Source organism: Mesorhizobium sp. M1348 (assembly GCF_040317925.1).
Classification (GTDB): Bacteria; Pseudomonadota; Alphaproteobacteria; order Rhizobiales; family Rhizobiaceae; genus Mesorhizobium.
The window spans coordinates 57,487-112,803 of the sequence record NZ_JAMYLH010000008.1 but is presented as its reverse complement, the minus strand read 5'-3'; the positions used below and the strand labels follow the sequence as shown (position 1 = coordinate 112,803).

Sequence of the window (55,317 nt, the reverse complement as noted above, 5' to 3'; positions counted from 1 at the left end):
AGGAGACGAAGCAAAGGCTTCGACAGTGACATGGCAAGACAAGATCAGGCCAACGACCAGTTTTCGCTTACCTCTTTCCTCTATGGCGGCAATGCCGATTATATCGACGCGCTCTATGCCGCCTATGAGGACGATCCCGCGTCGGTCGATCCCGAATGGCAGGACTTCTTCGCGGCACTGAAGGACGACGCCGGCGACGTGCGCAAGAATGCCAAGGGCGCGTCATGGGCCAAGCCCTCCTGGCCGATGCAGGCCAATGGCGAGCTTGTCTCGGCGCTGGACGGCAATTGGGGCCTGGTCGAAAAGCACATCGAAAAGAAGGTCAAGGACAGGGCGGTCGGCAACGGCGCAGCGCTTTCCGACGCCGACGTACATCAGGCGACGCGCGATTCCGTCCGCGCCATCATGATGATCCGCGCCTTCCGCATGCGCGGCCACCTGCACGCCAATCTCGATCCGCTCGGCATTGCCAAGCCGCTCGAGGATTATAACGAGCTGTCGCCGGAGAATTACGGATTCACCGAAGCCGATTACGACCGGCCGATCTTCCTCGACAATGTGCTCGGGCTGGAATTCGGCACCATCCGGCAGATGCTCGACATCCTGACCCGGACCTATTGCTCGACGCTCGGCGTCGAATTCATGCATATTTCCGATCCCGAGGAGAAGGCCTGGATCCAGGCGCGCATCGAGGGCACCGACAAGGAGATCTCCTTCACTGCAGCCGGCAAGAAGGCGATCCTGCAGAAGCTGGTCGAGGCGGAAGGCTTCGAGCAGTTCATCGACGTCAAGTACAAGGGCACCAAGCGCTTCGGCCTCGATGGCGGCGAGTCGCTGATCCCGGCGCTGGAGCAGATCATCAAGCGCGGCGGCCAGCTCGGCATGAAGGAGATCGTGCTCGGGATGGCGCATCGCGGCCGGCTGAACGTGCTGTCGCAGGTGATGGCCAAGCCGCACCGCGCCATTTTCCACGAGTTCAAGGGCGGCTCGGCCGCGCCCGACGAGGTCGAAGGCTCGGGCGACGTGAAGTACCATCTCGGTGCCTCGTCGGATCGCGAGTTCGACGGCAACAAGGTGCATCTGTCGCTGACCGCCAATCCCTCGCATTTGGAAATCGTCGACCCGGTGGTGATGGGCAAGGCGCGCGCCAAGCAGGACTATTTGTTCGGCCGCAGCCGCGAGGAGATCGTGCCGCTGGAAGAGCGCGCCAAGGTGCTGCCGCTGCTGTTGCATGGCGACGCCGCCTTTGCCGGCCAGGGCGTGATTGCCGAAATCCTCGGCCTGTCGGGCCTGCGCGGTCACCGCGTCGCCGGCACGCTGCATTTCATCATCAACAACCAGATCGGCTTCACCACCAACCCGCGCTTTTCGCGCTCGTCGCCCTATCCGTCCGATGTGGCCAAGATGATCGAGGCGCCGATCTTCCACGTCAATGGCGACGATCCGGAAGCTGTGGTCCATGCGACCAAGGTGGCGATCGAATTCCGCATGAAGTTCCACAAGCCTGTCGTGGTGGACATGTTCTGCTATCGGCGATTCGGCCACAATGAGGGCGACGAGCCCGCCTTCACCCAGCCGATCATGTATCGCAAGATCCGCAACCAGAAGACGACGGTGCAGATCTATGCCGACCGGCTGATTTCCGAAGGCCACATCACCCAGACCGAGTTCGAAAAGATGAAGGCCGATTGGCGGGCGCATCTCGAGCAGGAATTCGAGGTCGGCCAGCATTACAAGCCAAACAAGGCCGACTGGCTGGACGGCGCCTGGTCCGGCCTGCGCTCGGCCGACAACCAGGACGAGCAGCGGCGCGGCAAGACCGCCGTTTCGGTCAAGACGCTGAAAGAGATCGGCAAGAAACTGACCGAGGTGCCGAAGGATTTCGAGGCGCACAGGACGATCATCCGCTTCCTCGACAACCGCCGCCAGGCGATCGAGTCCGGCGAAGGCATCGACTGGTCGACGGCCGAGGCGCTGGCCTTTGGCGCTATTCTGCTCGACGGCAATCCGATCCGGCTGTCCGGACAGGATTCGGAGCGCGGCACCTTCTCGCAGCGCCATTCCGTGCTCTACGACCAGCGCGACGAGACACGCTATATCCCGCTCAACAATCTGTCGGCGGCGCAGGCCGGTTTCGAGGTCATCAACTCGATGCTGTCGGAAGAGGCCGTGCTCGGCTTCGAATATGGCTACTCGCTGGCCGAGCCGAAGGCGCTGACGCTGTGGGAAGCGCAGTTCGGCGACTTCGCCAACGGCGCCCAGGTGGTGTTCGACCAGTTCATCTCGTCGGGCGAGCGCAAATGGCTCAGAATGTCGGGCCTCGTCTGCCTGCTGCCGCACGGCTATGAAGGCCAGGGGCCTGAGCATTCGTCGGCCCGGCTCGAGCGCTTCCTGCAGCTTTGCGCCGAAGACAACATGCAGGTCGCCAACGTTACGACGCCGGCCAACTACTTCCATATCTTGCGCCGGCAATTGAAGCGGGACTTCCGCAAGCCGCTGATCCTGATGACGCCAAAGTCGCTGCTGCGCCACAAGCGGGCCGTGTCGACGCTGCCGGAGATGTCGGGCGAAAGCGCCTTTCACCGGCTGTTGTGGGACGACGCCCAGCTGCTGTCGGGCCAGGCCATCAAGCTCACCAAGGATTCGAAGATCCGCCGTGTCGTGCTCTGTTCGGGCAAGGTCTATTACGACCTCTACGAGGAGCGCGAGAAGCGCGGCATCAACGACATCTATTTGCTGCGCGTCGAGCAGCTCTATCCGTTCCCGGCCAAGGCGCTGATCACCGAACTGTCGCGCTTCCGCAATGCCGAGATGGTCTGGTGCCAGGAGGAGCCCAAGAACATGGGCGCCTGGTCGTTCATCGATCCGTATCTCGAATGGGTGCTGGCGCATATCGACGCCAAGCATCAGCGGGTGCGCTATACCGGCCGGCCGGCTGCCGCTTCGCCGGCGACCGGATTGATGTCGAAGCATCTCGCCCAGCTTGCAGCCTTGCTCGACGACGCGCTTGGTGAATAGAACAGAACCGAAAAGAAACGGACAGGCACAATGGCAACCGAAATCCGCGTCCCGACACTTGGTGAATCCGTCACCGAGGCGACCATCGGCAAATGGTTCAAGAAGGTCGGCGACGCGATCGCCGCCGATGAGCCGCTGGTCGAACTCGAAACCGACAAGGTGACGGTGGAAGTGCCGGCCGCCGCCGCGGGCACGCTCGCCGAGATCGCCGTCAAGGAAGGCGAGACGGTCGGCGTCGGCGCGCTGCTCGGCACGATTTCGGCAGGCGCCGGCGCGGCAGCCAATGCCGCCGCCGCTCCGGCAACGAAGCAGGAGGCGGTGTCGCAGGCCTCGGCTCCGACTGCGGCCTCGAGCGTCAAGCAGGCCGCGGCTGAGACGGCCAAGATCGCCGGCGACGCCGGCGCAATCGAGACGCGCACAATGCCGCCGGCACCGTCGGCAGCAAAGCTGCTGGCCGAGCACAATCTCGCAGTCGACCAGGTGTCGGGCTCGGGCAAGCGCGGCCAGGTGCTGAAAGGCGACGTGCTCGACCTGATCGCCAGGGGCGCGCCGTCGCAGCCGGCAGAAATGCCGAAGGCAGCGCCTGTTCCGGCACCTGCCGCAGCGCGTGCGCCGTCCTCGGCCGACGATGCGTCGCGCGAGGAGCGCGTGCGCATGACCAAGCTGCGCCAGACCATCGCGCGCCGCCTCAAGGAAGCGCAATCGACCGCCGCCATGCTGACCACCTTCAACGAGGTCGACATGAGCGCGGTGATGGCGCTGAGGAGCAAATACAAGGACGTGTTCGAGAAGAAGCACGGCGTGAAGCTAGGCTTCATGGGCTTCTTCACCAAGGCGGTCACCCATGCGCTGAAGGAGATACCGTCGGTCAATGCCGAGATCGACGGCACCGACATCATCTTCAAGAACTACGCTCATATCGGCGTTGCCGTCGGTACAGAGAAAGGCCTCGTCGTGCCGGTCGTGCGCAATGCCGACCAGATGTCCATCGCCGAAATCGAGAAGGACATCGGCAGGCTGGGGCTTGCGGCGCGCGACGGCAAGCTGTCGGTTGCGGATATGCAAGGCGGCACGTTCACGATTTCCAACGGTGGCGTTTACGGGTCGCTGATGTCGACGCCGATCCTCAATGCGCCGCAGTCGGGCATTTTGGGCATGCACAAGATCCAGGAGCGGCCGATGGTGGTCGGCGGCCAGATCGTCATCCGGCCGATGATGTATCTGGCGCTGTCCTACGACCACCGCATCGTCGACGGCAAGGAAGCGGTGACGTTCCTGGTGCGGGTCAAGGAAAGCCTGGAGGATCCTGAGCGGCTGGTGCTGGATTTGTGACGGCCGAGCGCGCCGTGAGCGGCTGGCTGGAGCATTTAGGATTCAAGCTGGGTCGGGCAGCGGGTCGCATGCTACGAATTTCTCGGCCTACTGCCTCGACCGCTATCTCTTCGCCGGCGACATCGACTGAATGGGATCCGACGCAGGCGAGCAGCAATCTCGGCCTTTTCGCCCTGAGCGAGGCGCAAATGGCCGAGCGGAAGATCACCGTCACCTCGATCGGTGACCTCGAACTGCCGACGGGCGAGATCATCGCCTGCGATCCGCTGACCACCGGAACCGACTGGCCGGCTTTGAGCCGCAACGTCAGACCCGGGCACTACCCCGTTTCGCTGTTCGAGGCGCGAGGCCGTGTGGCCGTCGCTGTGCTGCGTTTCAGGCCCGGCATGCCGGTTCGTTGGGAACTCGCCACTTTGCCCGACCAGGATGTCGCGACATTGAAGGATGACGAGATATTCGGTTATCCCGTCGACGCCGGCCTTGGCTCTTTCATGGACAAGACAGCCATGGCGCTGTTGGACGAGCGGCAGGACAAGCTGGAATACGGCGACTACTACGGTGAGGTGCTGGTCGCCGAGTTCGCTTCCAATCAGGACAGGTTCGCGTTGCATCGCCCGGTTGCCGGCAACCCGCTCAATATTGCGATTTTCTGGAGCGGCTGGGGCGACGGGCTTTATCCATCGTTCTGGGGACTAGACGCGGCGGGCGAACCGCTGCTCTTGATGACCGATTTCGGCGTTCTGGAAAACGCCGATGGCCGCGAGAGCGAGTAAGCCGCCCCGATGCAAAGCATCTCGCCCATCATAGGATCTTTAGCTGGGCTATTGGCCGTTTTGTTTGCGAGTTCTACCTCTCACGCCGCCTGTCCCATCGAGCTCGCCGTCTATGGCGATCCTGAGAACGCCGCCGAGATCGATTTCAGGCCGACCGGCGAGTCTGCTGCCGTCACCAACACCTTCAAGATGGTGCTCGACAACGGCGTCGTGCTCGACGGCATCGTCATGTGGACGGAGGGCGTGGCGCGGCCGCATGGCTCGCTGATGTATAAATGCCCGGCCGGCGACGTCACCGGCGACGAGCTCGCCGCTTGCACCGTGTGGGAGGGCGTCATCTACACTGCCGACGACCAGGGCAATATCGCGCTGCTGCCGGGCGAAGGAAAGGATGCGCCGAAGAAGCTGATCCTTCCCGACTTGGGAGCGTCGTTGCAGATGTCGGCGGCCTATGGCGCCAACGGCTTTTCCAAGGTGCCCTGGGACGTCTTTGCCCTGAAGGGATGTCAGGAATGAGCGCGAGCGGAAAAATCCTGCTGGTGACCGGCGGCAGCCGCGGCATTGGCGCCGCTACATGCAGGCTTGCCGCCAAGGGCGGCTACCGCATTGCGGTCAATTACGCGTCGAATGCAAAAGCAGCCGAAACGGTGGTCGCCGACATCGAGGCCGCTGGCGGAGAAGCCTTCGCAGTCAAGGCCGATGTCGGCAGCGAGACCGACGTGTTGGCCATGTTCGAGGCTGTCGATGCCCGTTTCGGTCGGCTCGACGCGCTCGTCAACAATGCCGGCGTGGTCGACCAGAGCGCGCGCGTCGACGAGCTGAGCGCTGCAAGGCTGGAGCGCATGATGCGCATCAATGTGATCGCGCCGATGCTTTGCGCCCGCGAGGCGGTGAAGCGCATGTCGACCAGGCATGGCGGCAAGGGTGGCGCGATCGTCAATGTTTCTTCGATCGCGGCAAGGCTTGGTGGGCCGGGTCAATATGTCGATTACGCCGCCTCGAAGGGCGCGGTCGATTCCTTCACCATCGGGCTTGCCCGCGAAGTGGCCGGCGAAGGCATTCGTGTCAACGCCGTCAGCCCGGGCATCATCGACACCGAAATTCATGCCTCCGGCGGGCAGCCGGATCGCGTCGAGAGAATGCGCAAGGTGGTGCCCATGCAGCGCGTCGGCACCGCCGAGGAAGTCGCGGCCGCAATTCTCTGGCTGCTGTCGGACGAGGCGTCCTACACAACAGGCGCCAATCTGGAAATCGGCGGCGGCCGCTAAAGCAAAAGGGACAGTATTATGGCCTATGATGTCGTTATCATCGGATCGGGACCAGGCGGCTATGTCTGCGCCATCAAGGCGGCGCAGCTCGGCCTGAAGACGGCGGTGGTCGAAAAGAACCCGACTTTCGGCGGTACCTGCCTCAACATCGGCTGCATCCCGTCAAAGGCGCTGCTGCATGCGTCCGAGGTGTTCGCCGAGGCCGGCCATTCCTTCGATGCGCTTGGCGTCGAGATCGGCGCGCCCAAGCTCAACCTTGGGAAGATGATGGCGCACAAGGATGCGACAGTGACGGCCAACGTCAATGGCGTGGCCTTCCTGTTCAAGAAGAACAAGATCGACAGTTTTCGTGGCACCGGCAAGGTGGTTGCGGCCGGCAAGGTGTCGGTGACCTCCGATGACGGCAAGGTCGAGGAGATCGAGACCAAGAACATCGTCATCGCCACCGGCTCCGACGTCGCCGGCATTCCCGGCGTCAAGGTCGATTTCGACGAGAAGGTGATCATCTCGTCGACCGGCGCGCTGTCGCTGGACAAGGTGCCGGGCCATCTGGTGGTGGTCGGCGGCGGTGTCATCGGTCTGGAGCTCGGCTCGGTATGGGCGCGGCTCGGCGCCAAGGTCACCGTGGTCGAGTTCCTCGACACCATCCTGGGCGGCATGGACGGCGAGATCGCCAAGCAATTCCAGCGCCTGCTGTCGAAGCAGGGCTTTGAGTTCAGGCTGGGCGCCAAGGTGACCGGCGTCGCCAAGGCCAAGAAGGGGGCGACGGTCACCTTCGAACCGGTCAAAGGCGGTGCGGCCGAGACGATCGAGGCGGACGCGGTGCTGATTGCGACGGGACGACGGGCCTATTCGGACGCTCTCGGGCTGAAGGATGCCGGCGTCGACGTCGATGAGCGCGGCCGGGTCAAGACCGACGGTCATCTCAGAACCAATGTGCCCGGCATCTACGCCATCGGCGATGTCATCGCCGGGCCGATGCTTGCCCACAAGGCCGAAGACGAGGGCGTGGCGGTGGCCGAAACCATCGCCGGCCAGGTCGGTCATGTGAACTATGAGGTGATTCCGAGCGTCGTCTACACCACGCCGGAAATCGCCTCGGTCGGCAAGACCGAAGAAGAATTGAAGAAGGCCGGCATCGACTACAAGGCCGGAAAATTTCCGTTCAGCGCCAATGGCCGCGCGCGCGCCATGCTGCACACCGACGGCTTTGTGAAAATCCTGGCCGACAAGGCCAGCGACCGTGTGCTCGGCGTCCACATCGTCGGCTTCGGCGCCGGCGAGATGATCCACGAGGCGGCCGTGCTGATGGAATTTGGCGGCTCGTCGGAAGACCTAGCCCGCACCTGTCACGCCCATCCGACAATGTCGGAGGCGGTAAAGGAGGCGGCATTGGCGACGTTCTTCAAGCCGATCCATATCTGAGCAAACGCGGTGAATCGCAAACCTTAGAGATTGGCTGAAACATCCGCGCTTCGTCATCCCAGGGCGGAGCAGGAGCGAAGCGACGTCGCGGAGACCCTGGGATGACGAAGCCATCGACGGCTGCTCCCAAAAACAAAACGGCCCGCCTTTCAGCGGGCCGTTCATATATTAAGTCGGCAGTCTGATCACTGAGGGGCCGGTGCTGGTGCCGGGGCCGGGGCCGGGGCTGGCGCAGGGGCCGGAGCGGGTGCAGGTTCTGCCGGTGCGGGAGCCGGAGCGGGTGTCGCCGGAGCTGGCGCAGGAGCCGGTTCGGCTGGCTTCATCGGCTCGGCAGGTGCTGGAGCCGGAGCCGGTGTGCTGGCTGCGGGCGGTTCGGCAGGCGCAGGTGCCTCGCTACGTCTTCCAAAAACATAATAGGCGACAATTGCCAGGATAACGACGACCAGGGCAATCAGCCAGCCACTGCCGCCGCCGCGTGGCCGTGCGGTACCCGGTGAGGTGAATGGGTCGTTCGGATTGGGTGTGTTCGCCATAAAAGTGTCCTCCGTGGATGAAAAACATCAAGTAATAGCCATCAACGTACAATCGTTGAATCGGTTTCACATTAGGCGTTGAAAACGCCGAAAACAGGGCAATTCTGATCCGGAATCGCTTGCAGGCATGCATTTCCACCGCAAAATGGGTTCGATCGAGCCAAACCGAACCTTTTTCAGTTTCTTGGCACGAAGCGCAGCTGGTCCGCCGTCGCGCCACGAGTAAGGACTGACCCCGCCTTGGCAATGATTCGGTGTGCAACTCCGCAGTGTTGTTCAGTTGACGGCGGTCACAGTATAGCCGGCCTTGCGGAAACCCTCGACCAAGCCTTGCGCTCCGGGAAGGTGCATGGCGCCGACCGCCATGAAGACGTTGCCGTGGGCGAGGATCGGCGCGGCACGATCGACCATCACCTTGTTGCGGCTGGTGATCATGGTCTGCTCGAATTCGGCGTAACCCGATTGGTCGTCGACCTGTTCGGGAATGACGGTCCGAAACAGCGGTACGTACATGCCAGTGTCGCCACGCCGGTAAAGCACGATCATGGTTTCGTTGACGTCGTTCACCTTGTCGCCAAGCTTCAGCGTATCGACCAGCCCCTTCAGGTGAAAGGCGATCGGCAGCGAAGCCATGGCGCGCAGCTGGTCGGCGATTGTCTCCAGCCCCTCGACTGATTTGCCCGCAGCCTCGGCGTCCTTGGCAAGCTTGACGTCGAGCACCGGCGCACCGCCAGCCTGGCGGGCGACTTCGCATGCAGGCAGCGCCACCATCGCCGACAGCAACCAGGGCTTCATCTTGGCGACGGTCGCTGGCGGGATGCCACGCGCATCGAGCGCCTTGTTGACCACCGCCGCATCGTCCGGCGACAGCAGCGACGAAAGCGTCGTCTTGTCGGTGAACATCATCAGATCCGGCTCTTTCAGCAGTACTGCCATCATCTTCTGCTTGTCGAGCACTTCGGTGGTCTCGATGATGACAGTGCCAGCCGCATCGAATGCCTTCTGCGCGGCGGGTGGCAGCGTGGTGACGCGCGGGTCGGTAACGTGCATGGTGCCGAACAGGAAGGACGGTTTTTCGCCCGATTTTTCGAGCTTCCACAGCAGGCCCTTGCCGTTCGGCGTCGCTGCCGCGTCTGCCTCGATCTTGCGGTAGGCAGCCGGGTCGTCCTTTTGCAGCGCGCTCAGCATATCGCTACCGGCGCAGGCCGAAGTCTCGGCGCGTGCCTTGCCCGCGGCGAGCAGCGCGATGATGAGGAAGGAGAGGAAAAACAGGGCGTTGAGCGCGACAAGCAGCTTCAGCGACATATGGGTCGCGCGGTCGGCGATGGCGATGAGGCGTTTCATGCTGCGGTTCTAGGCGCAAAAAGCGGCAAAACGGTTAATCGGCGCATCAAAATTGTTGCGAGATGGCCACCGATTCAAGCGTCCATCACGCACGAGGATGAGCTGCTTCGTAAATCTCGAGCAGCCTCGCGGTGTCGACGCCGGTGTATATCTGGGTTGTCGACAGGCTGGCGTGGCCGAGCAACTCCTGGATGGTGCGTAGGTCGCCGCCGCGCCCAAGCAGATGCGTGGCAAAGGAATGGCGCAGTGCATGCGGCGTCGCCGTGTCGGGCAGGTTGAGCGCCGAGCGCAGCTTGGCCATGTCGCGCTGGACGATCGCCGGGTTGAGCGGGCCGCCGCGGGCACCGCGAAACAGCAAGCCCTTGGGATCGAGATGATAGGGACACAAGCGGCGGTATTCGGCAATCGCGCGCAGCGCCACCGGCAGCACCGGCACGAGCCGCGTCTTGCCGCCCTTGCCGGTGACGCGCAGCACGGTCTCACCAGGCGAGGACAGATCGGCGCCCGACAGGCCGAGCGCCTCGGAAATGCGCAGGCCCGAGCCATAGAGCAGGGTCAGCACGGCGGCGTTGCGGGCGGCGATCCACGGCTCCTCCGCCAGCTGGCCTTCTACCGAGACAACGTGTTTTGCATCGCTTGCGGTCAGCGGCTTGGGCAGCGATTTCGGCTGTCGCGGCGCGCGCAAGGCTGCCGCACCCGCCGCATTGGCGAGGCCGCGCCGTTCCAGGAAACGCAGCAGCGAGCGGATGCCAGCCAGCCCGCGTCCGAGCGTGCGGGCGCCGGCGCCCTCGGCACGGCGGGCAGCGAGAAAGCCGCGCAAATCAGCGGGGCGCAGATCGGCGATGTCGGAAATGCCGGGCGAGCCGCCGCAATGGCCGGTCAGAAAATGCAGGAACTGGCGCGTGTCGCGCTCATAGGCCTCGACGGTTTCGGGCGACAGCCGGCGTTCGCGCGCCAGCATCTTCAGCCAGGCCTCGCGCGCCGCCTGCAGGTCGGGTTTTGCCGGTATGAGGAATTCCTGCATTTGCGCTCTTCCAATTCCCCGCCATCTTCCGGCACGCGGGTTAGGAAGCGGTGAAGAGCGGCATCATTGAAATGACGACGGGCTAGGGTTAGAGCAAGGCAAAGGATTTTCCGCAGATGAGCAAGCCGCAAAACCCCGTCCAGATGGCCGTGATCGGTGCCGCGCATGGCATCAAGGGCGAATTGCGCGTCAAGAGCTTTACCGGCGACCCGCTGGCGCTGGCCGATTACGGTCCGCTCTACGCCGGGGATGGCCGCGCCTTCCAGATCGTCGATATCAGGCCCGCCAACACCGTGGTGGTGGTGCGGTTCAAAGGCGTCAACGACCGCAATGCCGCCGAGGCGCTCGCCGGCACCGAATTGTTCGTCGATCGTTCGGTGTTGCCCGATGAGGGCGAAGAGGACGAATTCTACCATGCCGACCTCGTCGGGCTGGAGGTCAAGGACGATACCGGTGCGGTCATCGGCAAGGTCGTCGCCGTGCATAATTTCGGCGGCGGCGACATTCTCGACGTGACGCTTGCCGGGCGCAAAGGCGTGCTCATCCCGTTCACGCAGGCCGCCGTTCCGGAAGTGTCGATCGCCGGCGGCTTTGTCCGCGTTGATCCAGCCGCCGCAGGGTTGGTCGAGGACGAGGACGGCGAGCCTGCCGGTGACGACGGTTTCGACCCGAAGGGCAGGCCGCGCGGGCCGAGGGACGCCGGAGGCAACCGGTGAGTTTTTCGGCTTCGGTGCTGACGCTCTATCCCGAGATGTTTCCCGGCGCGCTCGGCCTGTCGCTGGCCGGACGCGCGCTCGAGACCGGCATTTGGTCGCTCGAAACAATCCAGATCCGCGACTTTGCCAGCGATCGTCACCGTACCGTCGATGACACACCGGCCGGCGGCGGCGCCGGCATGGTGATGCGGGCAGACGTGCTGGCCAGTGCCATCGACCATGCCTCGCCGACAGGCGATCCACGTCCGCGCCTGCTGATGAGCCCGCGCGGCCGGCCGCTGAACCAGGCACGGGTGCGCGAGCTCGCCGCCGGGCCGGGTGCGGTGATCGTCTGCGGCCGCTTCGAAGGTGTCGACCAGCGGGTCATCGAGGCGCGGGGCCTCGAAGAAGTTTCGATCGGCGACTTCATCCTGTCCGGCGGCGAGCCGGCGGCACTTGTGCTGCTCGACGCCGTGGTGCGCCTGCTGCCCGGCGTCATGGGCAATGCGGTGTCGGGCGACGAAGAGAGCTTTGAGAACGGCCTGCTCGAACATCCGCACTACACCCGGCCGCAGGAGTTCGAGGGCCGGCCGATTCCCGAAGTGCTGATTTCGGGCAATCACAGGAAGATCGCGGCGTGGCGGCGGGCCGAAGCGGAGAGGCTGACGAAAGAGCGAAGGCCGGATCTTTTAGCCGCTCAGCCCTTGTCGAAATAGTAAAAAGCCAGGAACAGGCCGACGGCGATGACGAAGCCGCGCACCGCGTTCTGCGGCACGCGCCTGGCGAGCCAGACGCCGGCATAGCCGCCGAGCGCGCCGCCCGGAATCATGATGATCGCCTGCAGCCAGGCGATGACGCCGCCCGAGACAAAGACCAGGATGGCGACCGCAGCGATGACCACGGCCAGCATGTTCTTCAGTGCGTTCAGCCGGTGATAGTCGCCGGACTGGGTGAGACCGAGCGTCGCCAGCATCATGACGCCCATGCCGGCGCCGAAGAAGCCGCCATAGACGGCGGTGGCGAACTGCGCCAGCGACCCGACCAGCGAACCCACCGCGGCCTCATGCTCCGGCTTGGGCGCCGGCTTCAGCCATGGCCCGGCAGCGAACAACGCGGTTGCCGCCAGCAGCAGCCACGGCACCAAGGCGCGGAACGACGGGTTGTCGAGCCCTAAAAGGATGAGCGCGCCAGACAGCGCACCGAGAGCCGAAATGAGGCTGAGCAGCAGTGCGCCGCGCCAGAAATGCTTGATGTCGTGCCAATAGGCGAGCGTCGAGGTGATGTAGCCAGGAAATTGCGTCACCGATGATGTCGCATTGGCGACGATCGGCGGCAGGCCGGCCAGGGTCATGGCGCCAAAGGTAATGAACGTGCCGCCGCCGGCAACGGCGTTGACCGCGCCTGATAGAAAGCCGGCGAGAAAGAGCAGGACCGCGTCCAAGATTGGCATGAGGGGTGTCGTCGCTGGAGGAAAAATGCTTATCTTCCGGCTTAGAAAGCTTGACGCGCGGGCGCAACCCCCTGGACCACAAGCGATCATGGGATTGCCACAGCGGGCGCCAGCCAAAAAGAAGCAGCGCCAAAAAAGAGACAGCGAAGGCGTGACAAAGCGCCGAAATAGCTGTATGTGCGCGCCGAACCGGAAGAAAATTTGCCAAGAGCGATCTTCTGGCCCGTCAACAATGACGGTGTAGTCGCCCCTGCCCGATGTTCTCGAACAGACGTTCTCGAACGAAGGGCATAGCCGAGCGGTCGATGCGACTGCAAGGCGAGTGTCGGACGCTCTGACTGTCGGAAGAACAAGAAGTGGATCTATGAGATGGACATCCTCCGTCAGCTCGAGGCCGAGCAGGCCGCCAAGATCGAAGCCAAGCGCAAGCTTCCCGAATTCCAGCCCGGCGACACCGTGCGCGTCCAGGTCCGCGTGACCGAAGGCACCCGCACCCGCGTCCAGGCCTACGAGGGCGTCGTCATCGCCCGCGCCGGCGCCGGTTTCCAGGAGAGCTTCACCGTCCGCAAGATCTCCTACGGCGAAGGCGTGGAGCGTGTGTTCCCGGTCTATTCGCCAATGGTCGAGGGCGTCGAGATCGTGCGCCGCGGCAAGGTGCGTCGCGCCAAGCTGTACTATTTGCGTGACCGTCGCGGCAAGTCGGCCCGCATTTCGGAAAACACCGGCGTGCGTGCCCGCAAGCTGAACGACGAAGAGCGCGATGCGCTGAACGCCGAGAAGGCGCGCATCGAGGCCGAGAAAGTGGCCGCCGCCCAGGCGCTGGCCGCCGAGAAGGCCGCGCAGGACGCCGCCGAGAAGAAAGCCGCCGACGAGGCAGCCAAGGCCGCCGAAGCAACTGCCGCCGAATAAGGCGTCTTCAAAAGCCATGTTTTCGGAAAGGCGGCTTCGGCCGCCTTTTTGTTTCGTGAGGTGGATTCGATTTTGCCGGGCCGCGTTGGTCGGGTATCGAAACGGATCGTTCCGTAATGACACCGTTGAAAGCATTGGAATCCATTTTCGTGCCGGGCGGCGCATCGGAGCGGCTTGCAAGGCGCCGGCGGAAAGCTAAAGTCGGCGCCGGATTTCCTGCATGCCTCGGTCGATCGAGGCGGTTCAGTTCCTGGGGAGCATCGTCATGATCAATTGGAAACTGCTGCTGGCCGGCCTGCTGGCTTGCCTTCTCGTGCCCGTCGCGGCTCTGGCGCAGGCGCTGCCCGACCTCGGCGGCAAGAAAGTGGTGGTGGTGACCGAAAACGCCTATCCGCCGCTGCAGTTCATCGATGCCAAGACCGGCAAGCAGATCGGTTGGGAATATGACGCGATGAACGAGATCGCCAAGCGGCTGAACTTCAAGGTCGAGTACCAGAATACCTCCTGGGACGCGATGATCCAGGCGGTTACCGACAATCAGTACAACATCGGTATGACCGGCATCACCATCAAAGACGACCGCAAGCAGAAGGTCGATTTCTCCGACCCCTATATGCGCTCGGAACAGTTCATGCTGGTGCGCGGCGACGAGAAGCGCTTCAGCGATGCCAAGACGTTTGCCGCCTTCAAGGACGGGCTGATCGGCGCGCAGGCCGGCACCACGCCGTTCTACACCGCCGTCTACAGCGTGCTCGACGGCAACGAGCAGAACCCGCGCATCAAGCTGTTCGAGACATTCGGCGCGACGGTGCAGGCTCTGAAGGCCGGCGACGTCGATGTCGTGCTCACCGACGGCACTGCCGGCAAGGGCTATGTCGATGCGTCCAATGGCGGGCTGAAGCTGATCGGCGGGCCGCTCGGCACCGAGGATTTCGGCTTCATCTTCCCCAAGGGCTCCGATCTGGTGAAGCCGGTCAACGCGGCAATCGCCGCGCTCAAGGCCGACGGCACGCTCGACGCGCTCAACAAGAAGTGGTTCCTCGACTACAAGATGGGGCAGTAGGCCCGCTTGTTGCGCGCATTTCATGACGATTGTGCGCGGGAACTCGCGCTGACTCTGCGCTCGTACACCCCCCTCTGTCCTGCCGGACATCTCCCCCTCAAGGGGGGAGATTGGATTTCGCATCGGCTTTCGCCAATTTTCAGTGTTGCAGAACGGGCGGCGAGGTCAAAGCTGCCGATCTCCCCCCTTGAGGGGGAGATGGCCGGCAGGCCAGAGGGGGGTGTGACAGAACGCTGCCTTCGTGACTCTATCACCGGTATTGCTTGATGCCGCCGGCGCCCCCAGCCACCGCCAAATCCGACTTCCCGTGGTGGCTTGCCGTGGCCGTGGCGATCGCCTTGGCTGCCGCCATCTTCATCGCTGCCAGCGATCTCTATGCCCAGGTCTTCGCAACCGTCGCCAAGGGCATCGGCGTCACCATCTTCGTCACTGTGGTCGCCTTCGCGCTGGCTTGCGCGATCGGCCTCGGCGTCGCGCTGATGGGCCTGTCGGACTCACGCTGGCTCAGCCAGATTGGCCGCTTCTATGTCGAGATCATCCGCGGCGTGCCGATGCTGGTGCTGTTGTTCTGGATCGCCTTTGCCGGCGCGCCGGCCTTCGTTGCGGCATGGAACGCGCTGACGGCGCCGCTGCAAAGCGCCGGCCTCTTCGGTGAGCTGCTGGTACGCGACGTGTCGTTGCTATGGCGCGCCATTATGGCGCTGACCATCGGCTATTCCGCCTTCATCTCGGAGGTGTTCCGCGCCGGTATCCAGGCGGTAGAGAAAGGCCAGATCGAGGCGGCGAAGGCGCTCGGGCTGACGCGCACGCAGCGCTTCCGGCTGGTCGTCTTTCCGCAGGCGATCCGCACCATCCTGCCGCCGCTCGGCAATGATTTCGTCGCCATGGTCAAGGATTCCTCGCTGGTCTCGGTGCTCGGCGTCGCCGACATCACCCAGATGGGCAAGATCTACGCCGCCGGCTCGTTCCGCTTCTTCGAAACCTATTCGATCGTCGCCTATATCTATCTCATGCTGACCGTCGGCCTGTCGCTGGCCCTGCGGGCGCTGGAGAAGCGGCTGCGCCACCAGAATGGGGAATAGAAGGCAGGCGAAATCGGCGCTACCATCGAGCGGACGCGACCGGGGAGGACCCATGATCATCGACAAGGCCAATGCGGCGCTGGAAGCGGTCTACACGGCCGACACGCCTGAGGCGCTCGCCAAGGCCTATGCGCAATGGGCCGCGACCTATGACGGCGAAACCGCGGCGCTCGGCTATCTCCTGCCGTTCCTGATCACCGCCTGGGTGGCGCGCCACGTGCCGCCAGGCGAAGGGCCGCTGCTCGACGCCGGCTGCGGCACCGGCCTGTCGGGGCCGTCGCTCAAGGCGCTCGGCTACCACGACATTGCCGGGCTCGACCTCTCGCAGGACATGCTGAAAATCGCCGGCAGCCGGCAGGCCTACAGCGAGCTGAAACAGGCGATGCTCGGCGGGCCATTGCCTTGGCCGGACGGGTATTTCCGCGCCTTTTTCTCGACCGGCGTGTTCACCATCGGCCACGCGCCGGCGTCGGGCCTGCATGAACTGGTACGCATCACCAGGACGGGCGGCCACGCCATCTTTACGGTCCGTGACCAGGTGTTTGAAAGCGGCAGGTTTAAGGCCGTGTTTAGCGAACTGGAGCAGGCGAAAAAATGGCGGCCGGTCGAGGAGAGCCCGTGGTTCCGCTGCTATGCGATCGCTGAGCCCGACGCGCTGGTGAAAACGTTTGTGTTCGAGGTGCTGTGAAGCGCCTGCGAAGGCAGACGCGATTGCTGAAAAGCCAAAACATTGATATGAGCCACCCCATGGAAGAGCTTTTTGGCGATCCGGCCTATAAGGGTTTCGTGCTGCAGGACAGAAAACGCCTGCCGTCGCGATTTTCCGCGCGCGTCTGCGGAGCGCTGACCAGCCGACTTAGCTAGGGCAGACTCGCCAGGCTGCTTCGCCGGGCCGACCGGCGTCCTTTTCCCTTTTTAAAATCGACGGATTTACGCACATGAGCGCACCGCGCACCCTCTACGACAAGATTTTCGACGACCATGTCGTCGACCGCCAGGACGACGGCACCTGCCTGCTCTACATCGACCGCCACCTCGTCCACGAAGTGACCAGCCCGCAGGCTTTCGAAGGCCTGCGCATGACCGGCCGCAAGGTTCGGCATCCGGAAAAGACGCTGGCAGTGGTCGACCATAATGTGTCGACCTCGCCGGAGCGCAAGTTCGGCATCAAGAACGAGGAAAGCCGCATCCAGGTCGAGGCGCTGGCCAAGAACGCCAAGGATTTTGGCGTCGAGTATTATTCCGAGAAGGACATCCGCCAGGGCATCGTCCACATCATCGGTCCCGAGCAGGGCTTTACGCTGCCCGGCATGACCATCGTCTGCGGCGACAGCCACACCTCGACGCATGGCGCGTTCGGCGCGCTGGCGCATGGCATCGGCACCTCGGAAGTCGAGCATGTGCTGGCGACGCAGACGCTGATCCAGCGCAAGGCCAAGAACATGCTGGTGCGCGTCGACGGCGCGCTGCCGGAAGGCGTCACCGCCAAGGACATCATCCTCGCCATCATCGGCGAAATCGGCACGGCCGGCGGCACCGGCTATGTCATCGAATATGCCGGCGAGGCGATCCGGGCGCTGTCGATGGAAGGCCGCATGACGATCTGCAACATGTCGATCGAAGCCGGCGCGCGCGCCGGCCTGATCGCGCCCGACGAGACCACCTTCGCCTATGTCAAGGACAAGCCGCGCGCCCCCAAGGGCGAAGCTTGGGATGCCGCGCTCGCCTACTGGAAGACGCTGCAGTCCGACGAAGGCGCGCATTTCGACAAGGTGGTCGTGCTCGACGCGGCAAAACTGCCGCCGATCGTCTCCTGGGGCTCCTCGCCCGAAGACGTGGTCTCGGTGCAAGGCATCGTGCCGAACCCGGACGACATCACTGACGAGAACAAGCGCACGTCCAAGCAACGCGCACTCGACTATATGGGCCTGACGCCGGGCACCAAGATCACCGATATCGAACTTGACCGCGTCTTCATCGGTTCCTGCACCAATGGCCGCATCGAGGATCTGCGCGCCGCCGCCAAGGTGATCGAGGGCAAGAAGGTCAACCCACGGGTCAGTGCGATGATCGTGCCGGGCTCCGGTCTGGTCAAGGAACAGGCAGAGGCCGAAGGCCTCGACAAGATCTTTGTCGCCGCCGGCTTTGACTGGCGCGAGCCGGGCTGCTCGATGTGCCTTGCCATGAACGACGACCGGCTGAAGCCGCATGAGCGCTGCGCCTCGACCTCGAACCGCAATTTCGAAGGGCGCCAAGGCTTCAAGGGCCGCACGCATCTGGTGTCGCCGGCAATGGCGGCGGCGGCGGCGATCGCCGGCCATTTCGTCGACATCCGCGAGTGGAAATAGCGCAGGGCGCGCGCAGTCGGATATGAGGTGCCCGAGCCGCAATGCGGTTCGGGCATTCTTCAGCCGGGCCGTCTGACGAATTCGTGGAATCCCTCACGGCGGCCGGGTTGATCCTTTGCGACGACCAGCGCCAGTTGGCGCTCGTCGAAGAGTTTGAACCATTCGTCCCATTCGACCAGTTCGTAGCCGCCGGCATTGACCGGGCGTTCGGCCTCATCCTGGTCCTGGTAGGCATGCTGGCCGAAGACCAGCCTCAGCATGGGCTGCGTTCCGGCTTCGGGCGACACGTCGACGATCGCCGGAAAGCCGGCGCGCGCCGCGGCCCATGAGCGAATTGCATCGTGATCGGTCAGCATGATCGTGTCGGCCATCGGAGCGTCTCCTGGTTGCCGTCGTGAAACGCCGCTCGCCGTTCGCGGTTCCGCCCAGCGGCTTTGTCGACGCACCCGTCGTATATTCGCTTTCGCTTAACCGCTTGTTTGGGCTTACGCTCTAAGGTCCTCCAAGGGGAAGCGAGGGGAAATTACAGCGCTTGGACACCGGCCTGCTCATAGCGCTGCTCAATCCAGGCATCGCCCTCACACTCGGCGCGGCATTTCTCGTGCTGTGGTTCTATCAGCGCCACCGTTCCTATCTGGCTGTGCTGGCGGCGGGCTACTCGGCCTCGGCCGCAGGCTTCCTGCTCCAGTATTTCACGCTGCCGGTCGGCATGGCACCGACCAAGCTCATCTCGATCCTGTGCTTCACCTTCGCCACCTGCTGTCTCGCCGGCGCGGTCATTGCGCGCTATGGGCGGCGCGTGCCTTACCCGGCGGTCGGCATTCTGGCCTGCGGCGGCCTGGCCGCGTTCTCGTGGTTTCTTTTTGCCCGGCCGGATCTCACCTGGCGCATCCTTGCCATCAATTTCAGCTTCGGCGGCATCAGCCTGGTTGTCGCCGCCGAGTTGCGCGTGGTGCGCAACAACGGCCCGACAGAAATGATCCTGTTCGTGCTGTCGCTGCTTTCCGGCCTGAACTTCCTGGCGCGGACGCTTGCCGTCGTCATCGCGCATGGGCCGTTCACCAGCTATGAAGGGCTTTACACCTCGTCCTATTGGACGACGGCGCTGCTGTCGCATGCATTGCTGTCGCTGCTTATTGCACTTTGCCTGTTCGGCGCCGCCGCGCTCGATGTGATGAAGGCCCTGAAGACCGAAACCCTGACAGACCCGCTGTCGGGCCTGCTCAACCGCCGCGGCTTCGAGGAGCGCGCCATGCTTGTCCTGCAGCACTGTGCCACGGCGCAATTGCCGGTTGCGCTGGTGCTTGCCGATCTCGATCATTTCAAGGCACTTAACGATCAGCATGGCCACGCGGCCGGCGACCGCGTCATCGCCGACTTCGCTGCCAAGCTTCTGTCGGCTGCAGGTACGCGCGGCGTTGCCGGCCGTATCGGCGGCGAAGAGTTCGCCGTGCTGTTGCCGCTCAGCGACCTTGGTGCGGCAAGACTGTTTGCCGAAACCATTCGCACGCTCTATTCGGCGGGCAGAATCGACGGGCTTCCGCCCGAGACAAGAGTGACCGCGAGCTTCGGCGTGGCCGCCCGCACTAGCGACGAAGGACTGGACCCGCTGATGCGGCGCGCCGACGAAGCGCTCTATAAAGCCAAAAGGAGTGGCCGCGACAGCGTATGCCTGTCCTATCAGCGGCCTGAAACGGTCGTCCTTCCCAATCGGACCAGTGCTGGCTGAGCGTCAGCGGCGGCTTCGAATTAACGTCTTTTTCGCGCGTCGGTGATTTGCTGTTCGGGGGGGAGTGCCAAAACGCCATGGGCAGCGCTAATTTCATCCTGGTGATCAACCTGTTCGTTGCCGGGCTGCTGGCGGCGGCGTTCATGACGATAGCGGTCTATGACGCCGGACGTGTATCGGCGCGCTGGCTGGCGTTCGGCTATGCGCTCGGCATGGCCTATTTCGCGATTGAGTTCAGCATCCCTGCCTTCGACAATGCGCGCCCCGTGGTTGTCGCCGCCTTTGCCGCCTTCCTTGGCGCAACCGTCGCCTTCAATGGCGGGCTTGCCCATAAATACCGCGTTTCGCCGCCTTGGCTGCCGATGCTGTTCTTCCTGGTCTTCGCCACCCTCGCGGTCTACTTCGTCCAGGACCTGCCACGCCAATCCTTTGTGCGAATGGCAGCCTACCAGCTTCCCTATGCGGCCATGCAATTCACCGGGCTGGCGATCGTCTTGTCGTCCAGGCAAAGACGCGAGCGGCTCGACTATATGCTGATGGCTGTCCTGGCGGCCAGCACCTTGCAGTTCGCCAGCAAACCCTTCATCGCCCATGCGCTTGGTGGCTGGGGTGCCAACCCGCAATCTTATGCGCAGACCAGCTACGCGTTGGTGTCGCAGTCTATCGGCACCGTGTTCGGCCTGGCGCTTGCGCTGGTGACGCTGGCTATCCTGGTCCGCGACGTGCTCGCCGAGGCGACGTCGAAGTCGGAAACCGACACGCTTTCGCGGCTGCTCAACCGTGGCGGCTTCGAGCGCCATGCCGAGATCGCACTGCGCGATGCCATGCGGCGCGCCGTTCCGGCGGCACTGGTCATTGCCGATCTCGACCATTTCAAGCGCATCAACGATACTTACGGCCACGCGTCCGGCGATCGGGTCATCGAGACCTTTCCGGTTTCCTCCGCGAGGCCGCGGCCGACCATCATGTCGCCGGCCGCATCGGCGGCGAGGAATTCGCTATTTTCCTGCCGGGGACCAACCTAGCCGCCGCCCGGCTCTTTGCCGAGGGCACGCGTAGCGCCTTCGGTGCCACGCCGATCGACTGCCTGCCGGCGGATCATCGCTGCAGCGCCAGCTTCGGCGTTGCCGAGCTTGGTCCGGGCGAAAGCTTTTCCGACCTGCTGCGGCGCGCCGACAAAGCGCTCTATCAGGCGAAGGGCAGCGGCCGCGACTGCGTGCGTGTCTCGGTGGGGTCGGCTGTAGCCCTGCCGGCGCCGTCGACAAAGGGCGGCGTGGCCGTCAGCGGCAGGGGCTGAGCTCCGGCATCTCGCCGTCGGAGAGGCCGTACATATAGCTGCGGCCCTTCACGAAAACCGGCGGCCTGTAGCAGTCGCCGCTGCGAACATCGTCCGATTCGTTTTCGTAGATCACGTGGGGCTGGCCGGCGCCGGTGTAGTCGGACAATTCCTTGGCCAGCTTGCCCTCGCCGACGAGGATACGCTTGTAGCCGGCGGCGCTTTCGATGACCAGATTGCCGAAGGAATCGGCATAGACGCGGTCGTGGTGGCGCGTCCCGGCGAATGCCGGTGCGGCGATGCCGAAGGCGAGCGCCGCCACTAGGAACCAGGGAAGGCGCGATCCTGCTGAATTCGAATGCATGGCGTGCTGCTCCATTGCTGAGAGGCAAGCCTCCTCGAATCAGAAATTAACCTTTTATTAACCTTTGTTAAGAGGGCAACCGCAGCCGGGGCGAGGTCTCGGAAAACATGGTTAATACTCGATCACCCACCGGCCATCATTCGGCCATGCCTTGTTCCCACCATCGCCGGCATCGAGCGCGACTTAAAAAGCATGAAATCCGGTGGCCTGCCGAAGCATCGCGGCGGGCTCGATGCGCGCGGGGGAAAGCAGCATATGAGATTACGCCGCACGTTTCGGATGGCGCTGGCCATTCCGCCGCTGCTGGCTGCCGCCGCCTGCGCGCCGCAGACCAGCGCGCCCAAGCTCGGCAATACGCCCGCCGCTTCCGTGTCGCTTGCTCCCGCCGCTAGCGAACCGACGGCACCGCAGCCGCGCACTGCAACCTACAAATGCGCCGACGGTAGCGTGATGACCATCGAGAACCTCGGCACGTCGGTGCGCGTGCTCGGCCCGGACGGCACCAGCTCCGAGCTGCCGGCGTCACCGGCCAATCAGACCAGCCGTTACGGCGAGGCGCATGACGCAATCGTGATCGATGGGCGTGATGCGCTGGTGATGAAGGGCGGTGCATCACCGCTGGCCTGTAAACGCTGATCCGCCCGGTGCGGCAGCCATATTTTGCAGTGCAGCGACATTGTGCCGGCTCAAGGCGACAGTCCTAATCGATTGAAGCTGAAAGCGTCGCTTTCATCAGACTAAATTACGTTTTCGAAACGGTTTTCCGGCTTTGACGCGGTGCAAAAAGAGCATTAGAAACCGGCTGTCCGAAGTCGCAACCGGAAGCGGCAATGCCGCATTCCCACCTGAGGCTCCAGAGACGCCGAACTGGGGGAGCCATGAGCAAATCACCAGCCACCCGCGAATTTGCCAGACGTGAACGGCCGCTTTCGCCGCACCTGACCGTCTATCGGCCGCCGATCACCATGACGATGTCGATCGTCCACCGCATCACCGGCGGGGCGCTCTATTTCGGCACGCTGCTGGTCGCGCTGTGGCTGATGGCGGCGGCGAGCTCGGAGGCGACCTTCAATGCCGTCAACTGGGCTTTCGGCTCGTGGCTGGGACGGCTGGTGCTGTTCGGCTACAGCTGGGCGCTGATGCACCACATGCTGGGCGGCGTCCGGCATCTTATCTGGGACACTGGGGCAGGGCTGGAAAAGCATACCGCCTCGAGGATCGCCTGGGCGACGCTGGCAGGCTCGGTCACGCTGACGCTGCTGATCTGGATCGCCGGCTACATGGCGCGGGGGAGCCTGACATGAACGGCAAGAACACCGATATGCGCACGCCGCTGGCCAAGGTCCGCGGCCTCGGTTCCGCCCGCGAGGGCACCGGCCATTTCTGGCGCCAGCGGCTGACAGCGATTTCCAACATCCCGCTGGTCCTGTTCTTCGTCGGCTTCCTGATTGCACTCAACGGCGCCAGCTACCTCGAGGTGCGCGCCGCACTTGCCAATCCGTTCGTGGCACTGGTCCTGGCGCTGGTGCTGTTGTCGGTCCTCTACCACATGCGGCTCGGCATGCAGGCAATCATCGAAGACTATGTGCATGGCGAGGGCACCAGGCTGGCGCTGCTCGCTCTCAACACATTCTTTCCCGTAGTCGTCGGCGTCGCTTCGGTCTTCGCCCTGCTTAAACTGGCATTTGGAGGCTGATTTTTGGCCAAGGACGCGAAGAACGCCAACACGGCTTCCGCCTATAGCTATGTCGATCACAAATTCGACGTCGTGGTCGTCGGCGCCGGCGGCGCCGGCCTGCGCGCCACGCTCGGCATGGCCGAGCAGGGCCTGCGCACCGCCTGCATCACCAAAGTGTTCCCGACGCGCTCGCATACGGTGGCGGCGCAGGGCGGCATTGCCGCCTCGCTCGCCAATATGGGGCCAGACAACTGGCAGTGGCATCTCTTCGACACGGTCAAGGGCTCGGATTGGCTGGGCGATACCGACGCTCAGGAATACATGGTGCGCGAAGCGCCGGCGGCTGTCTACGAGCTCGAGCATTACGGCGTTCCCTTCAGCCGCACTGAGGACGGGAAAATCTACCAGCGGCCGTTCGGCGGCATGATGATGAATTTCGGCGAGGGGCCGCCGGTGCAGCGCACCTGTGCGGCCGCCGACCGCACCGGCCACGCCATGCTGCACACGCTCTACGGCCAGTCGCTGAAGCACAATGCGCAGTTCTTCATCGAGTATTTCGCGCTCGACCTGATCATGGAGCCGGACGGCACCTGCACCGGCGTCGTCGCCTGGAACCTCGACGACGGCACCATCCACCGCTTTTCGGCGAAGATGGTGGTGCTGGCGACCGGCGGCTATGGCCGCGCCTATTTCTCGGCCACCTCGGCGCATACCTGCACTGGCGATGGCGGTGGCATGGCCGCACGCGCAGGCCTGCCGCTGCAGGACATGGAGTTCGTGCAGTTCCACCCGACCGGCATCTACGGCGCCGGCTGCCTGATCACCGAGGGTGCCCGCGGCGAGGGCGGCTATCTCGTCAATTCCGAGGGCGAGCGCTTCATGGAGCGCTACGCGCCGTCAGCCAAGGATCTGGCTTCCCGAGACGTGGTCTCGCGCTGTATGACGCTGGAGATCCGCGAGGGCCGCGGCGTCGGCCCGAAGAAGGATCACATCTTTCTGCATCTCGACCATCTTGACCCGGCCGTGCTGCACGAGAGGCTTCCCGGTATTTCGGAATCGGCAAAGATCTTTGCCGGCGTCGACCTGACCAAGGAACCGATCCCGGTGCTGCCGACGGTCCACTACAATATGGGCGGCGTGCCGACCAATTATTGGGGCGAGGTGCTGAACCCGACGGCTTTGAACCCGGACCAGGTGTCACCCGGGCTGATGGCGGTCGGCGAAGCCGGCTGCGCCTCGGTGCACGGTGCTAACCGGCTGGGCTCCAACTCGCTGATCGACCTGGTGGTGTTCGGCCGTGCGGCGGCGATCCGGGCCGGCCAGGTGATCGACCGCACATCGGCGATCCCCTCGCCCAACGAGGCCGCCGTCGAAAAAATCATGGACCGCTTCGACCGGCTGCGCCACGCCAACGGCTCGACCCCGACAGCGGTTTTGCGCGAAAAGATGCAGAAGGCGATGCAGGAGGACGCAGCGGTGTTCCGCACCCAGGAATCGCTGGAAAGCGGCTGCAAGCGCATTTCGCAGCTGTGGGGCGAGCTCAAGGACGTAAAAGTGTTCGATCGCTCGATGATCTGGAACTCCGATCTGGTCGAGACGCTGGAGCTGGAAAACCTGATGGCCAACGCCATCACCACCGTCTACGGCGCCGAGGCGCGCAAGGAAAGCCGCGGCGCGCACGCGCGGGAGGACTTTTCGGCCCGCGACGACGCGAACTGGCGCAAGCATACGCTGGCCCGGCTCAACGAAGCCGGCGAGGTGGCGCTCACCTACCGGCCCGTGCACACTGAGACGCTGCTCAAGGAGGCAGACGGCGGCATCAACCCGGCCAAGATTGCACCGAAGGCGAGAGTGTATTGACGATGGCGCTGGCGGTTGCGGGATATTCCGGCACGCCCCTTCCGGCCAAGCTCGGCCTGAAGGACGGGATGATTGCCGCTTTCGTCGCCTTGCCGGCCGAGCTGGACGACCTTGCCGAAGCCGTGGACTTTGCCGAGCTCGACCGGCTGGCTGACTGGTCGGCGATTTCGGGCGTTCATGAGAAATACGATGCCGTACATGCTTTCACCCGGCAGCGCGTCGAGATCGAGGACCGTCTTGGCGACGTCGAAGCGGCGATCAAGCGGAACGGCATGGTCTGGGTGTCATGGCCGAAAAAGGCATCGAAAGTGCCGACCGACGTCACCGAGGACGTTATCCGCGCCGAGGCGCTGAAGCTCGACCTCGTCGACGTCAAGGTCGCCGCCATAAACGAGATCTGGTCCGGGCTGAAGCTCGTCATCCGAAAGGACCTGAGGTAATGGTCGAACTCACGCTTCCGAAAAACTCGAAGATCATGGCCGGAAAAACCTGGCCGAAGCCGGAGGGTGCGACCAATCTGCGCGAATACCGCATCTACCGCTGGTCGCCGGACGATGACGAGAACCCGCGCATGGATACGTATTTCGTCGACATGGACGATTGCGGGCCGATGGTGCTCGACGCGCTGCTCTGGATCAAGAACAAGATCGACCCGACGCTGACGCTGCGCCGCTCCTGCCGCGAAGGCATTTGCGGCTCCTGCGCCATGAACATCGACGGGTCGAACACGCTGGCCTGCACCAAGGGCTGTGACGACATTTCCGGCGCGATCAAGGTCTATCCGCTGCCGCATATGGCCGTGGTCAAGGACCTGGTGCCCGACCTCACCAATTTCTACGCCCAGCACGCCTCGATCGAGCCGTGGCTGAAGACGGTATCGCCCGAGCCGGCCAAGGAATGGCTGCAGAGCCATGAGGACCGCGAAAAGCTCGACGGGCTCTACGAGTGCATATTATGCGCCTGCTGTTCGACCTCCTGCCCGAGCTACTGGTGGAACGGCGAGCGCTATCTCGGCCCGGCGACGCTGCTGCAGGCCTATCGCTGGCTGATCGATTCCAGGGACGAGGCGACGGGCGAGCGGCTCGACAACCTCGAAGACCCGTTCCGGCTCTACCGCTGCCACACCATCATGAACTGCGCCCAGACTTGCCCCAAGGGGCTCAACCCGGCCAAGGCGATCGCCGAGATCAAGAAGATGATGGTGGAGCGACGGGTATAGGCGGCGGGCGGGTTGCAGCCGAGATCGTCTCGTCCGTAGCGATCCTTCGCGCCCCCCTCTGTCCTGCCGGACATCTCCCCCTCTAGTGGGGAGATTGGCAGTTTCGGCCCGGGGCTTTATTCGGCAACGCTGGAGATTGGCGAAATCGGCTATGTTGCCAATCTCCCCCCTAGGGGGGAGATGTCCGGCAGGACAGAGGGGGCGCTGTCCCGCCGACTTCAAATGGATACCATCTATGACCGACTCCGATCTTCCCATCCTCTCCCCCATCGAAGCGCGCGTCCTCGGTTGCCTGATCGAGAAGAAGGAGCTGACGCCGGACGTCTATCCGCTGACGCTCAATGCGGCACTTGCCGCGGCCAACCAGAAGACGGCGCGCGAGCCGGTGATGTCGGTCGAGCTTGGCGAGGTTAGGCGGGCACTTGGCCAGCTTGAGCAGAAGGGCCTGGTCAGGCAGGTGTTCGCGTCGCGCGTCGAGCGCCATGAGCATGTCGTGGCACAGCGCTTTTCACTGACCTCGGCGCAGATCGCGCTGCTCGGCCTGTTGCTCCTGCGCGGCCCGCAGACGGCCTATGAATTGCTGGCACGAAGCGAGCGCATGGCGCGGCTGCCGTCGATCGACGAGCTTCGCGGCAACCTCGATCTGCTGATCGGCCGCCGGCCACCGCTGGTGCAGCAGATCGATCGCGGGCCAGGCCAGCGCGAGGATCGCTATGTCCATCTGCTCAGCGGACCGCCGCAGCTGCCGGCTGCCGCAGCCCTGCAGTCGTCCTCGCCGGCGTCGGATCTGGAGACGCGCGTGCACGCCCTCGAGCAAGAGGTCGCGGCATTGCGCGCCCGCCTCGACGCGCTGTCCGGCGAAGGCACTACATAGTCACTCGAATGCCGGCGGGACAGCGCCCCCCTCTGTCCTGCCGGACATCTCCCCCTCAAGGGGGGAGATTGCGCTGTCATCTCCACTTTCGCCAATCACCAAGGTTGAAGGACGAGAGCCGTCGCCAAAACTGCCAATCTCCCCACTTGAGGGGGAGATGCCCGGCAGGGCAGAGGGGGGCGCGAAGGATCGCCGACGTTCGTTTGGCGGCTCACCCGAGCCTGGCGTCGAGCGATACTTTGATGGCGCCGAGCGCTTTCGAGACCGGGCATTCGGCCTTGGCCTTCTCGGCCAATTCCTTGAACTTGTCGGCATCGATGCCCGGCACCTTGCCGACCAGCGTGATCGCGCTGCCGGTGATGCCGGTGCCGGGGACCAGCGTTACCACGGCCTTGGCGTCGAGCTCGGCGGCCGGCGTGCCGTTCTCGGCGAGAAAATGCGAAAGCTGCATGGCGTAGCAGCCGGCGTGGGCGGCGGCGATCAGCTCTTCCGGGTTGGTGCCGGATTTGCCGCTTTCGTCCTCGAAACGCATCTTGGCCGAATAGGGCGTGCCCTTCAGCACCCCGCTCTGGGTTTCGAGTGTGCCTTTGCCTTCCTTGAAACTGCCTTTCCAAACGGCGTTGGCGGTGCGGTCCATCAATTCCTCCTTGATTGTCGTGACTGAGCCCGTGATCGGCATCCAGTCGACTATAGCGCGCGCGGGAGCGAAGGCCACCCGCGCTTTCGTATCGGCGGCAGCGTGACACATCATGGTCGGGCAAAAAACGCTCGGGCGAAAAATTCGAAAAAAAACGCGTGCAAAAATGTCGACTTCCATCTGTCCCGGCCGTCCTGGGGGCGGCCATGGAATTGGTGGCCGGATGGAGGACCACATGAACAATCTGTTTTCTGCTCACTGGACAAACACCTGCCGCGGGACCGGTGAACAGCAAGCCGACTGGTCGCGCCTGCGGCCTTCCGGTTTTGGCCGACTGCTTGCGGCGATTGCCATCATCGGCATTGCGGTGTCCTTTCTCGATTATGCAGCGGGTCTCGATTATGCAGCGGGCAAAGGCCCGGCCGATGTTTCCGTAGCCTCGTCCTACGGTCCAACCCAGGAATGGAGGTAAAGATGAAATATGTTTGCCTGGTCTACGGTGAAGAAAAAGATCTCTACGCAATGACGCCTGCGAGGCTGGCCAAGCTCGACGCCGATTCGCTGGCCTATGACAAGTCGGTGGCGCAAAGCGGCCGGCTGATCATCGCGCAGGCGCTGCAATCGGTGCAGACGTCGAAGACCGTGCGCCGGCGCAAAGGCAAGCGGCTGGTCACCGACGGCCCTTTCGCCGAGACCAAGGAGCAGTTGCTCGGTTTCGTCATGATCGAGGCCGAGGACCTCGACGAGGCGCTGGAGATCGCAGGCGGCATTCCGCTGGCGGAAATCGGCACGATCGAGGTGCGGGCGATCTACAACGTGCCGGGGTCGTAGAGATGTCGGCGGCCGGCGACTGGCGCAGGCTTTCGTTTTCTTCAATTGACGCAACTTTTGCGTGTTGAAGCGAAGCAATACTTCTCCTATCGTCACCCGAGATTGGGGATCTTGGGGCATGCATATATTGATTGCTGCAATCGGCCTACTGGGGGCAGCGGCGTTCTGGTGGTACCGGCTGAAGACCATGAACGACGCGGCGCGTGAGGTTGCCGACGTCGTTGGCCGCGTCCAGGGCAATATCCGCCGCAAGAAACTGCGCAAGCAGGCGGCGCTCTCGCCGCTGACGGCGATCGACGATCCGGTCGTGGCCGCCGCGACGCTGATCACCGCGATCATTTCGGAACACGGCCCTGTGCTGCCGCAACGCGAAGCTGCCATTCGATCGGTGATCTCGGAGATTGCCGACAAAAAGCAGACCGATGAAGCGGTGATCTACGCCAAATGGGCGGCATCGCAAATCGACGACGTCACGGTCGTCATCGACAAGCTGGCGCCGTTCCTGCGCGAGCGGCTCGACGCGGCCGAAAGGAGCGATCTGCTGCAGATGGTCAGCCGGGCGGCGGAAGCCGACGGGCAAAGCCTGCAGATTTCCGACCAGCGAATGCTGCGGCTCCGCCAGAAACTGGGCTTCGAGGTCAACTGACCGAACGCCAGTAAAACGCGCGCTTGCCGGGGCTAGAGCGGTTCGCCCTTCAACAGTTTCGGCGTGTCGCCGGACAGACCCGACGCCTGGCGGATGAAGAAGCCCTTCAGGCGGGGCATGCGTTCGACAAGGCCGAGGCCGATGTCGCGCAAAGCGCGCAGCGGGCCGAAATCGTTGGAAAACAGCCGGTTCAGCACATCGGTGGTGATGCCCATCTGCACCGTGTCGAAGCGCCGCCATTGCTGGTAGCGTTCGAGCACATCGAGCGCGCCGATGTCTTGGCCGAGCCGGTCGGCCTCGACCACCACTTCGGCAAGTGCAGCCACGTCCTTGAAGCCGAGATTGAGGCCCTGGCCGGCGATCGGATGGATGCCGTGGGCGGCGTCGCCGGCCAAGGCGATGCGCGGCGCGACGAAGGCGCGCGCAATGGTCAGCCCGAGCGGCCAGGCGCGGGGCTTGTCGGCGATATGGATTTCGCCGAGCTTGAGGCCAAAGCGGTGCTCGAGCTCATACTCCAGGACCAGGGTGTCGCCCGCGACCAGCTTTTCGGCATCCTGCGATCGTTCGACCCAGACGATCGACGAACGGTTGGTGCCGTCCTTGCCCGGCTTGAGTGGCAGCGTGGCAAAGGGGCCGGCTGGCAGAAAATGCTCTTCGGCGCGGCCGTTGTGCGGCCGCTCGTGCGCCACCGTGCAGACGATGCCGGACTGGCCATACTCCCATTTCACCGTCTTGATGCCGGCCATGTCGCGCAGCTTCGAGTTGACGCCGTCGGCCGCAACCAGCAGCCGCGCCTTCAGCGTCGCGCCATCGGCAAGATGCACGGTGATGCCGGCACCGTTGATGTCGAAGGCGCTGACGGCGACGCCTTCGATGATGCCGATGCCGAGTTGTTCGGCGCGCCGGCGCAAGGCGCCGTTCAAATCCTTGTTGGCGACCATATGCGCAAAGGGTTCGCCGGGCGCGACCTCGCCGTCGAAGGTGAGGAACACCGGACGGACCGGATCCGTCGTGCGCGAATCGGTGACGATCATTTCGGTGATCGCCTGCGCCTCCGGCGCGATCTCGTTCCAGACGCCGAGCTGGTCGAGCATGCGGCACGCGGCGGCGGCAATCGCCGAGGCGCGGCCGTCCTTCTGCCAGACGCCGGCGGGTGCTGCATCGACGACGGCAACCGCAAGGCTCGGCCGCGCCTGCTTCAGCGATACGGCGGCGGCCAGGCCGATATAGCCGGCGCCGGCGACCAGAACGTCGAGCGAATTCTTGCTGTCCACCATGGCAATTCCTTTCGCAGCCTGACTGTCGCCGGGCATTCCGCCCTTGACTGCCCGCTGTTCCTGTCGGAAACCGCCATGGTAATTTTGCGGCGAGGTCAAGATGACGGCAGCCATGGACGAGCTTCTCGGCATTCTCGACCTCGAGCAGCTGGAACACAATCTGTATCGTGGTCGCAGCCCCAAGCTCGACTGGCAGCGCATCTTCGGCGGCCAGACCATCGCCCAGGCGCTGGTCGCCGCGCAGCGAACGGTCGAGCCCGAGCGCCACGTGCATTCGCTGCATGGCTATTTCATGCGGCCGGGCGACACCAAGGTGCCGATCATCTACGAGGTCGACCGCATCCGCGACGGCGGCTCCTTTACTACGCGCCGCGTCGTGGCGATCCAGCACGGCCAGGCGATCTTTTCGCTCGAAGCTTCGTTCCAGCAGGATGAGGTCGGCCTGGAACATCAGGTGCCAATGCCGCAGGACGTGCCGGCGCCCGACACGTTGCTGTCGCAGCGCGAATTGCTGGGCAAGTTCGGCGAAGCCGTGCCCGACGGCATCAAGCGCTATTGGGAGCGCGACCGGCCGATCGAGATGAAGCCGGTGATGCTGAAGCATTATACCAGCCGGGAAAAGCTCGAGCCGAAGCAGAACATCTGGATCCGCACCACCGGCCCGGTGCCGGCGGACCGCGCCACGCAGGCGGCCGTGCTCGCTTACCTCTCCGACATGACGCTGCTCGACACCTCGACCTTTGCCCATGGCCGCGCCATTTTCGATCGCGATATCCAGGCAGCCAGCCTCGACCACGCCATGTGGTTCCATCGCAGCCATCCGCTCGACGACTGGATGCTGTACACGCAAGACAGCCCGTCGACGCAAGGATCGCGAGGCTTTACCCGCGGCTCGCTGTTTGCGCGCGACGGCACGTTGATCGCCTCGGTTGCCCAAGAAGGACTCATCCGGCTGAAGCGGCCGCCTGCGGAGTAGGCATTTTTCGAAATTTGCCTATTTTTTAAGCATATGCACTGCCGCGCCTGTGAACAGGCAGTCGGCAAACCTTCCCGATTTCGTTGTTTAACAACAGCTTAACACCCTGCTTCGGCAATTGGCACGGAGCTTGAATCCTAGCGGGCACTCTCCGGCTCTCATGGGGATCGGCGAAGTCGTGCAAACGCGGGGACCCGCAACAGCAAAGGGTGAAACCTTATGAAGATCGTGATGGCAATCATAAAGCCGTTCAAGCTCGACGAGGTGCGCGAGGCGCTCACCGCAGTCGGCATCCAGGGCCTGACCGTCACCGAAGTAAAAGGCTACGGACGTCAGAAGGGGCACACGGAAATCTATCGCGGGGCGGAATACGCGGTCAGCTTCCTGCCGAAGATCAAGATCGAAGTCGCGGTCGCCGTCGACATGGTCGACAAGGCCGTCGACGCCATCACCGCGGCGGCCAAGACCGGCCAGATCGGCGACGGCAAGATCTTCGTTTTCGGCATCGACCAGGCGGTGCGCATTCGCACCGGCGAAACAGACACCGACGCGCTTTGAGCCGCGGATACGTATTCCAATGGAGAGTTCAATGAATATTCCTTCCACCTTGAAGATAACGGGACGCGCGGCCGTTTTGGGCTCGCTCGCTCTCGCTGCACTGGGCACGGTTGCTGCGTTCGCGCAGGAAGCAGCTCCGGCAGCACCGGCTGCCCCTGCGCCCGCGCTCGACACCGGCAACACCGCCTGGATGCTGACCTCGACGGCCCTGGTGCTGATGATGACCGTACCGGGCCTGGCGCTGTTTTATGGCGGCATGGTGCGCAAGAAGAACGTGCTCGCCACGATCATGCAGAGCTTTGCCATCACCTGCCTGGTGACGGTGCTGTGGTTCATGTTCGGCTATTCGCTGGCTTTCTCGGATGGCGGCGGCATGAATGCCTATCTCGGCGGCTTCTCGAAGTTCTTCCACAATGGCATCACCACCTCGTCGCTGTGGCTGCCGGGGGTGGCGAACATCCCTGAGTTCGTCTTCTCGATGTTCCAGATGACCTTCGCCATCATCACGCCGGCGCTGATTGCCGGGGCCTTCGCCGAACGTATGAAGTTCTCGGCGCTGCTCATCTTCATGGGAGCGTGGCTGCTGGTCGTCTATGCCCCGATCGCGCACTGGGTGTGGGGCGGCGGCTTCCTCGGCACAGCCGGCGTTCTCGATTTCGCAGGCGGCACGGTCGTTCACATCAATGCCGGTGTTGCCGGCCTGGTCTGCGCGCTGGTTCTCGGCAAACGTGAAGGCTACGGCACCACCAACATGGCGCCGCACAACCTCGTCTACTCCGTAATCGGCGCTTCGCTGCTGTGGGTCGGCTGGTTCGGCTTCAACGCCGGCTCGGAACTGGCCGCCGACGGCCTTGCCGGTGCCGCGATGCTGAACACCCAGGTTGCCGCTGCCGCTGCGGCGCTCGCCTGGATGTTCGCCGAATGGATCGTCGCCAAGAAGCCGAGCGTTCTCGGCATCATCTCGGGCGCCGTCGCCGGCCTGGTCGCGGTGACACCGGCTTCCGGCTTCGTCAATCCGACGGGCGCCTTCATCGTCGGCATCGTCGCCGGCGTGCTGTGCTACGTCTCGGCCGTCAAGCTCAAGCACGCGTTCGGCTATGACGACTCGCTCGATGCATTCGGTGTGCACGGCATCGGCGGCATCATCGGCGCGTTGCTGACCGGCGTGCTCGCCGATCCGGCGATCAACAGCCTCGGCTCGGGTGCTTCTGTCGGCAAGCAGCTCTACGGTATCGTCTTCACCATCCTGTGGACGGCGATCGCGAGCTTCGTGATCCTCTACATCGTCAAGGCGCTGGTCGGCCTGCGTCCTTCCACCCAGGAAGAGGTCGAAGGGCTCGACATCAGCCAGCACGGCGAAGTGGTGCCGTAAAGGTATTGGCTGGCACCGGCGTTTTGCCGGTGCCGGGGAAGATCCCGTCGTGATGCTCCCGCAAGGGCTCACGCCTTGAGGCCCGGAAACCTTCCGGGCCTCTTTTTTTGCGCGGATGGCCGTGATGGCTCGATCACGATCGCTTGATCAAGGTGCCCGATCCGCCGGCGGCGTGAAACATCGGCCGCAGCGGCTCCGAACTGTGGTGCGATCGTCATTTGGACGCTCGTCAAAAACCATGGGGAAGGAACCATCATGAACATCAAGACAATCTGCCTCGGAGCTCTCGCTCTTGCCCTGGTCAGCGGAACGGCGCTGGCCGGTGCGCTGGACGAGCCGGACAACATGGCGCCGTTCTTCACGGACTCCAGCATGAAAACCATGAAGCCGATGGCGGAATTCAAGACCGCGTTCATGGCGATGCCGAAGGAAAAGCAGGAAGCCATGAAGAAGGAATGCAACGATGCGGCGATGAGCAAGCCGCATGCCGAATTCTGCGCCAATGTGCAGGCGCTCGGCGGCGCCAACTGACAATCCCAATCAGGCCGCGGCCTGATTGTTTCATCGCCACGATTCGGACAATGGCGAGCCAGCGTGCCCGCCATTTTCGCCGAGTCAGCGTGGTTTCCAATGCCTGTCGCAGGATCACCGCCGCGTTTGAACAGGAAGTCAGACGTGACATCCTGCGCCCGTTCCGCAGACGCAGACTGCCCATGGTTAATGCGCCCTTAACCTTCCCGCCGCTAGTCTGACAGCCGAATCTGCCGTGTTGCGCGTCCGCGCCCGGCCGGGCAACGACAGACGAGGAAGAGCATGCGTTCAGGGGCTTCAGCACCGCTTGCGCTGGCCGATACGGGGCACGGCATCCGGGCGTTCGCGAGGCGCCAGGTCGGGCGGCTGGTCGGTGCCGGGCTGTTTGCTCTGGTTGGCTTCGGCGTCGCCGCCCTTGCCACCTGGAACGTCGCCGATCCGAGCTTTTCGCACGCCACCGATAATATCGTCACCAATGCAATGGGTTATGCGGGCGCCGTCTTTTCCGACATTGCCATGCAGTTCTTCGGACTTGCCGCCGTTGCGGCGCTGGTGCCGGCGGTGATCTGGGGATTTCTGCTGTTTACCGCGCGCGGTGTCGACCGGCTGCCGAAACGGGCGCTGGCCTGGTTCGGGTTTTCGCTGCTTGGCGCCGCAATTGCCGGCTGCGTGGTGCCGCCCAAGACCTGGCCGCTACCGACCGGCCTCGGCGGCGTATTCGGCGATATGGTACTCAACATTCCCGGCCTGGTCATCGGCGGCTATCCGACCGGCCTCGTCGCCAGCGTGCTCGCCGTGCTCCTGGCAGCGCCGGCGCTGTGGGTATTCTTGTATGGCTCGGCGCTGATTTCGCGCAAGAACGGCTTTGCCGTCCTCGAACAGCCTGCCGTGCCCGATCCGCAGGACGACCTGCTTTTCGACAATGAAGAGGACGAGGGCGACGAAGGTATATTGGCGCTTGGCGCCATCACCCACTGGTGGCTGTCGCTGCGCGCCTATCTGCGCCGCCGCGCCGCGCGCCGGCGCGAGCACGACGATTTCGAGCCGGAGATGGAGCCGCGCCCCAGCGCCTGGCGGCGGGCGGCCGAACGGGTCGAGTCGGCCGAGTTCGCCGAAGCGCGGATGAGCCCGGGCGGGCGGGCCCGCGTCGAGCCGGAATTCTTCGCCGCCATGGTCAACGACCGCAGTGCCTCGATCGACCCCGACGATGCCGACGTCTTCGACAACGATGACAATGACGACATGGATTTTGCACCGGAGCCCGTGGGCCAACGGCGCAGCGCCCCGACAGCGCAGGTTCAGAATTTCCGATCCGATGCGGCCACGCGCGTCGCAGCGCCGGCACCCCGCCCGGCTCCGGGCGCCCGCGTCCAGCGCGAAGCGCAGACCACACTGATCGGCTCGGAAAGGTTTGAAATGCCGTCGCTGCATTTCCTGTCCGAGCCGAAGAATGTCGTGCGCGATGCCAGCCTGTCCAAGGACGCGCTGGAGCAGAATGCCCGCCTGCTCGAAGGCGTGCTGGAGGATTTCGGCGTCAAGGGCGAGATCATCCATGTGCGTCCCGGCCCGGTCGTCACGCTTTATGAACTGGAGCCGGCGCCCGGCATCAAATCGTCGCGGGTCATCGGCCTTTCCGACGACATCGCCCGCTCGATGAGCGCCATCGCCTGCCGTGTCGCCGTGGTGCCAGGCCGCAACGCCATCGGCATCGAGCTGCCGAACGCCAAACGCGAGACCGTCTATCTCAGGGAGATACTCGCCAGCCGCGATTTCGAAACGACAAAGTCCAAGCTAGCGCTGGCGCTGGGCAAGACCATCAATGGCGAGGCGGTGATCGTCGACATCGCCAAAATGCCGCACGTGCTGGTCGCCGGTACCACCGGCTCGGGCAAGTCCGTCGCCATCAACACCATGATCCTGTCGCTGCTCTACCGGCTGACGCCGCAGGACTGCCGACTGATCATGATCGATCCAAAGATGCTGGAGCTCTCGGTCTATGACGGCATTCCGCATCTTCTGACGCCGGTGGTCACCGATCCGAAGAAGGCGGTGGTGGCGCTGAAATGGACCGTGCGCGAGATGGAGGACCGCTACCGCAAGATGTCGAAGGTTGGCGTCCGCAACATCGACGGCTTCAACGCGCGCGTGCAGCAGGCCGAGAAAAAAGGCGAAAGGATCTCGCGCACCGTGCAGACCGGCTTCGACCGCCAGACCGGCGAAGCGATCTACGAGACGGAGAACCTCGACCTCGAGCCGATGCCCTACATCGTCGTCATCATCGACGAGATGGCCGATTTGATGATGGTCGCCGGCAAGGACATCGAAGGCGCGGTGCAGCGCCTGGCGCAGATGGCGCGCGCCGCCGGCATCCATGTCATCATGGCGACGCAGCGTCCGTCGGTCGACGTCATCACCGGCACCATCAAGGCAAATTTCCCGACCCGTATCTCGTTCCAGGTGACATCGAAGATCGACAGCCGCACCATCCTGGGCGAGCAGGGCGCCGAACAGCTGCTCGGCATGGGCGACATGCTCTACATGGCCGGCGGCGGCCGCATCCAGCGCGTGCACGGTCCCTTCGTCTCCGACGACGAGGTGGAGAAGATCGTCGCGCATCTGAAGCTGCAGGGCGTGCCGGAATATCTCGACGCCATCACCGAGGACGACGACAAGGACGACGATGAGCCGTCGGGCAAAGGCAGTGGCGGCGGCGACGGCGGCAATTTTGACGATTCCGACGACCCCTACGACCAGGCGGTTGCGGTGGTGCTGCGCGACGGCAAGGCCTCGACCAGCTACATCCAGCGCCGGCTCGGCATCGGCTACAACCGCGCCGCCTCGATCATCGAGAAGATGGAGAAGGAAGGCATTGTCGGCCCGGCCAATCATGCCGGAAAACGCGAAATCCTGGTACCGACGGAGGACGACAAGTTCTAGAGCGCATCAGCGCCGGCAACTTTGAACCTTTTGGCGCGTTGCAACGGATGAGCGCCGTGCGGCCCGCCAAACTTAAGCCCAACTGGGGGGCCAGACCAATATAACGAGCAAGCAATCAAATGATGGTGACCGGCATGAAAAACGCAACTCTCGCCCCAAGCAGGGATTTCGCCCCAACCCGCCGGCATGTGCTCGGCCTCGGTCTGGTCCTGGCCGGTGCGGCGGCCGCCAACCTCGTGCCCGGCTTCCAGTTGCTAGCGTCGGCGCAAGCAGCGGTTCCGGCGACGGCGCAGAAAATCGCCGATCATTTCTCCTCGGTCAAATCGATGAGCGGCGAGTTCGTGCAGTTCGGACCCAAGGGCGAGCAGACCGGCGGCAAGTTCTTTCTGGAACGGCCGGGCAAGATCCGCTTCAATTATGACGGCGCCTCGAATTTCAGGGTGATTTCCGACGGCAAGTCGGTGGTCATCCTCAACAAGAAGCTGCGGACCTCCGACCTCTATCCGCTGTCGAAGACGCCACTGAAGCTGCTGCTCGACGACAAGATCGATCTCTCGGGCGGACGCGTCAGAAGCGTCAAGGAAGAAAACGATCTCACCACTATCCAGCTTGCCGACAAATCCGTGTTCGGCAATTCGAAGATCACCATGATGTTCGATCCGAAATCCTATGAATTGCGGCAGTGGACCATCACCGATGCGCAAGGCAAGGACACAACGGTGATGATCTTCAACACCAAGGAGGGCGTCAGCTTCGCCCCCGACACCTTCGCCATCGACTATACGGCCAACCGGGAACTGAACACCAAGACTAGGTAGCTTTCTACCGCTGCGGGATGGCTTTCCGCGTTGGTGCGGGCGGCTTGTCTTTACGGTGCGCGGCTGGCAGTAGTTTCCGCGATTGACTTCCGTCGGAGCCATCCGGCGGATCTTGCGTTGTCCGGAACCCCACATGCCGTTTTCCGTCGCTACCTGGAACATCAACTCCGTTCGGCTGCGCATGCCGATTGTCGAGCGCCGGCTGGTCGAGCAGGCGCCGGACGTGCTTTGCCTGCAGGAAACCAAGGTTCCGGACGAATTGTTTCCGGAGAAGGCGTTCCGCAAGCTTGGCTACGAGCACATCGCCTTCCATGGCCAGAAGGGCTATCACGGCGTTGCGACCATAGCGCGTCGTCCGATCGAGATCGTCGAAAAGCGCCGCTTCTGCGACATCGACGACAGCCGGCATCTGTCGGTCACCGTCAACGTCGGCGGCAAGACGATCCTGCTGCATAATTTCTACGTTCCGGCCGGCGGCGACGAGCCCGACCCGACCGTCAACCGCAAGTTCAAGCACAAGCTCGATTTCGTTGCCGAGATGAACGCCGTCCGCGCCGAGCATGACGAGCACTCCGGCTCGATCCTGGTCGGCGATCTCAACATCGCGCCGCTCGAGCACGATGTCTGGTCGCACAAGCAGCTCCTCAACGTCGTTAGCCATACGCCGGTCGAGACGGAAAATTTCGAGGCAATGCGGCTCGCCGGCGACTGGATCGACCTGATGCGGCTGAATGTGCCTTACGAGGAGAAACTCTACACCTGGTGGAGCTATCGCGCCCAGGATTGGCAGGCCTCAAATCGCGGCCGCCGCCTCGACCATATCTGGTCGTCGCCAAACCTGGTGCCGCATTTTGCCAGCTATGAAATCCTGCGGCCGGCGCGCGGCTGGGAACGGCCCTCGGACCATGTGCCGGTGATCGGGCGTTTCAACCTGGATTAGCTTTGTCTCGCCTTAACAACTCAGCGAAACCTGAAGCTATCCGCGATGTAGTCGGGACGGGCGTTGAGCGTGGCGAAAACGTCCTCCAGGTCAGGCGCCCCCGCCAATATGCCTGACAGGACCAGCGTCGTCGCGACGCCGACGCCGTTGCCGCCGGCGATGTCGTGCTCGACGCTGTCGCCGACGCAGACCACGCTGTCGCGCTCCGGGTGGCCCGCCAGTGCCAGCGCTGCCTCGAATATCTGCGGATTGGGCTTGCCAATGCGCGCCACGCTGCCGCCGAGGCTCTCATAGAGATCGGCGAGCCGGCCGGCACCGAAGCGAGGGCCGACGGCAGTCAGCATGATCTTGTCGGGGTTGGTGCAGAAGGATGGCACCCGGCGCGCCGCCGCCGGACCAAGAAGCCGGCGATAATGGTCGAGGTCGTAGCGATCGCCCTCGCTGGCGGAAATCAGCACCAGTTCCGCATCGTCGCCGTCCTTGGCCAGGACGAAGGGCAGGCCGTCGACAGCCGAACGGTCATTGTCGCGGCGGATCAGCAGGCATTTTGTCTGCGGGCGCAGGGCTCCGGATGCCGCCATTTGATGGAAGGAGCGCCACGCCACCTCGCCGGAGGAGACAAAGTGATCCCAGCTTCCCGGTTCGAAGCCGAGCTTCAGCAGGCGGCGCTCATTGGGTTGCGCCCGCTTGCCGGAATTCGAGATCAGCACGATGGTCTTGCCGGCGCGCTTGAGTGCCGACAAGGCTTCGACAGCACCTGGATAGGCGCTGGTGCCGTCGTGCAGCACACCAAATTGGTCGAGCAGGAACACCTGATAGCGGTCGGCCAGCGCGGCGATGCCGTCGAGGTGTTGAATTGCCTTGGCCGTCATAAAAGCCCCGCTGCGCTTGCGCCCATCAGCGCCAGCCGCGCCGTACCGGCAGCGGCCTCGTCCGACAGAGCCGGCAAGAGGGCGACGCCGAGCTTGCGCTGCCGGATCGCCGTCCAGGCCGGATTGGCCGCACCGCCACCGACGCTCCTGACCGATGTCAGCCGGGGGGCGCCGAGTTCGGCAAGCCGGCGATAGCCGAGCGCTTCGATCGCCGCAATACCCTCGAACATCGCTTTCAGATAGTCGGCGTCGTCGGCGGGCCGCGGCTCGAGGCGCGGCGGCAACGCCGGATCGGCTATGGGGAAGCGTTCGCCCGGCGCCGGCAGCGGGTAATAATCGAGGCCGGTCTCGGTCGCCGGGTCGATTTTTTTGCTGAGTTCGACAATGCGGGCGACGGGAAAATGCTGGGCTAGCACCTTGCCGCCGGAGTTCGAGGCACCGCCCGCCAGATAGATGTCTCCCAGCCTATGGCTATAGATGCCGAATTGCGGCGCCGAGATCGGCCGGTCGGAGAGGATCTTGATGGTCAGCGATGAGCCGAGCGCGGTGACGCCGTCGCCCGCGGTAGTCGCACCGGTCGCCAGGAACGACGCACAGCCGTCGGTGGTGCCGGCGACCACGACCAGGTCACGCGGCAGGCCGAACATTTTCGCAGCGCTGGCGGTGAGTGTGCCCGTGACATCGCCCGGTCGCACGACTCGGGGCAGAAGATCCACACGCATTCCGGTGGCCGCGATCCAGTCGGGCCAGCGGCGGGTTTCGACATCGTAGCCGGTTTTCAGGGCGTTGTTCTCGTCGCTGCCGTCGAAGCGGCCGGAAAACTGTCCGGCGATCCAGTCGGCCTGGTGCAGCACAGTGGCGACGCCGGGCAGGTGCTGGAAAGACAGCGCCTTGGCGAGACCGGACGTCGCCCCAAGTGCAGCGCTCGTTGCCGGTGCCGCGCCAGCTATTGCAGTCAGAATAGTGTCGTCAGCGACCTTGTCGTTGTACATCAGCGGTTCGGCCAGCGGCCGCCCGGCGCCGTCGACCGGCAGCAGCGTGCCCGACGTACCGTCGACGGCGATCGAGCGCACTGCCGCGCGATCGATACATTTGAGCAGTTCCGCCAACGTCGCGCCGACCGCCTCCCACCATATGGCGGGGTCGCGGCCGTTCAGCCCAAATCGCTCGAGGGCAATAGCGGAATGCGCGGCAATGGAAAAGTCCGGGCGCATGGCGACGGCGCGCGCGCCGGATGTGCCGATGTCAATGCCGATGGCAAGCGGGCCAGACGAACGCGGCATGTCAGTTGCCTCCGGCATTGAGTCTCTGGCGATATTTTTCGGCGTCCCAGTTGATCAGTTCGTCATTCTCTGCCGCTGTCAGATAATTCAGCTTCGCCGCCACATCGACCCGCGCCGTCACGTCGGCGAGGCAGCGCTGCATGGCGTCGGCACCGGCGCCGGCGTCGCCGCGCATCAGCACGCCGAGGCCGGGAAACAGGATCGCCACGGGTGCGGCGCCGCTGCGCTCGATGACGCGCTTCACACCCTCGTCCGGTCTCGCCACGACCGAACCCTCGCCGAGAAAGATGACGTGGTCGGGGTAGAGGCTGCCCCCTGACGCCATGCGGCAGCTTTCGGGGTCGATCGCCACCGCATGCGCCTCGACGTCGGCCGGTAGTCTGTAGTCGCTGTCGCCGGCCAGCGCCGTCAGCGCCACGATGTCCGGTTCTGCCACCTGGCGCGGCGGTCGCGCCAACAGCCTTGTCACGCGGCGCAGCAGCATGTCGGCCGCGGCGACGGTCTCGGCTGCAACGACCAGGCCGTGATTGCCGAGGATCAGGACGTCCACGCCTGGCCGCAGGCGCTCGGCGATACCCTGGGCGAGCGGCAGTCCCGGCCGGCGATAGGGAACATACGCCCATTGGTGGCCGTCGAGCCGCCTGGCGGCCTCGGCCTCGCAGTCGGCCTGCACGGCCAGCGAAATGGTCTCGACGCAGTGGACATGCAGAACGATGCGTTGCGGCATCAGCGCATGCACGGTGGTCTCGATCGACGGGCGCAAGCCGCGTGGATTGAAGGCGCCGATGGCGAAGGCCTGTGGCTGTTCGGCGGCCGGGTCGCCCCGTTCAATGGCGTCGAGCAATGGCGGGATGCCGACCGGCACCATGATGTCCGCGATGAGCGCGTCCTTCAGCCAAGTGCCGGAGGCCTTGATCCAGAGCGTGTCACCGGCTTTCAGCGAGGTGTTGCCGCCGGCGGCCTGGGTCAGATGCGGCTCGCTGCCGATCTCCGCCGAAAGCGACCGCAGCGCTGCCAGTTCCTGCGCATCCGCACTGATCGTCATCGAAATTCCTCCACAAACCGGCCGCGTGGCCACGGCTTTGGACGTCCCATTGCCGGGACGAAGACCGACGCTGGTATCGCAGATGCGAGTAAGTTACGTCAACAGTGATGTTATCGCGTCAAATCAGGCTTGCAATCGGAGGCACTTTGAGTAAGTTGCACCAATTGCCGTGCAAAATGGCAATGCCGTGCAAAATGGCTTGGGAGGCAAGCGCATTGGGAGGTAAGGGTTGAGCGACTCCGGCCGCCAGCGTCAGATTGTCGAGCTTTTGCGGGACCGGCCTTTCGCATCGGTGCGCGAGCTGCAGGAGCGGCTTGGCGTGTCGGCGGCGACGGTGCGGCGCGACATCGACAAGATCGACGAGGCCGGCGAAGCGCGCAAGGTCTATGGCGGCATCTCGGCGCTCGATGGCGCTTCGCAAGCCGGCGTCGCCTATGCCAGGCCCTATGACGAGAACCGCGACCTCGCCGTCGAGGCCAAGCGGCAAATCGCCGCTCTCGCCGCCACCATGGTGCGCGACGGCGACGCGGTCATCGTGCATGGCGGCTCGACCTGCTTCCATCTCGGCGTCAAGCTCGCCGACCGCAATATCCGGCTCTACACCAACTCGATGCCGCTCGCGGCCTATCTCAGCGACCACGGCCATTGCAGCCTCACTGTCGCCGGCGGCGAACTGCACCGCGAGCCGGGCATCATCCATTCGCTGACGCAGACGGTGCCGTTCTATGCCTCGAAGTTTTTTCTCGGCGCGCAAGGCATCGGCCAGGAAGGTCTTCTGGAATCGCATCCGCTGCTGGTCCGCTCGATCGTCGAGCTCAGCCTCTGCGCCGACCAGATCGTCGTGCTGGCCGACAGCCGCAAACTGTCGATCCACGCGCGCAACGTGGCGCTGCCGCTGTCGCGGATCGGCACGCTGGTCACCGATGACGGCCTGTCCGACGCCGATGCGCGCATGCTCGAAGATGCCGGCGTCATGGTGCGGATCGCCGCTTCCTCGGGAGGCGCCCAGTGAACATCGCCGTCCTCGATTTCGGCAAGACCAATTCGAAGCTGTTCGTCTTCGGCCAGGACGGACAGATCCTCGACGAGCGCCGCACCCAGCCGAGCTGGATCCGCAAAGGCGGCTTCAGCGTGCTCGACGAGCCAGCGCTGCACGACTGGGCGGCTCGCGCCATCGATGACGCCGTCGACACGCATGGCGTCGGAGGTCTGATGGTATCCGGCCATGGCTGCACCTTCGCGCTGGTCGACGACGCCGCGCTGACGCATCCGATCCTCGACTACGAGCAGGAACCGCCGGCCGAAATCGCCGCGCAGATCGACCGCCGCATTCCGGATTTTGCCGAGACTTTTTCGCCGCGCCTGCCGCTTGGCTTCAACTACGGCCGCCACATGTTGTGGCTGAAGGAGGTGGAGCCCGGTGCCTTCGCCGCAGCGAAATCGATCCTCGGCTATCCCCAATATTGGAGCTGGCGTTTTGGCGGCCGGCCGGTGTCGGAAGTGTCGTATCTCGGCTGCCACTCGCATCTGTGGGCGCCGCGCAAACGCGATTTCAGCTCGCTGGTCGATGCCGAGGGCTGGCGCAGCCAGATGCCCGCCTTCGAGCGTGCCGGCGCGGTGATCGGCGAGCAGCGCTTCGGCCAGGCCGCGAAGCCGGTCGCCATCCATAATGGCGTCCACGACAGCAATGCTGCGCTCCATGCCTACCGCCGGCAGCAGCTCGGGCCGGTGACCGTGGTCTCGACCGGCACCTGGGTGGTCGTGCTCAATCCGGACTGTCCGCTCGATGCACTCGATGGCGAGCGCGACATGCTGGTCAATGTCGATGTCGACGACGGCCCGGTGCCGTCCATCCGCTTCATGGGCGGGCGCGAATTCGCCACGATCAGCGCCGGCTGGCAGGGCGCAATCGCGCCCTCCTCGGTACAGCGGGTGATCGACGCCGGCATCATGGCGCTGCCGAGCTTCGCGCCCGGCGGCCCGATTCCACACCGCCGCGGCGAACTGGTCGGGCGTACGCCCAATGCCGAGGAACGCGCGGCCATGGCGCTGCTCTATGTCGCGCTGATGGTGGATTTGTGCCTCGAGCTGATCCATTCGGACAATACGGTGATCGTCGACGGCGGCCTGAACAATGGCGGGCTGCTTGCCGCGTTGCTGGCGCAGTTGCGTCCCGGGCAGGCCTTCCTGCAGGGCGCAACGCTGGAGGGCAGCGCCACCGGTGCCGCCGCACTTGCCTTCGAAAGCGTCGGACGCGAGTTTGCCACCGAGGCGCCGGAGGCGGTGCATGCGGCAAGTTTCAGCGGCCTTGCCGGCTATCGCAATGATTGGCGCGGCCTTGCCGCCGACCGGGGTGTGGCCAGGGCAGGTGCGGGAGGTGCGCGATGAGCGCCGCCGCCAGGAGCGAGACGGCCCGCCAGCCCGTGCTGGAGATGCGCCACATCTCCAAGACGTTCGGTGCGATCCGCGCCTTGCACAATGTCTCGCTGACCGTTCATGCCGGCGAACTGCACGCGCTGATGGGCGAGAACGGTGCCGGCAAGTCGACGCTGATGAAGGTGCTGTCCGGCGCCTACCGGCCGGATCCCGGCGGCGAGATCCTGATCGACGGCGTGCCGGCCGCCACGGGCGACCCGATCAAGGCGCGCGCCGCCGGCATTGCGGTCATCTATCAGGAGCTGTCGCTGGCGCCCAATCTGTCGGTGGCGCAGAACATTTTTCTCGGCAACGAGCCGCGACGGTTCGGCGTCGTCGATCGCGAGCAGTGCAATCGGCGCGCCAGCGAGATCATCGCGCGGCTCGGCGTGACCTTTTCGGCGCGCACTCCGGTCGCCAGCCTGTCACTCGGCGAACGCCAGCTGGTCGAAATCGCCCGCGCGCTGTCGACCAATGCGCGCATCATCGTCATGGACGAGCCGACCACGTCGCTGACCTCGCGTGAGACCGACCGGCTGTTCGAGGTGATCGCGACGCTGAAGGCGCAAGGCATCGCCATCATCTACATCAGCCACCGCATGGAAGAGGTCTACCAGCTCGCCGACCGCGTCAGCGTGCTGCGCGACAGCGGCTATGTCGGCACGCTCGACCGCGCCGATCTGAACGCCTCGCGCCTGGTATCGATGATGGTCGGGCGCGATCTGTCGACCTTCTACAAGAAGGATCACCGCCCACCGGACAGCAAGCGCGCCGTCGCGCTGTCGGTGCGCGGCATGTCGGACGGCAATCTCATAAAGAATTGTTCCTTCGATCTCCACAAAGGCGAGGTGCTGGCACTGGCCGGCCTGGTCGGCTCCGGCCGCACCGAACTGGCACGGCTGATCTTCGGCGCCGACAGGCACACATCAGGCACGCTGGAGCTCGGCGGCAAACCGATATCCATCGGTTCGCCAAGCGAGGCGCTCGATGCCGGCATCGCCTACCTGACCGAGGACCGCAAGCAACTTGGCCTGTTCCTCGACATGTCGATCTCCGACAACATCAGCATGGGCGTGCTGGCAAAGGACGCGAACGCCGGCGGTCTGCGCGACTTCACGGCAGCCGAAAAGCGCGCCGCCAAGGCGGTATCCGACCTCTCCATCCGCACCGGCTCGGTGCAGGCCAACGCCGGCTCGCTGTCAGGCGGTAACCAGCAGAAGGTGCTGCTCGCCCGCCTGCTGGAAACCGAGCCGCAGGTCGTCATCCTCGACGAGCCGACCCGCGGCGTCGATGTCGGGGCGAAGTCGGAAATCTACCGGCTGATCGACAATCTGGCCAAGAAAGGCATCGCCATCCTGATGATCTCCAGCGAACTGCCGGAGGTGATCGGCATCGCCGACCGCGTGCTGGTGATGCGCGACGGCATCATTGCCGGCGAGGTGACGGCGTCGGAGGGCGAGCCGCTGCGGCAGGAAGCGATCATGGAACTTGCAACGGGAGCGGCTCAGCGATGACCGACAAGGTGGCCGACACGATGAAAGCGGACGACCGGGCGGTCGGCAGGAGCACAAGGTGGCGCACCGCCATCGCTGCGCTCGGCATGCTGCCGATCCTGATCCTGCTGGCGGTCGGCTTCCAGTTCATCAACCCGCGCTTTTTCACCCAGACCAATCTGCTGATCGTCATGCAGCAATCGTCGATCAACATCGTGCTGGCGGCCGGCATGACCTTCGTCATCCTGACCGGCGGCATCGACCTGTCCGTCGGCTCGATCCTTGCCGCCTCGGCGATGGTGGCGGTGATGGTGTCGCTGGTGCCCGATTGGGGACTGCTGGGCGTGCCGGCCGCCATTCTCGTCGGGCTCGGCTTCGGCGTCATCAACGGGCTGCTGATCGCCTATATCAAGCTGCCACCCTTCATCGTCACGCTGGGGTCGCTGACCGCCGTGCGCGGCGTCGCCCGCCTGCTCGGCCAGGACACCACGGTGTTCAACGCGGACCTGCCGTTCGACTTCATCGGCAACGGGTCGCTGTTCGGCATTCCGTGGCTGGTCATCATCGCGCTGGCGGTCGTGGTGCTGTCCTGGCTGGTGCTCAAGCGCACCGTGCTCGGTACCTGGATCTACGCCGTCGGCGGCAATGCCGAGGCCGCCAGGCTGACCGGCATCAAGGTGCCGTTGGTGCTGCTCTTCGTCTACGGCGTTTCCGGCCTTCTGGCCGGCCTTGGCGGCGCCATGTCGGCGGCCCGGCTCTATGCCGCCAACGGGCTGCAGCTCGGCCAGTCCTACGAACTCGACGCCATTGCCGCGGTCATCCTCGGCGGCACCAGTTTCGTCGGCGGCGTCGGCTCGATCTGGGGCACGCTGATCGGCGGCCTGATCATCGCCGTGCTGTCCAACGGGCTTATCCTCGCCGGTGTTTCGGACATCTGGCAGTACATCATCAAGGGATTGGTCATCATCGTGGCGGTCGCCCTCGACCGTTACCGGCTCCAGGCAGGAGCAAGAACGTGATGGCCCTTAGTCGCCGGCATCCAACGAGCCGGTTTCATGTGTAACGCACCGTGAGAGGCGCGGGGCATCAGGAGGAAAACAAAACAATGAAGACCATCGCTAAACTGCTCTGCGGCGTCGCCCTTGCGGCCGCCGTCATCGCGCCGGCATCGGCCAAGGATCTGAACAAGGTCGGCATCTCGGTCGGCCTGCTCGGCAACCCGTTCTTCGTCGCCACCATCAAGGGCATCGAGGACGCGGCCAAGAAGATCAACCCGAATGTGCAGGTGACCTCGGTATCGGCCGACTACGACCTCAACAAGCAGGTGTCGCAGGTCGATTCCTTCATCGCCGCCGGCGTCGACGTCATCATGCTCAACGCCGTCGATGCCAAGGCGATCGCGCCGGCGGTGAAGAAGGCGCAGGCGGCCGGCATCGTCGTTGCCGCCTTCGATGTTTCGGCGCCGGGCGCCGACGTCACCGTGATGACCAACAATGTCAAGGCCGGCGAAGAGGCGTGCCAGTATCTGGTCGATCGTACCGGCGGCAAGGGCGACTACGTCATCCTCAACGGCCCGGCCTCGTCGTCGATCCTGGAGCGGGTCAAGGGCTGCAAGGACGTGCTGGCAAAACACCCGGACATCAAGGTTCTTTCCGACGACCAGAACGCCGAAGGCTCGCGTGACGGCGGCCTGAAAGTGTTCCAGTCGCTGCTGACCCGTTTCGACAAGATCGACGCGGTCTTCGCCATCAACGATCCGACAGCGATCGGCGCCCAGCTTGCGGCCAAGCAGCTCAACCGCTCGGAGTTCATCTTCACCGCGGTCGACGGTGCGCCGGATATCGAGAAGGAACTCGCCTCCGGCACGTCGATGATCAAGGCCTCGGCCTCACAGGATCCCTATGTGATGGCCGGCCAGTCGCTGACGATGGCGGCTGACCTGCTTGCCGGCAAGAAGCCGGCCGAGCCGACGGTGCTGCTCGACCCGAAGCTGATCACCGCCGACAATTTGAAGGATTACAAGGGCTGGACCGCAGCTCGCTAAGCCTCCCAAGCCTGGTGGGGCGGGTATGCCCGGCCGCACCTTTTTTGTTCGAGCAACGGATTGCCAAAACCGATTTGGACTTACGTCCGCTACTCCTGCAATAACCGGAGACAATCATGTCGCGCATCGGAATCCACTCATTCGTCTGGTCGGCGAGCTCGGCGCAGGGCGACCTCGAGCGGACGCTGGCCAACACCAGGGAAGCCGGCTTCGACCTGATCGAATTCTCCTATCTCGACCCCGCCAATGTCGACATTGATGGGTTGGCCAAGCGGATCGCCGATCTCGGCCTCGGTGTTGCGATCAGCATCGGACTGCCGGCCGACGGCGATATTTCGAGCGCCGACAAAACGATTGCCGCGCACGGCGTCGAAATCCTGAAACGTACGATCGCGCTGACCCGCGATCTCGGCGGCCAGAAGGTTGCCGGCATCCTCAGCACCAGCCACGGCTTGCAGAGCGAGGCGCCGACGCGCGACCAGTGGAACCGCAGCGCCGGCACGCTGGCCGAGGTGGCGGAGACGGCAAAATCAGCCGGCGTCACCCTCAACCTCGAAATCGTCAACCGCTTCGAAAGCAATCTGCTCAACACCGCAGCGCAAGGCATGGCCTTCATCGCGGACAGCGGCTCCGACAACATTTTCCTGCATCTCGACAGTTTCCACATGAACATCGAGGAGGCCGATGTCAGCTTGGCCATTCGCAACGCCGCAAGGAAGATTGGCTATGTCCATATCGGCGAGAGCCATCGCGGCTTCCTCGGCACCGGCAATATCGATTTTGCGGGGATATTCGATGCGCTGACCGCCATCGGCTACAGCGACGACCTCAGCTTCGAATCCTTCTCCTCGGAAATCGTCGACGAGAACCTGTCGCGGAAAACCGCGATCTGGCGCAATCTGTGGACCGACAATATGGAGTTGGCCAAACATGCGCGCCGCTTCATTGCGCTCGGACTGGAGACGGCGCGGCGCAAGGCCGAGCTTGTTTCCGCAACGCACCGGCCTTGAGCCCTCGCGGTTCCAATCTGGTTAGGCCAGAGGCGCTACATTAGCCGGCAAAACGCGGCCCAAGTTCCTCGATCCGGCGGATCATCGCCTGGAAATCCTCCGAGATGCGCTGGTGCAGGTGAACCGCCAGCTCCGGATATTCCTCGAGGATGCGGCGGAACATCTTGCGGCTGAGCCGCAGCACTTCCGAATCGATTTCGGCGGAGGCGCTGGTCAGCCGGTTGGTGTCGGCGATCAGCGCCAGTTCGCTGAGCATGGTGCCGGGGCCGGCGGTGCCGATCGGGATGCGCTCGCCATCGTGCTCGCGGTAGAGGACGATGCGGCCGCTGATCACGATATAGGCGCAATCAGCCTCGTCGTCCTCGCGGTAAAGCTTGTGGTCGGCTTGCAACTTGGTGGTTTCGGCGCCGAAGGCGAGCAGACGCAGCTGTTCCTGCGTGAAGCCCTCGAAGAGCCTCACGGCGGACAGGATGCGGATGTCGTCATCCAGCGCCATCTAGCTATGTCCCCGAACCGTCAGTCCGACTCCTCCCCTACGAGGCCGATCCAGAACCACCTCCAGCCTCAGGACCGTACCCGAAAAGCGCCCCGCCCGGATCGCTTATTTGAATAATGAAATGTTTAAGGAACCAGCTTGTAGCCGCCGCTTTCTGTCACGAGAATTTCCGCGTTGGAAGGATCGCGCTCGATCTTCTGGCGCAGCCGGTAGACATGCGTTTCCAGAGTATGCGTGGTGACGCCGGAATTGTAGCCCCAGACTTCCTCCAGCAGCACGTCGCGGGTCACCACCTTCTGGTCGGCGCGGTAGAGATATTTGATGATCGAGGCTTCCTTTTCGGTCAGCCGAACCTTGGCGCCGCGCGGGTCGATCAGAAGCTTCTGGCTGGGCTTGAACGTGTAGGGGCCGACCGAGAAAGTGGCGTCCTCGCTCTGTTCGTGCTGGCGCAGCTGGGCGCGGATGCGGGCCAGCAGCACGGCAAAGCGGAACGGCTTCGTCACATAGTCGTTGGCGCCGGCCTCGAGGCCAAGGATGGTGTCGGAATCGGTATCATGGCCGGTCAGCATGATGATCGGCGCCTTGTAGCCGCCCTTGCGCAATATCTTTACCGCCTCGCGGCCATCCATGTCGGGCAGGCCGACATCCATGATCAGCAGGTCGATGAGCCCGCCGCGCGCCGTGGCGACGCCTTTGGCGGCGGTCGCTTCCTGCAGGACATCGAATTCCTCATAAAGCGACAATTGCTCGACAAGGGTGCCGCGCAGGTCGTCATCGTCGTCGACGATCAGAATGGTGCGTGAAGTCATGGATCAATCCGTTGTTTTGAAAAGAGATTTCAGTTGACCGCTGCCTGTTTATGCGGAAGCTGACCGGCACAACAGCCGTTCACAGTGATTTGTTCCGTGGCACGATCATACAAGAAAAAACACGATCGCAATGCAGTCGGCGCAATTTTGCCGAAAGGGCTCACCGTGCTCACCGTGCGCGCGCGCCCAGGCCAGCCCAGCCAAGGCTTTCTGCAGGCTGGCAAACTCGTGTTTCCATGTGCGCTGGGGCATGGCGGCATCTCGGCCGGCAAGCGCGAGGGCGACGGCGCCACCCCGCTTGCCTCGATGCGGATATTGTCGGGATATTTTCGCGGCGACCGTTTTGCCGGCGGCCGCCGGACGCGGCTGGCGATGACGCCGATCGGCCGCGATCTCGGCTGGTGCGAGGTGCCTGGGGACCGCAACTACAACCGTCCGGTAAAAATCCCGTATGGCGCCAGCCATGAGCGGATGCTGCGGGCCGACGACCTCTATGACGCCTGCCTGGTGCTGGACTGGAACTTTGTGCCGCGCCGGCGCGGGCGCGGCAGCGCCATCTTCTTCCACCTGGCGCGCCCCGGCTTCACGCCGACGCAAGGCTGCGTCGCGGTAACGGCCCGCACCATGGCACGGCTGCTGCCGCTGCTGTCGGAGCGGACGGTGGTAAGGGTGGTAAGGTAAGGGAGTAGGGGAATAAGGGAGTAGGGGAATAGGGCAGTAAGGGTAAGACAGGCGCGGGCGCGCCGCTTAGCTTTTCCTACTCCCCTACTCCCCTACTCCCCTACTCCCCTACTCCCCTACTCCCCTACTCCCCTACTCCCCTACTCCCCTACTCCCCTACTCCTTTGCCACCCTATGTCGAGAAGGCCGAGCCGGCCGAGTTCCCGGTCCATGGCGCGTGCGATGTCCTTGCGTTCGCCGCCAATGTCGCGCAGCTGGCGGTCGGAGAGATTCTCGACATTCTCGTAGGGAAGACTGACCGCGATTCTCGCGTGCCGAAGCCAGTCAAGCACGGCGCGCAGCCAGGCCGGGCGGAGGCTTACAGAGCGCAAGGTGATGTCAGACATGGTGCAATCCGCTTCTCCGGACATCAAATCCGGTTTGATGTTTCTTTGATGCTCAGATCATGGCGGATTGAAATTCAAACGGGAAACGAGTAGTTTTTTCCGCATCTTCAAGTTTTGTTTGAGGATTGGAATGCTCGACCGAACCCTCCTCGTCTGGCACTGATGGCGCGCCTGTTGCCTGGAACCCGTGCGCTGCGGACGCTGGAGGCAGCGGCCCGGCACCTCAATTTCACCCGCGCCGCCGACGAGCTCGGCCTGACCCCGGCAGCGGTCAGCCACCAGATCAAGGAAATCGAGGATCAGCTCGGCATCGTGCTGTTCACACGCACCAGCCGCACGATCCGGCTGACCGAGGCGGGCGCGGTGCTGTTCGAAGCTTCGACCGATGCGCTCGACCTGCTTGGTCGGGCCGTCTCACGGGCGCAGAAGACAGCGCGCGGATCGGCGCTGCTGAAGGTCACCCTCGATGCGCAATTCGCGACGAAGTGGCTGATGCGGCGCGTCGACGATTTTCGCAAGCAGCATCCGGCGATCGAGCTGCGTTTCGACATCAGCTACGAGGTGCGCGACTTCGATCGCGACGACGTCGATCTCGGCATCCGTTTTGGCACCGGCAAGTATCCGGGGCTTCGATCGCACCGGCTGTTCGAAAACGTCATTATTCCCGTCTGCAGTCCGGCCTTGCTGCGGTCAGGGCCGCCGCTCAAGGAGCCGCGCGACCTGTTCCATCATACGCTGGCCCATATCGAGTGGTCGCGCCAAGGCGTCACCTGGCCGAATTGGAGCATATGGATGGCGGCGGCGGGCGTCGACGATTTCGACGACAGCCGGACCATCGTGTTCGGCAACTCGACGGATGCCGTCCAGGCCGCGCTCGACGGCAACGCGGTCGCGCTCGCCGATTTCGCCATGGTGGCAACCGACCTGTCCGAAGGCAGGCTGATCCGGCCCTTCGAACTCGGCATCAAGGTCGCGCCCGAATTCGCCTATTTCCTGGTCTATCCCGAAAGTGCGGCGAATGATCCGCGCATCGTCGCATTTCGCGATTGGCTTCTCGAGGAAATCGCCAAGACCCCGACCTGACGGTCAGCCCACCGCCGCGCCGAACCAGCCGATCACCGCGCCAATGAGAAGCAGCACGCCGAGCCAATGGCCGACATCGATGAGCGTCAGATCCCAGCCGAAGCCTTCGTAGCGATGGTTGACTGAAAGCGTGGTGGCGACGAACCCCAGCCAGAGAACGAAGCCGAAGATCACCCCGGCAAGCAGGCTCGGTTCGCCGCCGGTCACCGCGCCGATGATCAGCGACATGACCAGCGCCATGACGAGGTCCGCGATGAAGGAGACGACGAAGGGCAGCATCGATTTGCTCATCGTCGCCGGATCAAGCTTGGCGGCCTTCAGCCACGGCTTGCTCAAGCCCATGTACCAGGCCGCGCCGAACAGCCATGCCACGACGGCGGCGACGATTACCGCCAGCCAATTGATTGCTGAAAAATCCATGGTTCCCTCCGGTCGATTGCGCGATGGAACGCCTGTTCGGCGATGCCGTCAAGCAAGACGCCAGACGGTCGTGCGCTTGACCTCGGCGTCCTCCAGCGCCCGGGTCACCGCCACTTCATAGACGGCAAGCGGTTTCAGTCCCGCCCTCGGCAGATAGGAACGGCCGGGATCGCCGACGAGGATGTCGGCGCCGCGCGCCTTCAGAGTGACGAACCACGGCATCAGCCTGTCGGCAAAGGACTTGTCGTAGAAGACATCGCCGGCCAGCACGACGTCCCACCCGGCATCGCTGCCGATGCAGTCGCCGATGAGGAATTTTATCTCGGCTCCATTTGCCTCGGCGTTGAGGCGGATCGCTGTCGCGCAGAGCGGGTCGATATCGGCGGCGATCACCTCCGCGGCGCCAGCTTTGGCCGCGGCAATGGCGACAAGGCCGGAGCCGGAGGCGAAGTCGAGCACGCGCCTGCCGCGCACCGCCGCCGGATTGTCGAGGATGTAGCGGGCAAGGCCCTGGCCGCCGGCCCAGGCAAAAGCCCAGAAGGGCGGCGGCAGGCCGATTTCGGTCAGCTCGTCCTCTGTCCGCTGCCATAATTCATGTGCCTCGTCGGCCAGTTGCAGGCGGATCTCCGGCACATGCGGCGGCGCCATCAGCGCCGTGTTGTCGAGGATGAATTTCTTGGCGCTGTCCGGCGTCAGCGCCGTCATGGCGCCGGCGTCAGGCCGCCCATGCGGCAAACTTCTTGCCATTCGGCCGGCGTCACCGGCTGCACGGACAGCCGCCCGAGCCGCACCAGCGCCATGTCGGCCAGCTTTGGATTGGCCTTGGCCTGCTCCAGCGTCACTGGCTTCGGCATGTCCTTGAAGGCGCGGATATCGACGCACTCCCAGCGGGGGTCGTCGGTGGTGCTGTCCTGATGGGCCAGAGCGCAGACTTCGGCGATGCCGACGATGTCGAGCCCGTCATTGGAATGGTAGAAGAAGCCGAGATCGCCGATCTGCATCGCCTTCATGTTGTTGCGCGCCGCATAATTGCGCACGCCGTCCCATTGCGTGCCGGCCTTGCCCTTGGCCTTCAGCATTTCGAAGGAGAAGACCGAGGGTTCGGATTTGAACAGCCAGTAGTTCATTGTTTTGCTCCTCCTCAGGTGCCGCCTCGATTAGATATCCGCCGGTTTGTTGAAGCTCCAGTTCCACTGCCGGATTTCGACGCTTTCGAACAGCCCTGCCTTGGTATAGGGATCGGCCGCCGACAGGGCTTTTGCCGCAGCCAGATCGGGCGCCTCGACAACGGCGAGAGTGCCGTTCGGCTTGCCGTCGGCGTCGAGGAACGGGCCGGCGAAGGCCAATTTCTTGTCGCCGTTCAGCCCTTCCAGGAAGGCAAGGTGCTTGGGCCGCGTATCGAGCCGCACCTGCAGGCTTCCTGGCTTGTCCTTGCAAATCAACGCAAACAGCATCTTTCCATCTCCGCAATCGTTCGGGATTACATGTCGGTTTCGGTCTTGAGCGGCCTTGTCATCAACGCCGACACAGCCTGGTCTATGGTTATGGTGCCGTCCAGTATGGCGGCGACGGCGGCGATGATCGGCGCGTCGATCCGGCGCTCGCCGGCGATGCGGGCGGCGATTGCCGCCGTCGGCACGCCTTCCGCCAGAGGCAGGCCGGCGAGCGGCTTGCCTTGCCCCAGCGCCAGCCCATAAGCGAAATTGCGCGACTGGGCGGACGAGCAGGTGAGCAGCAGGTCGCCGAGGCCTGAAAGCCCCATCAGCGTCTCCGGCTTGGCGCCAAAGGCGGCGCCGATGCGGCGCAATTCGACGAAGCCGCGCGTCACCATCGCCGCCTGGGCGCTGGCACCGAGCCCGGCGCCGGTGACGGCACCCGCGGCAATGGCAAAGACGTTCTTCAGCGCGCCGCCGATCTCGACGCCGATTAGATCGTCGCTCGAATAACAGCGCAGATTTTCCGCCGAAAAGCGGGCGGCAAGGTCGGTGGCCAGAGCCTCGTCGCGGGCGGCGACCACGACGGCCGTCGGCAGGCCCCTGGCGACGTCGGTGGCAAAGCTTGGGCCGGACAAAGCGGCGACCGGATTTGCCGGCAGGATTTCCTCGGCAATGGATGACAGCAGCGCGCCGGTGTCGCGCTCGATGCCCTTGGCGCAGAGGACCAGCGGGACGCCTTTCGGCATATGGCTGGACGCCGCCGTCAGCATAATCCGCAACGATTGCGCCGGCGCCACCGCCAGCACGCAGTCCGCGCCGTCGAGCGAGGCCTCGATGTCGCTCGTCGCCACGATGCCGGGATCGAGCGCGATGCCCGGCAAATAGCGCGGATTTTCGCCACGGTCGATCGCCGCGACGGTCTCCGGGTCGCGCGCATAGAGGCGGACGAAATGACCGGCTCGCAGCATGGCCAGCGCCAGTGCCGTGCCCCAGGCGCCGCCGCCGAGCACGGCGACGCGCCAGCCGCTTGGCGCCTTGTGTTCGCTGCCGGTCACGC

Annotated in this window: 58 protein-coding genes and 1 pseudogene (1 of these 59 only partly in view); 40 read left to right on the top strand and 19 right to left on the bottom strand. The window is 64.0% G+C overall.

The window, feature by feature from the left end; genetic code table 11:
* Positions 1–30: 30 nt before the first annotated feature.
* The 6 genes from NKH13_RS16160 (at position 31) to lpdA (ending at position 7,816) form a co-directional block, all read left to right on the top strand.
* Positions 31–3,018 (top strand): 2-oxoglutarate dehydrogenase E1 component, encoded by a 2,988-nt coding sequence (locus tag NKH13_RS16160; RefSeq protein WP_352912998.1) that lies wholly within the window; start codon positions 31–33, stop codon positions 3,016–3,018.
* Positions 3,019–3,048: 30 nt separating this feature from the next.
* Positions 3,049–4,350 carry a 2-oxoglutarate dehydrogenase complex dihydrolipoyllysine-residue succinyltransferase gene (gene odhB, locus NKH13_RS16155; protein ID WP_352719354.1) on the top strand — a complete coding sequence of 434 codons (1,302 nt, stop codon included), beginning with the start codon at positions 3,049–3,051 and terminating at the stop codon, positions 4,348–4,350.
* 68 nt (positions 4,351–4,418) lie between these two features.
* Complete coding sequence (locus NKH13_RS16150) at positions 4,419–5,123, top strand: DUF4241 domain-containing protein (RefSeq protein ID WP_502908309.1); 705 nt, start codon at positions 4,419–4,421, stop codon at positions 5,121–5,123.
* A gap of 9 nt (positions 5,124–5,132) precedes the next feature.
* Positions 5,133–5,639 carry a hypothetical protein gene (locus NKH13_RS16145; protein ID WP_352912997.1) on the top strand — a complete coding sequence of 169 codons (507 nt, stop codon included), beginning with the start codon at positions 5,133–5,135 and terminating at the stop codon, positions 5,637–5,639.
* Positions 5,636–6,391, top strand: a complete 756-nt coding sequence (locus NKH13_RS16140; protein ID WP_352912996.1) for an SDR family oxidoreductase — start codon at positions 5,636–5,638, stop codon at positions 6,389–6,391. The genes NKH13_RS16145 and NKH13_RS16140 overlap by 4 nt, the downstream gene beginning before the upstream one ends.
* Before the next feature lie 18 nt (positions 6,392–6,409).
* Positions 6,410–7,816: a dihydrolipoyl dehydrogenase gene (lpdA, locus tag NKH13_RS16135; protein ID WP_352912995.1), complete on the top strand. Its 1,407-nt coding sequence runs from the start codon at positions 6,410–6,412 to the stop codon at positions 7,814–7,816.
* An 809-nt stretch (positions 7,817–8,625) separates the two neighbouring features.
* On the opposite strand, the gene NKH13_RS16130 is transcribed toward lpdA, so the two are convergent.
* The gene (locus tag NKH13_RS16130; protein ID WP_352912994.1) at positions 8,626–9,693 is read right to left on the bottom strand and encodes a TraB/GumN family protein; all 1,068 of its coding nucleotides are present in this window, start codon (positions 9,691–9,693) and stop codon (positions 8,626–8,628) included.
* Between the two features lie 85 nt (positions 9,694–9,778).
* Positions 9,779–10,717 carry a tyrosine recombinase XerC gene (locus NKH13_RS16125; RefSeq protein WP_352912993.1) on the bottom strand — a complete coding sequence of 313 codons (939 nt, stop codon included), beginning with the start codon at positions 10,715–10,717 and terminating at the stop codon, positions 9,779–9,781.
* Positions 10,718–10,833: 116 nt separating this feature from the next.
* On the opposite strand from NKH13_RS16125, the gene rimM reads away from it, so the two are divergent.
* Both rimM and trmD read left to right on the top strand, forming a co-directional pair.
* Positions 10,834–11,433, top strand: a complete 600-nt coding sequence (gene rimM / locus NKH13_RS16120) for a ribosome maturation factor RimM (RefSeq protein ID WP_352719347.1) — start codon at positions 10,834–10,836, stop codon at positions 11,431–11,433.
* The gene (trmD, locus tag NKH13_RS16115; RefSeq protein WP_352912992.1) at positions 11,430–12,128 is read left to right on the top strand and encodes a tRNA (guanosine(37)-N1)-methyltransferase TrmD; all 699 of its coding nucleotides are present in this window, start codon (positions 11,430–11,432) and stop codon (positions 12,126–12,128) included. Before rimM ends, trmD begins: the two co-directional genes overlap by 4 nt.
* Here trmD and NKH13_RS16110 read toward each other — a convergent pair.
* Positions 12,110–12,862 (bottom strand): sulfite exporter TauE/SafE family protein, encoded by a 753-nt coding sequence (locus NKH13_RS16110; RefSeq protein WP_352912991.1) that lies wholly within the window; start codon positions 12,860–12,862, stop codon positions 12,110–12,112. The genes trmD and NKH13_RS16110 overlap by 19 nt on opposite strands.
* Positions 12,863–13,231: 369 nt before the next feature.
* Between NKH13_RS16110 and rplS the strand changes: the two genes are divergently transcribed.
* The 5 genes from rplS to leuC all read left to right on the top strand — a co-directional run bounded on the left by rplS (position 13,232) and on the right by leuC (position 18,264).
* Complete coding sequence (gene rplS / locus NKH13_RS16105) at positions 13,232–13,771, top strand: 50S ribosomal protein L19 (RefSeq protein ID WP_352719344.1); 540 nt, start codon at positions 13,232–13,234, stop codon at positions 13,769–13,771.
* Positions 13,772–14,036: 265 nt separating this feature from the next.
* The gene (locus NKH13_RS16100) at positions 14,037–14,834 is read left to right on the top strand and encodes a transporter substrate-binding domain-containing protein (protein WP_352912990.1); all 798 of its coding nucleotides are present in this window, start codon (positions 14,037–14,039) and stop codon (positions 14,832–14,834) included.
* A gap of 266 nt (positions 14,835–15,100) precedes the next feature.
* Entirely contained in the window at positions 15,101–15,916 is an 816-nt protein-coding gene (locus NKH13_RS16095) for an amino acid ABC transporter permease (protein ID WP_352912989.1), read from the top strand.
* A gap of 52 nt (positions 15,917–15,968) precedes the next feature.
* Entirely contained in the window at positions 15,969–16,604 is a 636-nt protein-coding gene (locus tag NKH13_RS16090) for a class I SAM-dependent DNA methyltransferase (protein ID WP_352719341.1), read from the top strand.
* A 250-nt stretch (positions 16,605–16,854) separates the two neighbouring features.
* Complete coding sequence (gene leuC, locus NKH13_RS16085; RefSeq protein WP_352468076.1) at positions 16,855–18,264, top strand: 3-isopropylmalate dehydratase large subunit; 1,410 nt, start codon at positions 16,855–16,857, stop codon at positions 18,262–18,264.
* Positions 18,265–18,323: 59 nt separating this feature from the next.
* On the opposite strand, the gene NKH13_RS16080 is transcribed toward leuC, so the two are convergent.
* Positions 18,324–18,635 (bottom strand): hypothetical protein, encoded by a 312-nt coding sequence (locus NKH13_RS16080; RefSeq protein ID WP_352468075.1) that lies wholly within the window; start codon positions 18,633–18,635, stop codon positions 18,324–18,326.
* A 161-nt stretch (positions 18,636–18,796) separates the two neighbouring features.
* On the opposite strand from NKH13_RS16080, the gene NKH13_RS16075 reads away from it, so the two are divergent.
* Both NKH13_RS16075 and NKH13_RS16070 read left to right on the top strand, forming a co-directional pair.
* A complete protein-coding gene (locus tag NKH13_RS16075; protein WP_352912988.1) occupies positions 18,797–19,993 on the top strand; it encodes a GGDEF domain-containing protein in 1,197 nt (398 codons plus the stop codon).
* A 77-nt stretch (positions 19,994–20,070) separates the two neighbouring features.
* Positions 20,071–21,290 (top strand): annotated as a pseudogene (locus NKH13_RS16070) (GGDEF domain-containing protein).
* Here the strand turns inward: NKH13_RS16070 and NKH13_RS16065 are convergent.
* Positions 21,274–21,633, bottom strand: a complete 360-nt coding sequence (locus tag NKH13_RS16065) for a hypothetical protein (protein WP_352912987.1) — start codon at positions 21,631–21,633, stop codon at positions 21,274–21,276. The pseudogene NKH13_RS16070 and the gene NKH13_RS16065 overlap by 17 nt on opposite strands.
* Positions 21,634–21,888: 255 nt before the next feature.
* On the opposite strand from NKH13_RS16065, the gene NKH13_RS16060 reads away from it, so the two are divergent.
* The 7 genes from NKH13_RS16060 (at position 21,889) to NKH13_RS16030 (ending at position 27,264) form a co-directional block, all read left to right on the top strand.
* Positions 21,889–22,269, top strand: coding sequence for a hypothetical protein (locus NKH13_RS16060; RefSeq protein WP_352912986.1), 381 nt, complete (start codon positions 21,889–21,891; stop codon positions 22,267–22,269).
* Positions 22,270–22,511: 242 nt separating this feature from the next.
* Positions 22,512–22,937 carry a succinate dehydrogenase, cytochrome b556 subunit gene (sdhC, locus tag NKH13_RS16055; protein WP_352479640.1) on the top strand — a complete coding sequence of 142 codons (426 nt, stop codon included), beginning with the start codon at positions 22,512–22,514 and terminating at the stop codon, positions 22,935–22,937.
* A complete protein-coding gene (gene sdhD, locus NKH13_RS16050) occupies positions 22,934–23,329 on the top strand; it encodes a succinate dehydrogenase, hydrophobic membrane anchor protein (protein ID WP_292663226.1) in 396 nt (131 codons plus the stop codon). Before sdhC ends, sdhD begins: the two co-directional genes overlap by 4 nt.
* Before the next feature lie 3 nt (positions 23,330–23,332).
* Positions 23,333–25,171: a succinate dehydrogenase flavoprotein subunit gene (gene sdhA, locus NKH13_RS16045; RefSeq protein ID WP_352912985.1), complete on the top strand. Its 1,839-nt coding sequence runs from the start codon at positions 23,333–23,335 to the stop codon at positions 25,169–25,171.
* Positions 25,172–25,173: 2 nt separating this feature from the next.
* On the top strand, positions 25,174–25,611 hold the full coding sequence (locus tag NKH13_RS16040; protein WP_352913179.1) for a DUF3052 family protein: 438 nt from the start codon (positions 25,174–25,176) through the stop codon (positions 25,609–25,611).
* On the top strand, positions 25,611–26,390 hold the full coding sequence (locus NKH13_RS16035; RefSeq protein WP_292663232.1) for a succinate dehydrogenase iron-sulfur subunit: 780 nt from the start codon (positions 25,611–25,613) through the stop codon (positions 26,388–26,390). Before NKH13_RS16040 ends, NKH13_RS16035 begins: the two co-directional genes overlap by 1 nt.
* A gap of 235 nt (positions 26,391–26,625) precedes the next feature.
* A complete protein-coding gene (locus NKH13_RS16030) occupies positions 26,626–27,264 on the top strand; it encodes a YceH family protein (protein ID WP_352912984.1) in 639 nt (212 codons plus the stop codon).
* 211 nt (positions 27,265–27,475) lie between these two features.
* On the opposite strand, the gene NKH13_RS16025 is transcribed toward NKH13_RS16030, so the two are convergent.
* A complete protein-coding gene (locus NKH13_RS16025) occupies positions 27,476–27,901 on the bottom strand; it encodes an OsmC family protein (protein WP_352912983.1) in 426 nt (141 codons plus the stop codon).
* Between the two features lie 235 nt (positions 27,902–28,136).
* On the opposite strand from NKH13_RS16025, the gene NKH13_RS16020 reads away from it, so the two are divergent.
* From NKH13_RS16020 to NKH13_RS16010, 3 genes are all read left to right on the top strand, one after another.
* Positions 28,137–28,373, top strand: coding sequence for a hypothetical protein (locus NKH13_RS16020; protein WP_352912982.1), 237 nt, complete (start codon positions 28,137–28,139; stop codon positions 28,371–28,373).
* Positions 28,374–28,375: 2 nt separating this feature from the next.
* Entirely contained in the window at positions 28,376–28,732 is a 357-nt protein-coding gene (locus tag NKH13_RS16015; RefSeq protein WP_352912981.1) for a YciI family protein, read from the top strand.
* A 118-nt stretch (positions 28,733–28,850) separates the two neighbouring features.
* On the top strand, positions 28,851–29,378 hold the full coding sequence (locus NKH13_RS16010; RefSeq protein WP_352912980.1) for a hypothetical protein: 528 nt from the start codon (positions 28,851–28,853) through the stop codon (positions 29,376–29,378).
* Between the two features lie 32 nt (positions 29,379–29,410).
* Here the strand turns inward: NKH13_RS16010 and NKH13_RS16005 are convergent, their stop codons facing one another.
* Positions 29,411–30,655: a ubiquinone biosynthesis hydroxylase gene (locus tag NKH13_RS16005; RefSeq protein ID WP_352913177.1), complete on the bottom strand. Its 1,245-nt coding sequence runs from the start codon at positions 30,653–30,655 to the stop codon at positions 29,411–29,413.
* Between the two features lie 100 nt (positions 30,656–30,755).
* On the opposite strand from NKH13_RS16005, the gene tesB reads away from it, so the two are divergent.
* The 7 genes from tesB to NKH13_RS15970 all read left to right on the top strand — a co-directional run bounded on the left by tesB (position 30,756) and on the right by NKH13_RS15970 (position 38,787).
* Positions 30,756–31,631: an acyl-CoA thioesterase II gene (gene tesB / locus NKH13_RS16000; RefSeq protein WP_031212697.1), complete on the top strand. Its 876-nt coding sequence runs from the start codon at positions 30,756–30,758 to the stop codon at positions 31,629–31,631.
* 219 nt (positions 31,632–31,850) lie between these two features.
* The gene (locus NKH13_RS15995) at positions 31,851–32,189 is read left to right on the top strand and encodes a P-II family nitrogen regulator (RefSeq protein WP_292664109.1); all 339 of its coding nucleotides are present in this window, start codon (positions 31,851–31,853) and stop codon (positions 32,187–32,189) included.
* A gap of 49 nt (positions 32,190–32,238) precedes the next feature.
* A complete protein-coding gene (locus NKH13_RS15990) occupies positions 32,239–33,561 on the top strand; it encodes an ammonium transporter (RefSeq protein ID WP_352540949.1) in 1,323 nt (440 codons plus the stop codon).
* Between the two features lie 255 nt (positions 33,562–33,816).
* Complete coding sequence (locus tag NKH13_RS15985) at positions 33,817–34,092, top strand: hypothetical protein (protein ID WP_352912979.1); 276 nt, start codon at positions 33,817–33,819, stop codon at positions 34,090–34,092.
* Positions 34,093–34,374: 282 nt separating this feature from the next.
* Positions 34,375–37,029, top strand: coding sequence for an FtsK/SpoIIIE family DNA translocase (locus NKH13_RS15980; RefSeq protein WP_352912978.1), 2,655 nt, complete (start codon positions 34,375–34,377; stop codon positions 37,027–37,029).
* 134 nt (positions 37,030–37,163) lie between these two features.
* On the top strand, positions 37,164–37,847 hold the full coding sequence (locus NKH13_RS15975) for an outer membrane lipoprotein carrier protein LolA (RefSeq protein ID WP_352718507.1): 684 nt from the start codon (positions 37,164–37,166) through the stop codon (positions 37,845–37,847).
* A gap of 133 nt (positions 37,848–37,980) precedes the next feature.
* Entirely contained in the window at positions 37,981–38,787 is an 807-nt protein-coding gene (locus NKH13_RS15970) for an exodeoxyribonuclease III (RefSeq protein ID WP_352912977.1), read from the top strand.
* 20 nt (positions 38,788–38,807) lie between these two features.
* Here NKH13_RS15970 and NKH13_RS15965 read toward each other — a convergent pair whose 3' ends face one another.
* The 3 genes from NKH13_RS15965 to NKH13_RS15955 are packed head-to-tail and all read right to left on the bottom strand — an operon-like array spanning position 38,808 to position 41,987.
* Positions 38,808–39,659, bottom strand: coding sequence for a TIGR01459 family HAD-type hydrolase (locus tag NKH13_RS15965; protein WP_352912976.1), 852 nt, complete (start codon positions 39,657–39,659; stop codon positions 38,808–38,810).
* Entirely contained in the window at positions 39,656–40,942 is a 1,287-nt protein-coding gene (locus NKH13_RS15960; protein WP_352912975.1) for an FGGY-family carbohydrate kinase, read from the bottom strand. Before NKH13_RS15960 ends, NKH13_RS15965 begins: the two co-directional genes overlap by 4 nt.
* A 1-nt stretch (position 40,943) precedes the next feature.
* Entirely contained in the window at positions 40,944–41,987 is a 1,044-nt protein-coding gene (locus NKH13_RS15955) for a class II aldolase/adducin family protein (RefSeq protein ID WP_352912974.1), read from the bottom strand.
* 229 nt (positions 41,988–42,216) lie between these two features.
* Here NKH13_RS15955 and NKH13_RS15950 point away from each other — a divergent pair, with 229 nt between their 5' ends.
* From NKH13_RS15950 to NKH13_RS15925, 6 genes are all read left to right on the top strand, one after another.
* Entirely contained in the window at positions 42,217–42,999 is a 783-nt protein-coding gene (locus NKH13_RS15950; protein ID WP_292663773.1) for a DeoR/GlpR family DNA-binding transcription regulator, read from the top strand.
* A complete protein-coding gene (locus NKH13_RS15945; protein ID WP_352912973.1) occupies positions 42,996–44,375 on the top strand; it encodes an FGGY-family carbohydrate kinase in 1,380 nt (459 codons plus the stop codon). The genes NKH13_RS15950 and NKH13_RS15945 overlap by 4 nt, the downstream gene beginning before the upstream one ends.
* Positions 44,372–45,916, top strand: coding sequence for a sugar ABC transporter ATP-binding protein (locus tag NKH13_RS15940; protein ID WP_352912972.1), 1,545 nt, complete (start codon positions 44,372–44,374; stop codon positions 45,914–45,916). The genes NKH13_RS15945 and NKH13_RS15940 overlap by 4 nt, the downstream gene beginning before the upstream one ends.
* Before the next feature lie 20 nt (positions 45,917–45,936).
* Positions 45,937–46,914, top strand: a complete 978-nt coding sequence (locus tag NKH13_RS15935; protein ID WP_502894527.1) for an ABC transporter permease subunit — start codon at positions 45,937–45,939, stop codon at positions 46,912–46,914.
* 86 nt (positions 46,915–47,000) lie between these two features.
* Positions 47,001–47,939 (top strand): ABC transporter substrate-binding protein, encoded by a 939-nt coding sequence (locus NKH13_RS15930; RefSeq protein WP_352912971.1) that lies wholly within the window; start codon positions 47,001–47,003, stop codon positions 47,937–47,939.
* Between the two features lie 116 nt (positions 47,940–48,055).
* Positions 48,056–48,949 carry a sugar phosphate isomerase/epimerase family protein gene (locus NKH13_RS15925; protein ID WP_352912970.1) on the top strand — a complete coding sequence of 298 codons (894 nt, stop codon included), beginning with the start codon at positions 48,056–48,058 and terminating at the stop codon, positions 48,947–48,949.
* 40 nt (positions 48,950–48,989) lie between these two features.
* Here NKH13_RS15925 and NKH13_RS15920 read toward each other — a convergent pair whose 3' ends face one another.
* Complete coding sequence (locus tag NKH13_RS15920) at positions 48,990–49,445, bottom strand: Crp/Fnr family transcriptional regulator (RefSeq protein ID WP_352718480.1); 456 nt, start codon at positions 49,443–49,445, stop codon at positions 48,990–48,992.
* 125 nt (positions 49,446–49,570) lie between these two features.
* On the bottom strand, positions 49,571–50,254 hold the full coding sequence (locus NKH13_RS15915; protein ID WP_023680479.1) for a response regulator transcription factor: 684 nt from the start codon (positions 50,252–50,254) through the stop codon (positions 49,571–49,573).
* A gap of 144 nt (positions 50,255–50,398) precedes the next feature.
* Between NKH13_RS15915 and NKH13_RS15910 the strand changes: the two genes are divergently transcribed.
* Entirely contained in the window at positions 50,399–50,935 is a 537-nt protein-coding gene (locus NKH13_RS15910; protein WP_352913174.1) for a L,D-transpeptidase family protein, read from the top strand.
* Between the two features lie 140 nt (positions 50,936–51,075).
* On the opposite strand, the gene NKH13_RS15905 is transcribed toward NKH13_RS15910, so the two are convergent.
* Positions 51,076–51,321, bottom strand: coding sequence for a hypothetical protein (locus NKH13_RS15905; protein ID WP_352912969.1), 246 nt, complete (start codon positions 51,319–51,321; stop codon positions 51,076–51,078).
* Positions 51,322–51,483: 162 nt separating this feature from the next.
* Between NKH13_RS15905 and gcvA the strand changes: the two genes are divergently transcribed.
* On the top strand, positions 51,484–52,404 hold the full coding sequence (gene gcvA, locus NKH13_RS15900; RefSeq protein ID WP_352912968.1) for a transcriptional regulator GcvA: 921 nt from the start codon (positions 51,484–51,486) through the stop codon (positions 52,402–52,404).
* A 3-nt stretch (positions 52,405–52,407) separates the two neighbouring features.
* On the opposite strand, the gene NKH13_RS15895 is transcribed toward gcvA, so the two are convergent.
* The 6 genes in view from NKH13_RS15895 to tsaD are tightly spaced (at most 48 nt apart) and all read right to left on the bottom strand, a layout consistent with a single transcriptional unit that may run on beyond the window.
* The gene (locus tag NKH13_RS15895; protein WP_352912967.1) at positions 52,408–52,824 is read right to left on the bottom strand and encodes a DUF1761 domain-containing protein; all 417 of its coding nucleotides are present in this window, start codon (positions 52,822–52,824) and stop codon (positions 52,408–52,410) included.
* Positions 52,825–52,872: 48 nt separating this feature from the next.
* Entirely contained in the window at positions 52,873–53,571 is a 699-nt protein-coding gene (locus NKH13_RS15890; protein WP_502908310.1) for a class I SAM-dependent methyltransferase, read from the bottom strand.
* On the bottom strand, positions 53,526–53,951 hold the full coding sequence (locus NKH13_RS15885; protein WP_352468158.1) for an EVE domain-containing protein: 426 nt from the start codon (positions 53,949–53,951) through the stop codon (positions 53,526–53,528). Before NKH13_RS15885 ends, NKH13_RS15890 begins: the two co-directional genes overlap by 46 nt.
* 30 nt (positions 53,952–53,981) lie before the next feature.
* A complete protein-coding gene (locus tag NKH13_RS15880; protein WP_292663798.1) occupies positions 53,982–54,278 on the bottom strand; it encodes a YciI-like protein in 297 nt (98 codons plus the stop codon).
* A gap of 26 nt (positions 54,279–54,304) precedes the next feature.
* Positions 54,305–55,315: an NAD(P)H-dependent glycerol-3-phosphate dehydrogenase gene (locus NKH13_RS15875; RefSeq protein WP_352912966.1), complete on the bottom strand. Its 1,011-nt coding sequence runs from the start codon at positions 55,313–55,315 to the stop codon at positions 54,305–54,307.
* On the bottom strand, positions 55,312–55,317 hold the final stretch of the coding sequence (tsaD, locus tag NKH13_RS15870) for a tRNA (adenosine(37)-N6)-threonylcarbamoyltransferase complex transferase subunit TsaD (RefSeq protein ID WP_352718534.1). Its footprint extends 1,080 nt past the window's final position; the window shows 6 of its 1,086 coding nt (coding positions 1,081–1,086); its start codon lies off the right edge, out of view; it ends in the stop codon at positions 55,312–55,314. The genes NKH13_RS15875 and tsaD overlap by 4 nt, the downstream gene beginning before the upstream one ends.

Excerpts from the sequence above, each read along its gene's own strand:
- NKH13_RS16160 (WP_352912998.1), top strand. The coding sequence starts at position 31 with ATGGCAAGACAAGATCAGGCCAACGACCAGTTTTCGCTTACCTCTTTC.
- odhB (WP_352719354.1), top strand. The coding sequence starts at position 3,049 with ATGGCAACCGAAATCCGCGTCCCGACACTTGGTGAATCCGTCACCGAG.
- NKH13_RS16150 (WP_502908309.1), top strand. The coding sequence starts at position 4,419 with ATGCTACGAATTTCTCGGCCTACTGCCTCGACCGCTATCTCTTCGCCG.
- NKH13_RS16145 (WP_352912997.1), top strand. The coding sequence starts at position 5,133 with ATGCAAAGCATCTCGCCCATCATAGGATCTTTAGCTGGGCTATTGGCC.
- NKH13_RS16140 (WP_352912996.1), top strand. The coding sequence starts at position 5,636 with ATGAGCGCGAGCGGAAAAATCCTGCTGGTGACCGGCGGCAGCCGCGGC.
- lpdA (WP_352912995.1), top strand. The coding sequence starts at position 6,410 with ATGGCCTATGATGTCGTTATCATCGGATCGGGACCAGGCGGCTATGTC.
- NKH13_RS16130 (WP_352912994.1), bottom strand. The coding sequence starts at position 9,693 with ATGAAACGCCTCATCGCCATCGCCGACCGCGCGACCCATATGTCGCTG.
- NKH13_RS16125 (WP_352912993.1), bottom strand. The coding sequence starts at position 10,717 with ATGCAGGAATTCCTCATACCGGCAAAACCCGACCTGCAGGCGGCGCGC.
- rimM (WP_352719347.1), top strand. The coding sequence starts at position 10,834 with ATGAGCAAGCCGCAAAACCCCGTCCAGATGGCCGTGATCGGTGCCGCG.
- NKH13_RS16110 (WP_352912991.1), bottom strand. The coding sequence starts at position 12,862 with ATGCCAATCTTGGACGCGGTCCTGCTCTTTCTCGCCGGCTTTCTATCA.
- rplS (WP_352719344.1), top strand. The coding sequence starts at position 13,232 with ATGGACATCCTCCGTCAGCTCGAGGCCGAGCAGGCCGCCAAGATCGAA.
- NKH13_RS16100 (WP_352912990.1), top strand. The coding sequence starts at position 14,037 with ATGATCAATTGGAAACTGCTGCTGGCCGGCCTGCTGGCTTGCCTTCTC.
- NKH13_RS16095 (WP_352912989.1), top strand. The coding sequence starts at position 15,101 with ATGCCGCCGGCGCCCCCAGCCACCGCCAAATCCGACTTCCCGTGGTGG.
- NKH13_RS16090 (WP_352719341.1), top strand. The coding sequence starts at position 15,969 with ATGATCATCGACAAGGCCAATGCGGCGCTGGAAGCGGTCTACACGGCC.
- leuC (WP_352468076.1), top strand. The coding sequence starts at position 16,855 with ATGAGCGCACCGCGCACCCTCTACGACAAGATTTTCGACGACCATGTC.
- NKH13_RS16080 (WP_352468075.1), bottom strand. The coding sequence starts at position 18,635 with ATGGCCGACACGATCATGCTGACCGATCACGATGCAATTCGCTCATGG.
- NKH13_RS16065 (WP_352912987.1), bottom strand. The coding sequence starts at position 21,633 with ATGCATTCGAATTCAGCAGGATCGCGCCTTCCCTGGTTCCTAGTGGCG.
- NKH13_RS16060 (WP_352912986.1), top strand. The coding sequence starts at position 21,889 with ATGAGATTACGCCGCACGTTTCGGATGGCGCTGGCCATTCCGCCGCTG.
- sdhC (WP_352479640.1), top strand. The coding sequence starts at position 22,512 with ATGAGCAAATCACCAGCCACCCGCGAATTTGCCAGACGTGAACGGCCG.
- sdhD (WP_292663226.1), top strand. The coding sequence starts at position 22,934 with ATGAACGGCAAGAACACCGATATGCGCACGCCGCTGGCCAAGGTCCGC.
- NKH13_RS16040 (WP_352913179.1), top strand. The coding sequence starts at position 25,174 with ATGGCGCTGGCGGTTGCGGGATATTCCGGCACGCCCCTTCCGGCCAAG.
- NKH13_RS16035 (WP_292663232.1), top strand. The coding sequence starts at position 25,611 with ATGGTCGAACTCACGCTTCCGAAAAACTCGAAGATCATGGCCGGAAAA.
- NKH13_RS16030 (WP_352912984.1), top strand. The coding sequence starts at position 26,626 with ATGACCGACTCCGATCTTCCCATCCTCTCCCCCATCGAAGCGCGCGTC.
- NKH13_RS16025 (WP_352912983.1), bottom strand. The coding sequence starts at position 27,901 with ATGGACCGCACCGCCAACGCCGTTTGGAAAGGCAGTTTCAAGGAAGGC.
- NKH13_RS16020 (WP_352912982.1), top strand. The coding sequence starts at position 28,137 with ATGAACAATCTGTTTTCTGCTCACTGGACAAACACCTGCCGCGGGACC.
- NKH13_RS16015 (WP_352912981.1), top strand. The coding sequence starts at position 28,376 with ATGAAATATGTTTGCCTGGTCTACGGTGAAGAAAAAGATCTCTACGCA.
- NKH13_RS16010 (WP_352912980.1), top strand. The coding sequence starts at position 28,851 with ATGCATATATTGATTGCTGCAATCGGCCTACTGGGGGCAGCGGCGTTC.
- NKH13_RS16005 (WP_352913177.1), bottom strand. The coding sequence starts at position 30,655 with ATGGTGGACAGCAAGAATTCGCTCGACGTTCTGGTCGCCGGCGCCGGC.
- tesB (WP_031212697.1), top strand. The coding sequence starts at position 30,756 with ATGACGGCAGCCATGGACGAGCTTCTCGGCATTCTCGACCTCGAGCAG.
- NKH13_RS15995 (WP_292664109.1), top strand. The coding sequence starts at position 31,851 with ATGAAGATCGTGATGGCAATCATAAAGCCGTTCAAGCTCGACGAGGTG.
- NKH13_RS15985 (WP_352912979.1), top strand. The coding sequence starts at position 33,817 with ATGAACATCAAGACAATCTGCCTCGGAGCTCTCGCTCTTGCCCTGGTC.
- NKH13_RS15980 (WP_352912978.1), top strand. The coding sequence starts at position 34,375 with ATGCGTTCAGGGGCTTCAGCACCGCTTGCGCTGGCCGATACGGGGCAC.
- NKH13_RS15975 (WP_352718507.1), top strand. The coding sequence starts at position 37,164 with ATGAAAAACGCAACTCTCGCCCCAAGCAGGGATTTCGCCCCAACCCGC.
- NKH13_RS15970 (WP_352912977.1), top strand. The coding sequence starts at position 37,981 with ATGCCGTTTTCCGTCGCTACCTGGAACATCAACTCCGTTCGGCTGCGC.
- NKH13_RS15965 (WP_352912976.1), bottom strand. The coding sequence starts at position 39,659 with ATGACGGCCAAGGCAATTCAACACCTCGACGGCATCGCCGCGCTGGCC.
- NKH13_RS15960 (WP_352912975.1), bottom strand. The coding sequence starts at position 40,942 with ATGCCGCGTTCGTCTGGCCCGCTTGCCATCGGCATTGACATCGGCACA.
- NKH13_RS15955 (WP_352912974.1), bottom strand. The coding sequence starts at position 41,987 with ATGACGATCAGTGCGGATGCGCAGGAACTGGCAGCGCTGCGGTCGCTT.
- NKH13_RS15940 (WP_352912972.1), top strand. The coding sequence starts at position 44,372 with ATGAGCGCCGCCGCCAGGAGCGAGACGGCCCGCCAGCCCGTGCTGGAG.
- NKH13_RS15935 (WP_502894527.1), top strand. The coding sequence starts at position 45,937 with ATGAAAGCGGACGACCGGGCGGTCGGCAGGAGCACAAGGTGGCGCACC.
- NKH13_RS15930 (WP_352912971.1), top strand. The coding sequence starts at position 47,001 with ATGAAGACCATCGCTAAACTGCTCTGCGGCGTCGCCCTTGCGGCCGCC.
- NKH13_RS15925 (WP_352912970.1), top strand. The coding sequence starts at position 48,056 with ATGTCGCGCATCGGAATCCACTCATTCGTCTGGTCGGCGAGCTCGGCG.
- NKH13_RS15920 (WP_352718480.1), bottom strand. The coding sequence starts at position 49,445 with ATGGCGCTGGATGACGACATCCGCATCCTGTCCGCCGTGAGGCTCTTC.
- NKH13_RS15915 (WP_023680479.1), bottom strand. The coding sequence starts at position 50,254 with ATGACTTCACGCACCATTCTGATCGTCGACGACGATGACGACCTGCGC.
- NKH13_RS15905 (WP_352912969.1), bottom strand. The coding sequence starts at position 51,321 with ATGTCTGACATCACCTTGCGCTCTGTAAGCCTCCGCCCGGCCTGGCTG.
- gcvA (WP_352912968.1), top strand. The coding sequence starts at position 51,484 with ATGGCGCGCCTGTTGCCTGGAACCCGTGCGCTGCGGACGCTGGAGGCA.
- NKH13_RS15895 (WP_352912967.1), bottom strand. The coding sequence starts at position 52,824 with ATGGATTTTTCAGCAATCAATTGGCTGGCGGTAATCGTCGCCGCCGTC.
- NKH13_RS15890 (WP_502908310.1), bottom strand. The coding sequence starts at position 53,571 with ATGGCAAGAAGTTTGCCGCATGGGCGGCCTGACGCCGGCGCCATGACG.
- NKH13_RS15885 (WP_352468158.1), bottom strand. The coding sequence starts at position 53,951 with ATGAACTACTGGCTGTTCAAATCCGAACCCTCGGTCTTCTCCTTCGAA.
- NKH13_RS15880 (WP_292663798.1), bottom strand. The coding sequence starts at position 54,278 with ATGCTGTTTGCGTTGATTTGCAAGGACAAGCCAGGAAGCCTGCAGGTG.